This window comes from Cellulomonas endophytica (assembly GCF_004123805.1).
GTDB lineage: Bacteria > Actinomycetota > Actinomycetes > Actinomycetales > Cellulomonadaceae > Cellulomonas > Cellulomonas endophytica.
Map to the genome: position 1 here is coordinate 1 of NZ_RWJX01000021.1, position 57,671 is coordinate 57,671.

At 76.7% G+C, this 57,671-nt stretch carries 52 protein-coding genes and 1 riboswitch (1 of these 53 running past the window's edge); of the genes, 10 read left to right on the forward strand and 42 right to left on the reverse strand.

Annotated elements, in window-relative coordinates:
• Positions 1-351, forward strand: a 351-nt coding sequence (locus EJA20_RS08350) for a DUF4439 domain-containing protein (RefSeq protein ID WP_129337698.1), incomplete at its 5' end; no start/stop codon positions are given.
• A gap of 145 nt (positions 352-496) precedes the next feature.
• On the opposite strand, the gene EJA20_RS08355 is transcribed toward EJA20_RS08350, so the two are convergent.
• Positions 497-2,293, reverse strand: a complete 1,797-nt coding sequence (locus tag EJA20_RS08355; RefSeq protein ID WP_129337699.1) for a proline--tRNA ligase — start codon at positions 2,291-2,293, stop codon at positions 497-499.
• 74 nt (positions 2,294-2,367) lie between these two features.
• On the opposite strand from EJA20_RS08355, the gene EJA20_RS08360 reads away from it, so the two are divergent.
• On the forward strand, positions 2,368-3,258 hold the full coding sequence (locus EJA20_RS08360) for an Fpg/Nei family DNA glycosylase (protein WP_129337700.1): 891 nt from the start codon (positions 2,368-2,370) through the stop codon (positions 3,256-3,258).
• Positions 3,259-3,292: 34 nt separating this feature from the next.
• Here EJA20_RS08360 and EJA20_RS08365 read toward each other — a convergent pair whose 3' ends face one another.
• The 3 genes from EJA20_RS08365 to EJA20_RS08375 all read right to left on the reverse strand — a co-directional run bounded on the left by EJA20_RS08365 (position 3,293) and on the right by EJA20_RS08375 (position 6,751).
• Positions 3,293-4,183, reverse strand: a complete 891-nt coding sequence (locus EJA20_RS08365; protein ID WP_129337701.1) for a GNAT family N-acetyltransferase — start codon at positions 4,181-4,183, stop codon at positions 3,293-3,295.
• Between the two features lie 65 nt (positions 4,184-4,248).
• Positions 4,249-5,403, reverse strand: coding sequence for a flavodoxin-dependent (E)-4-hydroxy-3-methylbut-2-enyl-diphosphate synthase (gene ispG / locus EJA20_RS08370; protein ID WP_129337702.1), 1,155 nt, complete (start codon positions 5,401-5,403; stop codon positions 4,249-4,251).
• A 67-nt stretch (positions 5,404-5,470) separates the two neighbouring features.
• Positions 5,471-6,751 carry a M50 family metallopeptidase gene (locus tag EJA20_RS08375; RefSeq protein ID WP_129337703.1) on the reverse strand — a complete coding sequence of 427 codons (1,281 nt, stop codon included), beginning with the start codon at positions 6,749-6,751 and terminating at the stop codon, positions 5,471-5,473.
• 177 nt (positions 6,752-6,928) lie between these two features.
• Here EJA20_RS08375 and gabT point away from each other — a divergent pair, with 177 nt between their 5' ends.
• A complete protein-coding gene (gabT, locus tag EJA20_RS08380; RefSeq protein ID WP_205687420.1) occupies positions 6,929-8,296 on the forward strand; it encodes a 4-aminobutyrate--2-oxoglutarate transaminase in 1,368 nt (455 codons plus the stop codon).
• Positions 8,293-9,729, forward strand: coding sequence for a transaminase (locus EJA20_RS08385; protein WP_129337704.1), 1,437 nt, complete (start codon positions 8,293-8,295; stop codon positions 9,727-9,729). The genes gabT and EJA20_RS08385 overlap by 4 nt, the downstream gene beginning before the upstream one ends.
• A 70-nt stretch (positions 9,730-9,799) precedes the next feature.
• Here the strand turns inward: EJA20_RS08385 and EJA20_RS08390 are convergent, their stop codons facing one another.
• From EJA20_RS08390 to EJA20_RS08415, 6 genes are all read right to left on the reverse strand, one after another.
• A complete protein-coding gene (locus EJA20_RS08390) occupies positions 9,800-11,086 on the reverse strand; it encodes a saccharopine dehydrogenase family protein (RefSeq protein ID WP_129337705.1) in 1,287 nt (428 codons plus the stop codon).
• Between the two features lie 63 nt (positions 11,087-11,149).
• Entirely contained in the window at positions 11,150-11,953 is an 804-nt protein-coding gene (locus EJA20_RS08395) for an ABC transporter permease (RefSeq protein WP_129337741.1), read from the reverse strand.
• Between the two features lie 65 nt (positions 11,954-12,018).
• Positions 12,019-12,954, reverse strand: coding sequence for an ABC transporter permease (locus EJA20_RS08400; RefSeq protein WP_129337706.1), 936 nt, complete (start codon positions 12,952-12,954; stop codon positions 12,019-12,021).
• On the reverse strand, positions 12,951-14,078 hold the full coding sequence (locus tag EJA20_RS08405; RefSeq protein WP_240675223.1) for an ABC transporter ATP-binding protein: 1,128 nt from the start codon (positions 14,076-14,078) through the stop codon (positions 12,951-12,953). Before EJA20_RS08405 ends, EJA20_RS08400 begins: the two co-directional genes overlap by 4 nt.
• 2 nt (positions 14,079-14,080) lie before the next feature.
• Positions 14,081-15,346, reverse strand: coding sequence for an ABC transporter substrate-binding protein (locus tag EJA20_RS08410; protein ID WP_129337707.1), 1,266 nt, complete (start codon positions 15,344-15,346; stop codon positions 14,081-14,083).
• A gap of 203 nt (positions 15,347-15,549) precedes the next feature.
• The gene (locus tag EJA20_RS08415) at positions 15,550-17,028 is read right to left on the reverse strand and encodes a gamma-aminobutyraldehyde dehydrogenase (RefSeq protein WP_129337708.1); all 1,479 of its coding nucleotides are present in this window, start codon (positions 17,026-17,028) and stop codon (positions 15,550-15,552) included.
• Positions 17,029-17,289: 261 nt separating this feature from the next.
• On the opposite strand from EJA20_RS08415, the gene EJA20_RS08420 reads away from it, so the two are divergent.
• Genes EJA20_RS08420 through EJA20_RS08430 form a run of 3 tightly spaced genes read left to right on the forward strand, consistent with a single transcriptional unit; the run spans position 17,290 to position 20,536 of the window.
• On the forward strand, positions 17,290-17,763 hold the full coding sequence (locus EJA20_RS08420; protein ID WP_129337709.1) for an Lrp/AsnC family transcriptional regulator: 474 nt from the start codon (positions 17,290-17,292) through the stop codon (positions 17,761-17,763).
• The gene (locus EJA20_RS08425) at positions 17,760-19,142 is read left to right on the forward strand and encodes an aspartate aminotransferase family protein (RefSeq protein WP_129337710.1); all 1,383 of its coding nucleotides are present in this window, start codon (positions 17,760-17,762) and stop codon (positions 19,140-19,142) included. The genes EJA20_RS08420 and EJA20_RS08425 overlap by 4 nt, the downstream gene beginning before the upstream one ends.
• Complete coding sequence (locus EJA20_RS08430; RefSeq protein WP_240675224.1) at positions 19,127-20,536, forward strand: NAD(P)/FAD-dependent oxidoreductase; 1,410 nt, start codon at positions 19,127-19,129, stop codon at positions 20,534-20,536. The genes EJA20_RS08425 and EJA20_RS08430 overlap by 16 nt, the downstream gene beginning before the upstream one ends.
• Before the next feature lie 80 nt (positions 20,537-20,616).
• Here EJA20_RS08430 and dxr read toward each other — a convergent pair whose 3' ends face one another.
• From dxr to rpsB, 8 genes are all read right to left on the reverse strand, one after another.
• Entirely contained in the window at positions 20,617-21,816 is a 1,200-nt protein-coding gene (dxr, locus tag EJA20_RS08435) for a 1-deoxy-D-xylulose-5-phosphate reductoisomerase (RefSeq protein ID WP_240675239.1), read from the reverse strand.
• 80 nt (positions 21,817-21,896) lie between these two features.
• Positions 21,897-22,451 carry a DivIVA domain-containing protein gene (locus EJA20_RS08440; RefSeq protein WP_129337712.1) on the reverse strand — a complete coding sequence of 185 codons (555 nt, stop codon included), beginning with the start codon at positions 22,449-22,451 and terminating at the stop codon, positions 21,897-21,899.
• The gene (gene rlmN, locus EJA20_RS08445; protein ID WP_129337713.1) at positions 22,448-23,569 is read right to left on the reverse strand and encodes a dual-specificity RNA methyltransferase RlmN; all 1,122 of its coding nucleotides are present in this window, start codon (positions 23,567-23,569) and stop codon (positions 22,448-22,450) included. Before rlmN ends, EJA20_RS08440 begins: the two co-directional genes overlap by 4 nt.
• Before the next feature lie 150 nt (positions 23,570-23,719).
• Positions 23,720-24,565, reverse strand: a complete 846-nt coding sequence (locus EJA20_RS08450) for a phosphatidate cytidylyltransferase (RefSeq protein WP_129337714.1) — start codon at positions 24,563-24,565, stop codon at positions 23,720-23,722.
• Positions 24,565-25,122 carry a ribosome recycling factor gene (frr, locus tag EJA20_RS08455; RefSeq protein WP_129337715.1) on the reverse strand — a complete coding sequence of 186 codons (558 nt, stop codon included), beginning with the start codon at positions 25,120-25,122 and terminating at the stop codon, positions 24,565-24,567. Before frr ends, EJA20_RS08450 begins: the two co-directional genes overlap by 1 nt.
• Positions 25,123-25,268: 146 nt before the next feature.
• Positions 25,269-26,021: a UMP kinase gene (pyrH, locus tag EJA20_RS08460; RefSeq protein WP_420836419.1), complete on the reverse strand. Its 753-nt coding sequence runs from the start codon at positions 26,019-26,021 to the stop codon at positions 25,269-25,271.
• Between the two features lie 142 nt (positions 26,022-26,163).
• Positions 26,164-27,003 (reverse strand): translation elongation factor Ts, encoded by an 840-nt coding sequence (tsf, locus tag EJA20_RS08465; RefSeq protein WP_129337716.1) that lies wholly within the window; start codon positions 27,001-27,003, stop codon positions 26,164-26,166.
• A 172-nt stretch (positions 27,004-27,175) separates the two neighbouring features.
• Complete coding sequence (gene rpsB / locus EJA20_RS08470; protein WP_129337717.1) at positions 27,176-28,132, reverse strand: 30S ribosomal protein S2; 957 nt, start codon at positions 28,130-28,132, stop codon at positions 27,176-27,178.
• A gap of 474 nt (positions 28,133-28,606) precedes the next feature.
• Here rpsB and EJA20_RS08475 point away from each other — a divergent pair, with 474 nt between their 5' ends.
• Complete coding sequence (locus EJA20_RS08475) at positions 28,607-29,218, forward strand: M23 family metallopeptidase (RefSeq protein ID WP_240675225.1); 612 nt, start codon at positions 28,607-28,609, stop codon at positions 29,216-29,218.
• 77 nt (positions 29,219-29,295) lie between these two features.
• Here EJA20_RS08475 and EJA20_RS19730 read toward each other — a convergent pair whose 3' ends face one another.
• From EJA20_RS19730 to EJA20_RS08550, 15 genes are all read right to left on the reverse strand, one after another.
• The gene (locus EJA20_RS19730) at positions 29,296-30,228 is read right to left on the reverse strand and encodes a CatB-related O-acetyltransferase (RefSeq protein WP_164983893.1); all 933 of its coding nucleotides are present in this window, start codon (positions 30,226-30,228) and stop codon (positions 29,296-29,298) included.
• Positions 30,229-30,406: 178 nt separating this feature from the next.
• Entirely contained in the window at positions 30,407-31,351 is a 945-nt protein-coding gene (locus EJA20_RS08485) for a FliA/WhiG family RNA polymerase sigma factor (protein ID WP_205687421.1), read from the reverse strand.
• A 16-nt stretch (positions 31,352-31,367) separates the two neighbouring features.
• Positions 31,368-31,442: riboswitch (cyclic di-GMP riboswitch) on the reverse strand.
• A 282-nt stretch (positions 31,443-31,724) separates the two neighbouring features.
• On the reverse strand, positions 31,725-32,657 hold the full coding sequence (locus EJA20_RS08490; RefSeq protein ID WP_129337718.1) for a tyrosine recombinase XerC: 933 nt from the start codon (positions 32,655-32,657) through the stop codon (positions 31,725-31,727).
• Positions 32,658-32,797: 140 nt separating this feature from the next.
• The gene (dprA, locus tag EJA20_RS08495; RefSeq protein WP_240675226.1) at positions 32,798-34,357 is read right to left on the reverse strand and encodes a DNA-processing protein DprA; all 1,560 of its coding nucleotides are present in this window, start codon (positions 34,355-34,357) and stop codon (positions 32,798-32,800) included.
• Complete coding sequence (locus EJA20_RS08500; RefSeq protein WP_129337719.1) at positions 34,354-35,877, reverse strand: YifB family Mg chelatase-like AAA ATPase; 1,524 nt, start codon at positions 35,875-35,877, stop codon at positions 34,354-34,356. Before EJA20_RS08500 ends, dprA begins: the two co-directional genes overlap by 4 nt.
• Positions 35,878-36,234, reverse strand: a complete 357-nt coding sequence (locus EJA20_RS08505; RefSeq protein ID WP_129337720.1) for a YraN family protein — start codon at positions 36,232-36,234, stop codon at positions 35,878-35,880.
• Between the two features lie 239 nt (positions 36,235-36,473).
• Positions 36,474-36,800 carry a DUF2469 domain-containing protein gene (locus EJA20_RS08510; protein WP_129337721.1) on the reverse strand — a complete coding sequence of 109 codons (327 nt, stop codon included), beginning with the start codon at positions 36,798-36,800 and terminating at the stop codon, positions 36,474-36,476.
• A complete protein-coding gene (locus tag EJA20_RS08515) occupies positions 36,797-37,792 on the reverse strand; it encodes a ribonuclease HII (protein ID WP_129337722.1) in 996 nt (331 codons plus the stop codon). The genes EJA20_RS08510 and EJA20_RS08515 overlap by 4 nt, the downstream gene beginning before the upstream one ends.
• Before the next feature lie 44 nt (positions 37,793-37,836).
• Positions 37,837-38,805: a signal peptidase I gene (lepB, locus tag EJA20_RS08520; RefSeq protein ID WP_420836420.1), complete on the reverse strand. Its 969-nt coding sequence runs from the start codon at positions 38,803-38,805 to the stop codon at positions 37,837-37,839.
• Positions 38,806-38,904: 99 nt separating this feature from the next.
• Positions 38,905-39,279, reverse strand: coding sequence for a 50S ribosomal protein L19 (gene rplS / locus EJA20_RS08525; protein WP_129337723.1), 375 nt, complete (start codon positions 39,277-39,279; stop codon positions 38,905-38,907).
• Positions 39,280-39,454: 175 nt separating this feature from the next.
• Positions 39,455-40,258, reverse strand: a complete 804-nt coding sequence (trmD, locus tag EJA20_RS08530) for a tRNA (guanosine(37)-N1)-methyltransferase TrmD (RefSeq protein WP_129337724.1) — start codon at positions 40,256-40,258, stop codon at positions 39,455-39,457.
• A 2-nt stretch (positions 40,259-40,260) separates the two neighbouring features.
• Complete coding sequence (rimM, locus tag EJA20_RS08535) at positions 40,261-40,842, reverse strand: ribosome maturation factor RimM (protein ID WP_129337725.1); 582 nt, start codon at positions 40,840-40,842, stop codon at positions 40,261-40,263.
• Positions 40,843-41,005: 163 nt separating this feature from the next.
• The gene (locus EJA20_RS08540; RefSeq protein ID WP_129337726.1) at positions 41,006-41,242 is read right to left on the reverse strand and encodes an RNA-binding protein; all 237 of its coding nucleotides are present in this window, start codon (positions 41,240-41,242) and stop codon (positions 41,006-41,008) included.
• Complete coding sequence (rpsP, locus tag EJA20_RS08545; RefSeq protein WP_129337727.1) at positions 41,242-41,670, reverse strand: 30S ribosomal protein S16; 429 nt, start codon at positions 41,668-41,670, stop codon at positions 41,242-41,244. The genes EJA20_RS08540 and rpsP overlap by 1 nt, the downstream gene beginning before the upstream one ends.
• A 205-nt stretch (positions 41,671-41,875) precedes the next feature.
• The gene (locus EJA20_RS08550; RefSeq protein ID WP_129337728.1) at positions 41,876-42,541 is read right to left on the reverse strand and encodes a TetR/AcrR family transcriptional regulator C-terminal domain-containing protein; all 666 of its coding nucleotides are present in this window, start codon (positions 42,539-42,541) and stop codon (positions 41,876-41,878) included.
• Between the two features lie 97 nt (positions 42,542-42,638).
• Here EJA20_RS08550 and EJA20_RS08555 point away from each other — a divergent pair, with 97 nt between their 5' ends.
• On the forward strand, positions 42,639-43,649 hold the full coding sequence (locus EJA20_RS08555) for an NAD(P)-dependent alcohol dehydrogenase (protein WP_205687422.1): 1,011 nt from the start codon (positions 42,639-42,641) through the stop codon (positions 43,647-43,649).
• A 138-nt stretch (positions 43,650-43,787) separates the two neighbouring features.
• The gene (locus EJA20_RS08560; RefSeq protein WP_129337729.1) at positions 43,788-45,149 is read left to right on the forward strand and encodes an MFS transporter; all 1,362 of its coding nucleotides are present in this window, start codon (positions 43,788-43,790) and stop codon (positions 45,147-45,149) included.
• Between the two features lie 46 nt (positions 45,150-45,195).
• Here the strand turns inward: EJA20_RS08560 and EJA20_RS08565 are convergent, their stop codons facing one another.
• From EJA20_RS08565 to ndk, 9 genes are all read right to left on the reverse strand, one after another.
• Positions 45,196-46,317 (reverse strand): amidohydrolase family protein, encoded by a 1,122-nt coding sequence (locus EJA20_RS08565; RefSeq protein WP_129337730.1) that lies wholly within the window; start codon positions 46,315-46,317, stop codon positions 45,196-45,198.
• A gap of 11 nt (positions 46,318-46,328) precedes the next feature.
• On the reverse strand, positions 46,329-47,918 hold the full coding sequence (gene ffh, locus EJA20_RS08570) for a signal recognition particle protein (RefSeq protein WP_129337731.1): 1,590 nt from the start codon (positions 47,916-47,918) through the stop codon (positions 46,329-46,331).
• A gap of 107 nt (positions 47,919-48,025) precedes the next feature.
• On the reverse strand, positions 48,026-49,747 hold the full coding sequence (locus tag EJA20_RS08575) for a [protein-PII] uridylyltransferase (protein WP_420836418.1): 1,722 nt from the start codon (positions 49,745-49,747) through the stop codon (positions 48,026-48,028).
• Between the two features lie 145 nt (positions 49,748-49,892).
• A complete protein-coding gene (locus tag EJA20_RS08580) occupies positions 49,893-50,234 on the reverse strand; it encodes a P-II family nitrogen regulator (RefSeq protein ID WP_129337732.1) in 342 nt (113 codons plus the stop codon).
• Complete coding sequence (locus EJA20_RS08585) at positions 50,234-51,538, reverse strand: ammonium transporter (protein WP_129337733.1); 1,305 nt, start codon at positions 51,536-51,538, stop codon at positions 50,234-50,236. The genes EJA20_RS08580 and EJA20_RS08585 overlap by 1 nt, the downstream gene beginning before the upstream one ends.
• Before the next feature lie 211 nt (positions 51,539-51,749).
• Positions 51,750-52,973, reverse strand: coding sequence for a signal recognition particle-docking protein FtsY (ftsY, locus tag EJA20_RS08590; protein ID WP_420836421.1), 1,224 nt, complete (start codon positions 52,971-52,973; stop codon positions 51,750-51,752).
• Between the two features lie 99 nt (positions 52,974-53,072).
• Entirely contained in the window at positions 53,073-53,429 is a 357-nt protein-coding gene (locus EJA20_RS08595; protein WP_129337735.1) for a hypothetical protein, read from the reverse strand.
• 172 nt (positions 53,430-53,601) lie between these two features.
• Positions 53,602-57,231: a chromosome segregation protein SMC gene (gene smc / locus EJA20_RS08600; RefSeq protein WP_129337736.1), complete on the reverse strand. Its 3,630-nt coding sequence runs from the start codon at positions 57,229-57,231 to the stop codon at positions 53,602-53,604.
• Positions 57,232-57,340: 109 nt separating this feature from the next.
• Positions 57,341-57,671 carry the 3' portion of a nucleoside-diphosphate kinase gene (gene ndk, locus EJA20_RS08605; RefSeq protein ID WP_129337737.1) on the reverse strand. It continues 104 nt past the right edge of the window, so 331 of the gene's 435 nt are visible here — the last part of the coding sequence; the start codon falls outside the window, past its right edge — the gene reads right to left on this strand; the stop codon is at positions 57,341-57,343.

Consider the following 57,671-nt stretch of genomic DNA (forward strand, 5'->3'; position numbering starts at 1 on the left):
CGCCACCGCGAGGCCGCCGAGGACCTCGCGCAGGCGGCGGGCCTGGCGGGCACGGACCGGGACCCGCGGCCGGCCTCCTACGCGCTCCCGGGCGGCCTCGCCGACCCCGCGGTGGCGGTCGCGACGGCGCGGGACCTCGAGACGGCGGTCGCCGGCGCCCACGCGGCCGCGCTCGGCCGCGCCCCGGACGCCACCGCGCGGCCGGGTCTGCTCGAGGGCTTCCGCACCGCCGCGGACGCCGCCGCCGGCTGGGGCGCGACACCCGTGGCGTTCCCGGGGCGCCCCGACCTCGACGCCGTGGTCGCCGCCGCGGCGGCCGCCCGCGCCGACGCCCCCGCGGGCACGCCGTAGCCCTGACCGGGTCCGCACGTCCCGCCACCGGGGAGCACCAGGACCAGGACCAGGACCGGGACCGGCACCGCGATCGGGCACCGGCACCGGGTCCCGTCGGGTCGCCGCCACGAAGACGACGACGGCCGGCACCCAGGCCGGTCCCTCAGCCCGCGAGCAGCTCCCGCACCACGCCGGCGACGTGCTCGACGACCGCGTCCACGGCCACCTGCTCCGCCGGCGCCCCGCCCGTCCGCCGGCGCACCTCGACGACGCCTTCGGCCAGACCCCGCCCCACGACGACCACCAGCGGCACGCCGAAGAGCTCCGCGTCGGCGAACTTCACGCCGGGCGAGACCTTCGGCCGGTCGTCGAGCAGCACCTCGACGCCCTGCGCGTCGAGTGCACCCGCGATCCTCTCGGCCTCGGTGAGGACGGCCGCGTCCTTGCCCGTCGCGACGACGTGCACGTGCGCGGGTGCGACGTGGGCCGGCCAGGCCAGCCCCTTCTCGTCGTGGTTGGTCTCGGCCAGGGCCGCGACGGCGCGGGTGACGCCGATGCCGTAGGAGCCCATCGTCACCGTGACGGCCTTGCCGTTCTGGTCGAGGACGGACAGGCCCAGCGCCTCGGCGTACTTGCGGCCGAGCTGGAAGATGTGGCCGATCTCGATGCCGCGCGCCAGCTCGAGGGGGCCGGAGCCGTCGGGGGCGGGGTCGCCCGCGCGCACCTCCGCCGCCTCGACGGTGCCGTCGGCGGCGAAGTCCCTCCCCGCGACGAGGTCGAGCACGTGCTTCCCGGGGGCGTCGGCCCCCGTGACCCAGCGCGTGCCGGGCGCGACCCGGGGGTCGAGCAGGTAGCGGACGGCCGTGCGCTCGGCGCCCTCCGCCACGGGCGGGTTCGGCCCCAGCGCGCCCGGCCCGATGTAGCCCTTGACGAGCTCGGGGTGGGCGGCGAAGTCGGCCTCGCCGGCGGCCTCGACCTCCGCGGGGGCGACCGCCGCCTCGAGGCGCTTGAGGTCGACCTCGCGGTCGCCGGGCAGCCCCACGACGAGCACCTCCCGCCCACCCGTGGGGTGCACGAGGGCGAGCACGACGTTCTTGAGGGTGTCGGCCGCCGTCCAGGCGCGGTCGGGGCGCGGGAACCGCTCGTTGACGAGGGCGACGAGGCTGTCGATCGTCGGCGTGCCGGGCGTGTCCTCCACGTGCGCCGCGGGCGCGTCCGACCAGTCGAGCGGCTCGGGCGCCGGCGTCGTGACGGCCTCGACGTTCGCCGCGTAGCCGCCGGCGGAGCGGACGAACGTGTCCTCCCCGATGGGCAGCGGGCACAGGAACTCCTCCGACCGCGAGCCGCCCATGGCGCCCGAGGTGGCGGCCACGACGACGTGCTCGAGCCCGAGGCGGTCGAAGATCCGCGTGTACGCCCGGCGCTGGGCCTCGTAGGACGCGGCGAGGCCGGCGTCGTCGACGTCGAAGGAGTAGGCGTCCTTCATGACGAACTCGCGCCCGCGCAGCAGGCCGGCCCGGGGGCGCGCCTCGTCGCGGTACTTCGTCTGGATCTGGAAGAGCGTGAGCGGCAGGTCCTTGTACGAGGAGTACAGGTCCTTCACCAGGAGGGTGAACATCTCCTCGTGCGTCGGCGCGAGCAGGTAGTCCCCGCCCTTGCGGTCCCGGAGGCGGAAGAGGTTCGGCCCGTACTCCGTCCACCGGCCCGTCGCCTCGTAGGGCTCCCGCGGCAGCAGCGCCGGGAAGTGCACCTCCTGCGCGCCGGCGGCGGCCATCTCCTCGCGCACGACGGCCTCGACCTTCGCCAGCACGCGCAGGCCGAGCGGGAGCCACGTGTAGATCCCGGGGGCGGCGCGGCGGATGTAGCCCGCGCGCACGAGCAGCCGGTGGCTGGCGACCTCGGCGTCGGCGGGGTCCTCCCGCAGGGTGCGGACGAACAGCGTGGACAGGCGCAGGAGCATGGCGCCGAGCCTAACGGCGGCGTGCCGCGCGCCCGGCGGCGGCACCCGGGCGACGGGTGCGCCACGATGGGGCCATGCCGGAGCTGCCCGAGGTCGAGGCGCTCGCGCAGTTCCTGCGCGGGCGCGCCGTCGGCCGGACCGTCGCAGGCGTCGGGGTGGGCGCGCTCAACGCGCTGAAGACCTTCGCGCCGCCGCCCGACGCGCTCGTCGGCCGGACCGTCGTCGACGTCGTCCGGCACGGCAAGTGGCTCGACCTCGTCGCCGCGGCCGACGGCGAGAGGGACCTGCACCTCGTCTGGCACCTCGCGCGCGCGGGCTGGCTGCGCTGGTCCGAGAAGCTGCCCGGCACCCCCGTCCGCCCGGGCCGCTCCCCCATCGCCTTCCGGCTGGGGCTCGACGACGGCGCCGGGTTCGACCTCACCGAGGCGGGCACGCGCAAGCGGCTCGCGGTGCACCTCGTGGCGGACCCGCGAGAGATCACGCCCATCGCGACGCTGGGCGTCGAGCCCCTCTCGCCCGAGTTCACCCCCGAGCGGCTGGCGGCCCTCATGGCGCAGCGCAACCAGCAGGTGAAGGGCCTCCTGCGCGACCAGTCGACGATCGCGGGGATCGGCAACGCCTACTCCGACGAGATCCTCCACGCCGCCCGGACGAGCCCCTTCGCCCCGACGAAGGGCTTCGACGCGGAGCGCACGGCGCGGCTGCACGCGGCGACGACGTCGGTCCTCGCGGAGGCCGTGGCGGCCGCGGCGGGCCGGCCCGCCGCCGAGCTCAAGGACGCCAAGCGCCGCGGCATGCGCGTGCACGGGCGCACGGGCGAGCCCTGCCCCGGCTGGGACGGCGTGCCCTGCGGCGACACCGTGCACGAGGTGTCGTTCGCCGACCGCAGCCTGCAGTACTGCCCCACCTGCCAGACGAACGGCCAGCCCCTGGCCGACCGGCGGCTCTCGCGCCTGCTGCGCTGACCCGGCGCCCCGGGCGGGCCCGGCGGCGGGACCGTCAGAACAGGACGGTCGCGTAGGTGCCGACCTGCCGGAAGCCCACGCGCTCGTAGGCCGCCAGCGCACGGGTGTTGTAGCCGTTGACGTAGAGGGAGACGGTGGGCGCGAGGCGCTCGCGCGCGAGCCGCACCACCGCCGCCATGCCGGGCTCGGACAGCCCGCGGCCGCGGTCGACCGGGTCGACCCACACGCCCTGCACCTGGGCCACGCCCCCACCGACGGCGCCGACCTCGGCCTTGAAGACGACCCGCGGGGCGCCCGTGCGCGCGTCGGGTGCGGTGCGGACGAACGACCGGCCCCGCTCGATCAGCGAGCGCACCCGCGTCTCGTAGGGCCCGTTCGGGCCGGACGCCGGGGAGTACCCGACCTCCTCGGTGAACATCCGCACGCAGGCCGGCAGCACGACGTCGTACTCGGCGGGCGTCGAGAGGCGCACCGCGGGGTCGGCGGCCACGGCGGGCTCGCCGTCGGCCACCATGGACGGCTGGTCCTCGCGCACCTCCCGCGCACGCCAGTCGCCCTGCAGACGGCTCCAGATCCCCAGCACGTCCCGGGCGGGCCCCACGACGGAGGAGTACCAGCGCCCGTTGCGGCGGGCGAGGTCGGCGAAGGCGTCGAGCGCCTCCGGGTCCGCCTCGCCGGGCACCACCGGCACGAGGTTGGCCCCGACCCAGCAGACCGCGACGAGCCGGTCGTCGCGCATCCAGCCCCACAGCCGCCCGCCCGCCGACCGCAGCCCGCGGGTGGCGGCGTGCTCGAGCCGCGTCGTGGCGAGCACGGAGCCGACCGGGTCCTGGGCGCAGACCGCGAGCGCGGCGCCCACGTGCTCGTCGCCGAGCTCGCGGGCACCGGTGCCGCGCTCCAGCAGGGGCGCGGGCCAGGGCCTCATGGCGGCATCATGCCGCAGCCCCGACCCCTCGGCCCGCCGGCGCGACCGCCCGGCGGCGTGCCGTCTCAGCGGACGCTGACCACCGGCGAGGCGCCCTCGGCGGGCTCCATCGTCTCGGCGATGCGCATCGCCTCCTCGATGAGGGTCTCGACGATCATCGACTCGGGGACGGTCTTGACGACCTCGCCCTTGACGAAGATCTGACCCTTGCCGTTGCCCGACGCGACGCCGAGGTCGGCCTCGCGGGCCTCGCCCGGGCCGTTGACGACGCAGCCCATGACGGCCACGCGCAGCGGCACCTCCATGCCCTCGAGCCCGGCGGTCACCCGCTCGGCGAGGGAGTAGACGTCCACCTGGGCGCGTCCGCAGGAGGGGCAGGACACGATCTCGAGCTTGCGGGGCCGCAGGTTCAGCGACTGGAGGATCTGGATGCCGACCTTGACCTCCTCCACCGGCGGCGCGGAGAGGGAGACGCGGATGGTGTCGCCGATCCCCTTGCTCAGCAGCGCGCCGAAGGCGGTGGCGGACTTGATGGTGCCCTGGAAGGCGGGGCCGGCCTCCGTGACACCCAGGTGCAGGGGCCAGTCGCCCCGCTCGGACAGCATCTCGTAGGCGCGCACCATGACGACGGGGTCGTTGTGCTTGACCGAGATCTTGAAGTCGTGGAAGTCGTGCTCCTCGAAGAGGGACGCCTCCCACACGGCGGACTCCACGAGGGCCTCGGGCGTGGCCTTGCCGTACTTGGCCAGGAGGCGCGGGTCGAGGGAGCCGGCGTTGACGCCGATGCGCAGCGACACGCCCGCGTCCCGGGCGGCGCGCGCGATCTCGCCGACCTGGTCGTCGAACTTGCGGATGTTGCCCGGGTTCACGCGCACCGCGGCGCAGCCGGCGTCGATCGCGGCGAAGACGTACTTCGGCTGGAAGTGGATGTCCGCGATGACGGGGATCTGGCTCTTGTGGGCGATGGCCGGCAGGGCGTCCGCGTCGTCCTGGCTCGGCACCGCGACCCGGACGATGTCGCAGCCCGAGGCGGTCAGCTCCGCGATCTGCTGCAGGGTGGCGTTGATGTCCGTGGTCGGCGTCGTCGTCATCGACTGGACGCTGACGGGAGCGTCCCCCCCGACCTCGACCTTGCCCACCTTGATCTTGCGGGTGGGGCGACGAGGGGCCAGCACGGGTACGGGGGCCTCCGGCATGCCGAGGCTGATCGGGGTGCTCACGCCGCCATCATCCCACCGGCCGCGGGCGCGCCGGGCGCGTGCACCAGACCTCCACAGGTGGCCCCTCTCAGCCGAGCCGGACGGGGTTCACCACGTCGGCGTAGAGGACGACGAGCCCCATGCCGCCCATGAGGAGGAACACCCCGTAGGCCACGGGCACCAGGCGCGCCGTGTCGAAGGGCCGCAGGCGCTCCCGCCCGCGCACCCGGGCGAGCCGACGGGACGCGCCCTCCCACAGCGCGGCGACGACGTGCCCGCCGTCGAGCGGCGGCAGGGGCAGCAGGTTGAAGACGAACAGGGCGATGTTCAGGCCCGCGAGCAGCTCCAGCAGGGACGCGACCTCGAGGGCGGCGCCGGCGTCCGCCGCGGCGATCTCCCCGCCGAAGCGGGTGATGCCGACCGGCCCGACGATGCTCGTGAGGTCCCGCTCCTGCCCCGTGAACGTCCGCTCGGCGAGGTCGACGAACCGCGCGGGCAGCGTCGCGACCACCTCCGCCGTCCCCCAGGTCCGCTCCGCCAGCAGGCCCGGCACCGCCAGGGGCGAGACGCGCTCCGTCACGGTCGCGGCCGAGACGCCGAGGTAGCCGACGGTCGCGGTGCTCGTCGTGCCGTCCTCGGCGAGCACGGGGCGCTCGGCCACGGCGGGCGTGACGTCGAGGGTCACCCGCGCCCCGTCGCGCTCGACGACGAGGGGCACGTCGGCGCGCCCGCCGGCCTCGCGGATGAGCGCCGACAGGGCGTCCCAGGAGTCGACGGGCGTCCCGTCGAAGGCCACGACGCGGTCGCCCGCGCGCAGGCCGGCCTCGGCGGCGGGGCCGGGCGGGTCCTCGGCGGTGCAGGCGGTGGCGTCGGCGGGCAGGACGCAGTCCGCCACGGACGCCACCGTCGTCGACGCGGCCGGCACGCCGATGCCCACGTACACGACCGTGAGCAGCACGGCCGCGATGAGCAGGTTCATCACCGGCCCGCCGAGCATGACGACGAGCTTCTTCGGCGTCGACAGGCGGTAGAAGGCCCGGTGGTCCTCCCCGGGGTGGATCTCCTCGGCCGAGGCCGCGCGCGCGTCGGCGGCCAGCCGCGACCACGCGGAGCGCACCGGCGGGTCGCCGACGGCCTGCGCGGTCGGGTACATCCCGACGAGGCGCACGTACCCGCCCGCGGGGATCGCCTTGACGCCGTACTCGGTCTCGCCGCGGGTGCGGCTCCACAGCGTGGGTCCGAACCCGACCATGTACTGGCTCACCCGGACGCCGAAGCGCTTCGCGGGCACCATGTGCCCGACCTCGTGCAGCGCGATGGACGCGAGCAGCACGACGACCACCACCACGACCCCGACGAGGTAGTCCATCGCCCGCGCCCTCCGTCCGCGCCGCCCGGTGCCGACGCACGTCGCCGGCCGCCCCCGGGGCGGCGGCGGACCATTCTCCCCCGCCGTGCCTGGACGCGACCTGGGAGCAGCGCCCCCGCGACGGTTTCCGTCGCGCGAGGCCTCCCGCGCGGGCGCTCTCGTCGGTACCGTGCCCGGGTGACCACCGTGACCGGCACCCGTGCACCCCTCGCCCCGCACCGCCTGCTGCGGACGGAGGTGCCCGGCCCGGCCTCCCGGGCGCTGGCGGAGCGCCGCGCCCGCGTGGTGCCGCCGGGCGTGGGGTCGGCGATGCCGGTGTACGCCGCGCGCGCCCAGGGCGCGCTCGTGGAGGACGTGGACGGCAACGTCTTCGTCGACCTCGGCTCCGGGATCGCCGTGACGTCCGTGGGCGTGAGCCACCCCGAGGTCGTCGCCGCCGTCGCCGCGCAGGCGGCGGACCTCACGCACACGTGCTTCATGGTCACGCCCTACGAGCCCTACGTGGCCGTGTGCGAGGCGCTGGCGCGGCTCACCCCCGGCGACCACGCCAAGCGGTCCGTCCTGGTGAGCACGGGGGCCGAGGCCGTGGAGAACGCCGTGAAGATCGCCCGCCGCGCGACGGGCCGCGACGCCGTGCTCGTCCTCGACCACGCCTACCACGGCCGCACGAACCTCACGATGGCCATGACCGCGCGCGCGATGCCCTACAAGACCGGCTTCGGCCCCTTCGCCGGCGAGGTCTACCGGGTCCCGGCGTCCTACCCGCTGCGCGACCCCGCCGGCATGACGGGCGAGAGGGCCGCGGCGCGCCTCGTCGACGTGGCGCAGCGGCAGGTCGGGGCGGACCGGGTCGCGGCGCTCGTCGCCGAGCCCGTGCTCGGCGAGGGCGGGTTCGTCGTGCCGGCGCCGGGCTTCTGGCCCGCGCTGGCGCGGTGGTGCCGGGACAACGGCATCGTCCTCGTGGCCGACGAGGTGCAGACGGGCTTCGCCCGCACGGGCGCGATGTTCGCCGCGGAGCACGAGGGCGTCGTCCCCGACCTCGTCACCACGGCGAAGGGGATCGCCGGGGGCCTGCCGCTGGCCGCCGTCACGGGCCGTGCCGAGCTCATGGACGCCGTCCACCCCGGGGGTCTGGGCGGCACCTTCGGCGGCAACCCGGTCGCGTGCGCGGCCGCCCTCGCCGCGATCGAGGTCTACGAGCGCGACGACCTGGCGGCGGCCGCGCGCCGCATCGAGCGCCGGGTGCGGGCACGCCTGGAGCCGCTCGTCGGCCGGGTGCCGGCGGTGGCCGAGGTGCGCGGCCGGGGCGCGATGCTCGCCCTGGAGCTCGTGCGCCCCGGCGGGCTGGAGCCCGACCGCGCCGAGGCGGCCCGGGTGGCGGCCGCGTGCGCCGCGGCGGGCGTCCTCGTGCTCACCTGCGGCACCTGGGGCAACGTCGTGCGCCTCCTGCCGCCGCTCGTCATCGAGGACGCGCTGCTCGACGACGCCCTCGACGTCCTCGTCGCGGTCCTCACGGGCGCGGACGTCCCCGGGGCCGCCGCGTGAGCGCGGGCACGTCCCTCCCCGCCGGCCCGGGCGCGCACCCGGGTCCTCCGCGCCGCGGGCCGGTCGCCGCCGTCGACCGCGACCGGCTCGCGGCGCTCACCCGGGAGGGGACGGAGGCGTACGTCGCCGCGCACCCGCGCTGCGCGGACGCGCACCGGGCCGCCCGGGAGCACCTCACCTACGGCGTGCCCATGAGCTGGATGGCGAAGTGGCCCGGGCCGTTCCCGCTGCACGTCGCCGAGGCCTCCGGCGCCCGGTTCCGCTGCCTCGACGGCACCGAGCACGTCGACCTCTGCCTGGGCGACACCGGCGCCATGTGCGGGCACGCGCCCGCGCGGACGGTCGCGGCCGTCGTCGCGCAGGCCGGCCGCGGCATGACGGCCATGCTGCCCACGCCGGACGCCGCGGTCGTCGCCGCGGAGCTGACGGCCCGGTTCGGCGCCGGACCGTCCCGCGTGGCCCGCTGGCAGCTCACCCTCAGCGCGACGGACGCCAACCGGCACGTGCTGCGCTACGCCCGGCACCTGACGGGGCGCGGGCGCGTCGTGGTCATGGACGGCTGCTACCACGGCTCCGTCGACGAGGCCTTCGCGACCCTCGACGCGTCCGGCGCCGTCGTCGCGCGCGCCGGGAACATCGGGGCGCCCGTGCCCCTGGACCGCACGACGCTCGTCGTGCCGTTCAACGACGCCGACGCGCTCGGTGCGGCGCTGGCCACGGGGGACGTCGCGGCCGTGCTCATGGAGCCCGCCCTGACGAACATCGGCATCGTCCTGCCCGAGCCCGGCTACCTCGACGCGGTCCGTCGGCTGACGCGGGCGGCGGGGGCGTGGTTCGTCGTCGACGAGACGCACACGCTGTGCGCCGGGCCCGGCGGGTGCACGGCGGCCTGGGGGCTCGACCCGGACGTCGTCGTCGTCGGCAAGACCATCGGCGGCGGCGTGCCCGTGGCCGCCTTCGGCACCACGCCGGAGATCGCGGTCGAGATCGAGCGGCGTGTCGAGCTCGAGCAGATCGACGTGGGCGGCGTCGGCGGGACCCTCGCGGGCAACGCGCTGTCCACCGCCGCGGCGCGGGCGACGCTGCAGGAGGTGCTCACGCCCGACGCGTTCACCGGCATGGTGGCGCAGGCGACCCGCTGGACGGACGGCGTGCAGGGCGTGCTCGACGCGGTGGGCCTGCCGTGGCACGTGACGCAGCTCGGTGCCCGGGCGGAGTACGCCTTCGCGCCGCAGGCCCCCCGCGACGGGGCGGCCGCCGGCGCCGCCGACGACTTCCCCCTCCAGCAGTACCTGCACCTGCAGGCCCTCGTCCGCGGGGTGCTGCTCACGCCCTTCCACAACATGGCGCTCATGTGCCCGGCGACCTCCGACGCGGACGTCGACCGGCACACGGAGGCCTTCGCCGAGGCGGCCGCCGCCCTCACGGCCTGACCCCGGGGCGGCCACCACCCGGAGGCGGACGCGCGTCCGCCTCGCCGCGCCCCGGCGACGGACGACGGCCTCAGGCCTGCGGCGTGCGCTCCTGGAGCCCCCACGGCGACCCGTACCCCTGCGGCGTCGGCGCCGCCAGCAGCTCGAGGAACGGCACGGCGTCGAAGGCCTCCGGGCCGAGCACGCCCGTCCCCGACCAGACGCCCGTCGCGAGCAGCTCCAGGGCCACGACGGGGTTCACGGCCGTCTGCCACACGACGCACTGGGCGCCGTACTCGGCCATGGACCAGGCGTTGTCGACGACGTGGTGCAGGTAGACCTCGCGCGGGCGGCCGTCCACCCCCGTGCCGGTGACGAGCGTGCCGGCGCAGGTGGCCCCCTCCATCCGCGGCCCGAGGCCCGCGGGGTCGGGCAGGACCGCGGCGACGACGTCCCGGGGCGACACCTCGGCCCCGCGCACGCGCACGGGCGCCGTGGAGTCCAGCCGGAGCCGGTGCAGGGTCCGCAGCACGGAGATGAACTCCTCGCCGAGCCCGTACTTGAAGGTCACGCGCCGGGCGTCCACCCAGCGCGGCACGAGCAGGACCTCCTCGTGCTCCACGTGCACGCACTCGACGGGCCCGACGGGCTCGGGGAAGTCGAAGACCTCGGGCTCGTGGAACGGCGGCACGGTGTACCAGCCGGCGTCGCGGTCGCCCGCCGCCTCGGCGCGGTCCGCCGACCAGATGACCGGGGGGTTGAGGCACTCCTCGATCGTCGTCCAGATGGAGAACGAGGGGGCGAACACGGGCTCGCCGTCCTCGCCCCGGACGACGAGGTTGGCGCCGTCGCGGATGCCGACCTCGTCGATCGCGGAGAAGAGGTGGTCGGCCGCGTAGCGCGCGAAGACGTCGGACAGCCCCGGCTCCACGCCCATGCCGACCAGCGCCAGCCGGCCCGCCTCCCGCCACGCCGGCGCGGCGGCCAGCTGCTCGTCGCCGAGCTTCACGCCGGGCAGCTCGTGCGGGCGCTCGGGGTGCGGGCGCGACAGGGACATGGCCATGTCGAGGTAGTCCGCGCCGCCGGCCCGCGCCCCCTCGAAGACGGGCAGCACGAACCGGGGGTCGACCGCGTTGAGGACGTGCGTGGCCCGGTGCTCCCGGACGGCCGCGGCGACGGCCTCCGCGCTCGAGGCGTCGACCGCCGCGGCGACGAAGCGGTCGGTGCCGACGTCGGCCGCGCGGGCGGCCGCGATGGTGCGCTCCGCCCGCGCCGCGTCGACGTCCGCGACGACCATCGCCTCGAAGAACGTCCGACGGGCCGCGATGCGCGCGACGGCGTCCCCGACGCCGCCGCTGCCGATGACGAGCACCCGCACGGTGCACTCCCTCTCGTGGTGGTGGGTCCCGGGGGCCGACGCGTGCCGGCCGTCCCGGGGGCGTCAGGCCCGGCGTGCCCGCGCCCGCGCGGCCCCCGCCACCTGGACGGCGACGACGAGCACGAGGGCGAGGGCGAACATCGCCGAGCCGATGACGTTGGCCTCCGGCGGGATGCCGCGGGTGGCCGAGACGTAGACGAACTTGGGGAAGGTGTCGTAGGTCCCCGACGTGAAGTTCGTGACGATGAAGTCGTCGAAGCTGAGGCTGAACGAGAGCAGCGCCGCGGCGGCGATGCCGGGCAGCAGCAGCGGGAACGTGACCCGCCAGAACGCGCTCCAGGGACCCGCGTAGAGGTCGGCCGCGGCCTCCTCCAGCGCCGGGTCCAGCGAGGCCACCCGCGCCTTCACCGTCACCACGACGAAGCTCACGCAGAACATCACGTGCGCCGCCACGACGGTCCAGAACCCCAGCGGCACGCGCAGCGACAGGAACTGCGCCAGCAGGGCCGCGCCGAGGACGACCTCGGGCGTCGACATCGGCAGGAAGATGAGCAGGTTCACCAGCGCGCGCCCGCGGAAGCGGAACCGCACGAGGGCGACCGCGAGCAGGGTCCCGAGGGCGGTGGCGAGGACCGTGGCCGTCGCGCCGACGAGGAGCGAGTTCCCGAACGCCCGGCACACCTGCGGCGCCCCGCAGGGGTCCGCCCAGTTGTCGAGGGTGAACCCGCGCCACACGAGGTTCGTCTTGCCGGCGTCGTTGAAGCTGAACGCGACGGTGTAGGCGATGGGCACGAGCAGGTAGAGGAAGGCCAGCCCGGCGAGCACGGGGACGAGCGCGTCGCCCAGCCGCCACGTCCGGCGCCGCACCGGGGCGCCGGGACGGGACGCGCCCGCGGCGAGGCCGGACCGGGGGGTGGTCGTCGTCGTCGCGGTCACAGGAGGTCCTCCGTGCCGGCCCGGCGGACGTAGGCGCCGACGAGCACGAGGATGACGAGCATGAGGACGACGGACAGCGAGGCCGCCGTGGGGTAGTCGAGCACCCGGAAGAACCGGGCGTCGATGACCTGCCCGACCATGGAGGTGTTCGTCGAGTTGCCCAGCAGGCTCGAGTTCACGTAGTCGCCGGAGGCGGGGATGAAGACGAGCAGCGTCCCGGCCACCACCCCGGGCAGCGACAGGGGCAGCGTCACCGTCCGGAAGGTCGTCGCCGGCGAGGCGTACAGGTCCGCCCCGGCCTCGACGAGCCGCGGGTCCAGCCGCTCGAGGCTGGCGTAGATCGGCAGCACCATGAACGGCAGGAAGTTGTAGGTCAGTCCCGACACCACCGCCACGGGCGTCGCGGTGAGCCGCCCGCCCTCGGGGAGCAGGTGGAGCAGCTGCAGGGCCTGCACGACGAACGCGTCGTCGGCGAGGATCTGCCGCCACGCGATCGTGCGCAGGATGAAGGAGGTGAAGAACGGCGCGACGACGAGGACGAGCAGCAGCCCCTGCAGCAGGGGACGGCCCCGCGCCCGCACCGCGATGACGTACGCCATCGGGTACCCGATGAGCAGCGCGGCGAGGGTGGCCAGCAGCGCGAACCCGAAGGACCGCGTCAGCTGCGGCCAGAACGCCGCGAGCGCGTCGGCGTAGTTGGCCACGCGCAGCGCGGGGGCGTACTGCCCGAGCTCCCCGCCCGGCACGGGCGCGTAGAGCGAGGTCGCCAGCAGCGCGACCACCGGCACCACGAAGAGCAGCAGGAGGTAGACCAGGCCCGGCAGGAGCAGCCACAGCCATGCCCGCGACGTCGGCCGCCGCGGCGCGGGGACGACGGCCGCGCCGCCCGCCGCGCCCGCCGGTCCGGCGCCGAGCCCCGCGAGCAGGCTCACGACGCCTCGTCGAGGTCGGTCGTGCCCTCCGCCGCGTCCCGGCCGTCGAGGGCGAACGTGTGCGCCGCCGCCCACGCCAGGCGCACGGGGGCGCCGAGCGGCACCGTCGCGCCGCCGAGGAGGTTCTGGGCGAAGACGCCGAACGTCCCGATGCCGGGCAGCTCCACCTGGTACTGGGTGCTCACGCCGGCGAAGGACACGTCGGTCACCCGCCCCGGCCCCAGGACGTTCTCCCCCGGCCCGGGCTCCTGCCCGGCCACGAGGATCCGCACCTTCTCGGGGCGCACCCCGACGAGCACCGTGCCGCGCGCGGCGACCGCCCGCGCCGCGGGCACGAGAACGCGGTGGCCCGCGACGTCGACGCCGAGCGTCCCGCCGCCCTCCTCCACCACGACCCCCGGCGCGAGGTTGGACTGCCCGAGGAAGTTCGCGACGAACACCGTCCGCGGGTGCTCGTAGAGCTCCGCCGGCGGGCCCATCTGCTCGATCCGCCCGCGGTTCATGACGGCGACGGTGTCGGCCATGGTCATGGCCTCCTCCTGGTCGTGCGTGACGTGCACGAACGTCAGCCCGACCTCCGTCTGGATGTGCCTGAGCTCGATCTGCATCTGCCGCCGCAGCTTGAGGTCGAGGGCGCCGAGCGGCTCGTCGAGCAGGAGCACCGCCGGGCGGTTCACGACCGCGCGGGCGAGCGCGACGCGCTGCTGCTGCCCGCCGGACAGCTGCGCCGGGCGCTGGTCCCCCGCGTGCCCGAGCTCGACGAGCTCCAGCGCCTCGCGCACCCGGCGCTCGACCTCCGGCGTCCGCGTGCGGCGCAGCCCGAACCCGACGTTCTCCGCCACCGACAGGTGGGGGAAGAGCGCGTAGCTCTGGAACACCGTGTTGACCGGACGCCGGTGCGGGCGGGTGCCCGTCACGTCGCTGCCGCCGATGGCGATGGTCCCCGCCGTGGGGTGCTCCAGACCGGCGACCATGCGCAGCGTCGTGGTCTTGCCGCAGCCCGAGGGGCCGAGGAGCGCGAAGAACGACCCCGACGGCACCACGAGGTCGAGCGCGTCGACCGCCGTGAACGGCCCGAAGCGCTTCGTCACCCCCGTGAGCTCGAGGGCACCCGCACCCGCCACCCCTAGGCGCCGATCACCTCGAGGAAGGCGCCGTTCCAGCGCTCCTCCTCCTCGGGCGTCAGCGTCCGGAAGACCTTCACCTGGGACAGCGTGGCCTCGTCGGGGAAGATCAGCGGGTTGTCGACGAGGTCGGGGTCGACCTCCTCCATGGCCTCGCGCGCGCCCTCGACGGGGGTGATGTAGTTGACGTACGCGGCGACCTGCGCGGCGACCGCCGGGTCGTAGTAGTGGTCCATGAGGCGCTCGGCGTTCTCGCGCCGCGTGGAGGTCGACGGCACGAGCAGGTTGTCGCTCCACAAGGTGCCGCCGCCCTCGGGGATCGCGAACCCGAAGCGGTCGTCGTTCTCGAAGTTCAGCGCCGTCACGTCGCCGGACCACCCGATGACCGCCAGGGCGTCCCCCGAGACGAGGTCCTGCGCGTAGGAGTTGCCCCGCACCTGGCGGATCTGCCCGTTGGCGATCTGCTCGCGCAGCACGTCGAGCGCGGCCTCGAACTCCGTGTCGCCCCAGTCCGGGGAGGACACGTCCACGCCCTGCTCGAGCAGGATGAGCCCGATCGTGTCGCGCATCTCCGACAGCACCTCGACGCGGCCCTTGAGCTCGGGCCGCCAGAGGTCGGAGACGGTGGCCAGCCCGCCGGGGACGGCGTCCTTGTCCCAGGCGATGCCGCCGAAGCCGGACTGCCACGTGAGCGAGTGGGTGCGGCCGGGGTCGAAGTCGACGTCCGCGAGGCCGGGCAGGATGTTCGCCGCGTTCGGGACGTTCTCCTTCACGAGCTCCTGGGTCCAGCCCTGGCGGATCCAGCGCGCCGCCATCCAGTCCGTGAGGGTGACGAGGTCGTAGCCGATGTCCTGGCCGTTCGCGAGCTGCCCGCTGACCTTGCCCGTGAAGGTGTCGTTGTCGTCGACGTCCTCGCTGTAGGCCACGTCGATCCCCGAGTCCGCCATGAAGGCGTCGAGGGTCGGGTAGGTGCCGCCGTCCTCGGACTGGTCGAGGTACAGGGTCCAGTTCGCCCACCGCAGGGTGGCGTCGGAGGCGCCGGCGCCGGCCGCGGGGGTCGTGGCGGGCGAGCCCGTCGGGCCGCCGGTCCCGCAGGCGGCCAGGAGCGCCCCCGTGCCGGCCGTCCCCAGCGCACCCAGGAGGAAGGAGCGGCGGGAGACGTCGGCGGCGCGCGGTGGGGTGCGCCGCGCGGCGCGGGCACCCCGGGCGGCGGCGACGAGCGCGGCGACGACGGGGTCCTCACCGGGGGGCAGGGCGCGGCGGGGCATGGCACTCCTCTCGTCGACGACCGCCGGCGGGGCCGGCGGGTGGTGCGGGTGCTGCGGGCGGCCGGTCGCGGCCGCCGGGCGGTGCCGCGCCAGTATGGCGGCGCCACCGCGGCATTTCGTCGCCCGGAAGGGTCGAGGCGACGAAAAACCGTGCTACGTCTGCGTGTCCGCGACGTTTCGCGGTCCGGCCGTGATCGCGGACCTCACGCGTCGAACGCCGACATGACGTGCTTGACCCGCGTGTAGTCCTCGAAGCCGTACATGGACAGGTCCTTGCCGTAGCCCGACTGCTTGAACCCGCCGTGCGGCATCTCGGCGACGAACGGGATGTGCGTGTTGATCCACACGACGCCGAAGTCCAGGTCGCGCGACACCCGCAGGGCCCGCCCGTGGTCCCGCGTCCAGACCGAGCTCGACAGCCCGTAGCGCACGCCGTTCGCCAGGCGCACCGCCTCGGCCTCGTCGGTGAAGCCCTGCACCGTGAGCACGGGGCCGAAGATCTCCTCCTGCACGGCCTCGTCGTCCTGCCGCAGGCCGGACACGACGGTCGGCTCGACGAAGTAGCCGACGTCGCCCTGGCGGTGCCCACCCGTCACCACCTCGGCGTGGTCGGGCAGGCGGTCGAGGAACCCCGTGACCCGCTCGAGCTGCCCCGCGTTGTTCACGGGACCGAAGGCGACGTCCGGGTCGTCGGGGGCGCCGGTGCGCTGGGCGGCGGCCGCCTCGGCGAGGGCGGCCGTGAAGTCGGCGCGGACCCGCTCGTGCACGAGCACGCGCGTGGCGGCGGTGCAGTCCTGGCCGGCGTTGTAGAGGCCGGCGCCGGCGATGCCCTCGGCCGCCGCCGCCACGTCGCAGTCGTCGAAGACGACCACGGGCGCCTTGCCGCCGAGCTCGAGGTGCACGCGCTTGACCGCGTGGGAGGCCGCCTCCGCCACCTGGGACCCGGCGCGCACCGACCCCGTGATGGCGACCATGTCGGGGCGCGGGTGCGAGACGAGCGCCCGCCCGGTGTCGCGGTCGCCGCACACGACGTTGAGGACGCCCGGGGGCAGCACCTGCGCGGCGACCTGCGCGAGCAGCACCGTCGAGGCGGGCGTCGTGTCCGACGGCTTGAGCACCACCGTGTTGCCCGCCGCGAGCGCGGGGGCGATCTTCCAGATCGCCATCATGAGCGGGTAGTTCCAGGGCGTGACCTGGCCGACGACCCCGACGGGCTCGCGCCGCACCCACGAGGTGTGCCCCGCGAGGTACTCCCCCGCCGACCGGCCCTCGAGCACGCGCGCCGCCCCGGCGAAGAACCGCAGCTGGTCCACGCAGGGCGGCACCTCGTCGGTCCGCGCGAGGTGCAGGGGCTTGCCCGTGTCCCGGGACTCGACGGCGACGAACCGCTCCGCGTCGGCCTCGATCGCGTCGGCGAGCCGCAGCAGGGCGAGCTGGCGCTCGGCCGGCGTGGTCCGGCCCCAGGTCGTGGCCGCCTCGGACGCGGCGGCGTACGCCGCGTCGACGTCCTCGGGCCCGCTGAGGGGGGCGTGGGCGTAGACCTCGCCCGTCGACGGGTCGACGACGGGTGTCGTGCGGCCCGACGCGGACGGCCGGGTGCGGCCGCCGACGACGTTGAGCAGGGTCTCCTCCGGCGGACGGGCGCCCGGGCGGGCGTCCTGGGGTGCGGCGGTGGTGCTCACGCGGTCCTCCGGTGCGGGGTGGGGAAGGGGCTGGGGACGGGGCTGGGGACGGCTCGGACGGCTGGGACGGCTCGGTGCGGCGGCGGCGCGCCCGGCGGACCGGGCCCTGCGCGCACGTTAGCGGCCGATCCCGCGCTTGGGGAGGGTGCGGCACCGGATCGGGACACCGTGGGGGTCGCGGACGAGCGATCCCGTCGTCAGCGGCGCGCCGGACGACGGATCCGCTTGCCAGCGGCCGGGGCGGCAGGGGACCATCGGCGCGTGAGCAGCCGCCCCAGCCCGGCCCGACCGGTGCTCGACGACGTCTCCAAGGCGATCATCGAGCAGCTCCAGGAGGACGGGCGGCGCGCCTACGCCACGATCGGCAAGGCCGTGGGGCTGTCCGAGGCGGCGGTGCGCCAGCGCGTGCAGCGCCTCGTCGAGTCGGGGGTCGTGCAGATCGTCGCCGTGACGGACCCGCTCCAGGTCGGCTTCCCGCGCCAGGCGATGATCGGCGTCCGCTCCGACGGCGACACCGAGGAGCTCGCGGCCGCCCTGGCCGCGATCCCCGAGGTGGACTACGTCGTGGTGACCGCCGGCGGCTTCGACGTGCTGGCGGAGGTGGTGTGCGAGGACGACGACCACCTCCTGGAGGTGCTCAACCGCAAGATCCGCCCCCTCCCCGGCGTCCGCTCCACCGAGACGTTCGTCTACCTCAAGCTGCACAAGCAGCTCTACAACTGGGGGACCCGATGACCACGAGCCTCACCCCGGCCGGCACGCCCCGCGACGACGCCGCCCGCGCCCACCTGTGGGGGCACTTCACCACGGCGAGCCAGTGGAAGGACGACGTCCCCACCATCGTCCGCGGCGAGGGCTTCCACGTCTTCGACGACGCCGGCCGCCGCTACCTGGACGGCCTGGCGGGGCTCTTCGTCGTGCAGGTCGGCCACGGCCGCGCCGAGCTCGCCGAGGCCGCGCGCGTCCAGGCGGAGAAGCTGGCCTTCTTCCCCCTGTGGTCCTACGCCCACCCCCAGGCCATCGACCTCGCCGAGCGCGTCGCGCACCTGGCGCCCGAGGGCCTGGACCACGTCTTCTTCACCACGGGCGGCGGCGAGGCGGTGGAGTCCGCGTGGAAGCTGGCCAAGCAGTACTGGCGGCTGCGCGGGCGCCCCGGCAAGCACAAGGTGATCTCCCGCTCCCTGGCCTACCACGGCACCCCCGCCGGCGCGCTGTCCATCACCGGGCTGCCCGGGCTCAAGGCCGCCTACGAGCCGCTCGTGCCGGGTGCGCACAAGGTGCCCAACACGAACCAGTACCGCGCCCCGGAGCACCTGCGCGACGACCCGAAGGCCTTCGGGCGCTGGGCCGCGGACCGCATCGCCGAGGCCATCGAGTTCGAGGGGCCCGAGACGGTGGCCGCCGTGTTCCTCGAGCCCGTCCAGAACGCGGGCGGCTGCTTCCCGCCGCCCCCGGGCTACTTCGAGCGGGTGCGGGAGATCTGCGACGAGCACGACGTGCTCCTCGTCTCCGACGAGGTCATCTGCGCCTTCGGCCGCATCGGCTCCATGTTCGCCTGCGACGACTTCGGCTACGTGCCCGACATCATCACGTGCGCGAAGGGCCTGACGTCCGGGTACTCCCCGCTCGGCGCGATGATCGCCTCGGAGGAGGTGTACGAGCCCTTCGCCAACGGCGACGCGACGTTCCTGCACGGCTACACCTTCGGCGGCCACCCCGTGTCCTCGGCCGTGGCGATGGCGAACCTCGACATCTTCGAGCGCGAGGGCCTCAACGACCGCGTGAAGGAGAACGCCCCCGTCTTCCGCACGACCCTGGAGAAGCTGCTCGACCTGCCCATCGTCGGGGACGTGCGCGGGGCCGGGTACTTCTACGGGATCGAGCTCGTCAAGGACAAGACGACCCGGGAGACGTTCGACGCCGCGGAGTCCGACCACCTCCTGCGCGGCTTCCTGTCCGAGGCGCTGTTCGAGGCGGGCCTGTACTGCCGGGCCGACGACCGCGGCGACCCCGTCGTGCAGCTCGCCCCGCCGCTCACCACGGGACCGGAGCAGTTCGACGAGATGGAGCGGATCCTGCGCGAGGTGCTCACCGAGGCGTGGGCGCGCCTGTGACCCGCGGCGCGCCGGACCCCGGGCTGCGCGCGCTGTCGCTGTGGTGGGACCAGGTCGCCGACGAGGACCCGGCCGCGCTGGTCCCGCGCGACCCCCTGGACGGCGACACCACGGCGGACGTGGTGGTCGTCGGCGCCGGCCTCACGGGGCTGTGGGCGTCGTACTACCTGCTCGAGGCCGACCCGGCGCTGGAGGTGCTGCTCGTCGAGCAGGCCGTCGCCGGCTTCGGCGCGAGCGGGCGCAACGGCGGCTGGTGCTCGGCGCTCTTCCCGACGTCGGCGGCGGGCCTGGCCCGTCGGCACGGCCCGGAGGCCGCCCGGCAGCTGCGCGCGGCCATGCGCGACACCGTCGTCGAGGTGGGCGGGGTCGCGGCGGCCGAGGAGATCGGCTGCGACTTCGCCTACGGCGGCACGGTGACGCTCGCCCGGGGTGCGGCGCAGCTCGCCCGCGTGCGCGCGGCGGCCGAGGAGGACGCGCGCTGGGGCGACGAGACGCACGTGCTCGACCCGGACGGCGTGGCCGAGCACGTCCGGGCCGCCGGGGTCGTCGGCGGGTCCTGGACGCCGGACTGCGCCCGCCTCCAGCCCGCGCGGCTCGTGCACGGGCTGGCGCGGACGCTCGAGGAGCGCGGCGTGCGCATCGCGGAGGGCACCCGGGCGCTGCGCCTGTCCCCCGGCGCCGTCGTCACCGACCACGGGACGGTCCGCGCGCGCCACGTGCTGCGGGCCACGGAGGCGTGGACGCCGGGCCTGCCGGGGGCGCGCCGCGCCGTGGTGCCCGTCTACTCCCTCATGGTCGCCACCGCCCCGCTGCCGGCGCACGTGTGGGAGGAGATCGGGCTCGCGCGCGGCCAGACCTTCACGGACGCCCGCCACCTCGTCGTCTACGGCCAGCGCACCGCGGACGACCGGCTCGCGTTCGGCGGCCGTGGCGCGCCGTACCACCGGGGCTCGCGCGTCCGGCCCGGGTTCGACCGCGACCCGGGCGTGCACGCGCACCTGCGCGGGACCCTCGTCGACCTCTTCCCCGTGCTCGCGGGGGTCGAGCTCACGCACGCATGGGGCGGCCCGCTGGCGATCCCCCGGGACTGGCACGCCTCCGTGGGGCTCGACCCGGCGACGGGGCTGGGCTGGGCCGGCGGGTACGTCGGGGACGGGCTGGCGACGACGAACCTCGCCGGGCGCACCCTGGCGGACCTCGTCACGGGGACGGACTCCCCGCTCGTCCGCCTGCCGTGGGTCGGCCACCGCTCCCCCGACTGGGAGCCCGAGCCCCTGCGCTGGGCGGGCGTCACGGCGGGGCTGCGGACGGCGGCGCTCGCCGACGTCCTCGAGCGGCGGGTCGGCACGGCCGGGCCGCTGCCGGCGCTCCTGGGCCGGCTGACCGGGCACTGACGCCGCCGGGCCACGCCCCGAGGACGCCGGCCGGGGCCCCGGTGCGCGGGAGCGGCGCCGACCGGGCCGGGTCGGGCCGCTCAGGTGCGGGCGAGCACCTCGTGCGCGCGCGCCCGCGCCCAGTCCTCCGCGGCGAGCACGCGCTCGAGCGTGAGGTCGGCCGCGGCCACGCCGTCGTGCTCGTCGAGGACCCGGGACACGGTGGCCACCACGTCCCCGAACCCGATGCGACCGGCGAGGAACGCGGCGACGCACTCCTCGTTGGCGGCGTTGAGCACGGCTGGGTGCGTGGCCGAGGTCGCCAGGGCCTCCCGGGCGAGCCGGACCGCGGGGAACACGGCCTCGTCGAGGGGCTCGAACGTCCAGGACGTGGCGCGCGTCCAGTCGCAGCCCGGGACGGCGTCGGGGACGCGGTCGGGCCAGCCGAGGCCGAGCGCGATGGGCAGGCGCATGTCGGGCGGCGAGGCCTGCGCGATCGTCGAGCCGTCGACGAACTCCACCATGGAGTGCACGACGGACTGCGGGTGCACGACCACGTCGATCCGCTCGGGCGGCACGTCGAAGAGCAGGTGCGCCTCGATGAGCTCCAGGCCCTTGTTCACCAGCGTCGCCGAGTTCACCGTCACCACGGGGCCCATGGCCCAGGTCGGGTGCGCCAGCGCCTGCTCGGGCGTCACGGCCTTCACGGCGTCGGCCGTCCACCCGCGGAAGGGACCCCCGGACGCGGTGAGCACCAGGCGGCGCACCTCCCGCTCCGTCCCCGAGCGCAGGGCCTGGGCGAGTGCGGAGTGCTCGGAGTCGACGGGCACGATCTGGTCCGCCCGCGTCCGCGCCGCCCGGACGAGCGGCCCGCCGACGACGAGCGACTCCTTGTTCGCCAGGGCGAGCGTGGCGCCCGCACGCAGCGCCGCCAGCGTCGGCCCGAGGCCCACGGAGCCCGTGATGCCGTTGAGGACGACGTCGGCGGGGCGGGCGGCCAGGGTGCTCGCGGCGTCGGGCCCGGCGAGGACCTCGACGTCGGCGGCGCGCCAGCCCTCGGCCGCGGCGACGTCGGCAGGGACGGCGTCGGGGGGGAGGTCGGCCAGAGCGGCACGCATCCCGTCGGCGGCGGCGGGGTCCGCGACGGCGACCACCCCGACGCCCAGCCCGGCGGCCTGCCGCGCGACGGCGGCGACGTCACGCCCCCCGGCCGACAGCCCCACGACGCGGAAGCGGTCGGGGTTGCGGCGCACGACGTCGACGGCCTGGGTGCCGATCGAGCCCGTGCAGCCGAGCAGCACGACGGACCGTGGCGCGGCGCCGACGGAGTCCTCCGGACGGGCCCGGAGCTCCCGGCGGGCGCGTCGGCTCGCGTCGGCGCTCACTCGACGCCCAGGAGGACCTCGACGGCCCGGGCGAGGAACGCGTCGACCGGGGCCTCCGCGTAGGCGCCACGGCCGCGGCGGGCTCGGAAGGTGGCGGTGCGCAGCTCGGCGGCGGTCAGCGGGGCGCCGTCGTCGAAGTAGTCGACGAGGCGGTGGCAGAGGGCGTCGACGTCGGCGGCCTCGTAGCCCGGCGCCCGGCCCTCCGGCGGGGCGAACCGCTCGCCGTCGGGGCGGCCCAGGCGCGGGTACAGCGTGCGGGCCTGGTCCCCCAGCCGCTCCATCCAGGCGCCCTGCCCGTGCTCGGCGACGTACTCGGCGCGCGCCCGGGCGACGAAGGCGGCCTCCAGGCGGTCCAGCGCCGCGTCCACGGCGACGGGCGAGTACCCCCCGCGCACGAGCTCGAAGGCGGCGGACCGGACGTCCCGGCCGGACAACGCGCCGGCCGGCCCCGTCTCGTACACCGTGCGGGCGTGCGCGAAGAACGCGTCGACCTCGTCCGGGTCGTACCCGCGCCGCAGCCCGGTGACGGTCCGGAACATGCCGTCGCTCACACGTCCTCCTCCGCGGCGAGCTGGCCGCACGCTCCGTCGATGTCGCTGCCCCGGGTGTCCCGGACGGTCGTCGGGATCCCGTGCGCGCGCAAGCGTGCCACGAACTCCGCCTCGACCTCGGGCTCGCTCGCCGTCCACTTCGAGCCCGGCGTCGGGTTCAGCGGGATGGGGTTGCAGTGCACCCAGCCGCGGCCGCGGGCGTTGAGCTTCTCGCCCAGGAGGTCGGCGCGCCACGCGTGGTCGTTCATGTCGCGGATGAGCGCGTACTCGATGGACACGCGGCGGCCGGTCGCCTCGAAGTACCGGCGGGCGGCGTCGAGCGCCTCGTCGACGGTCCAGCGAGTGTTGATCGGCACGAGCTCGCTGCGCAGCTCGTCGTCCGGCGCGTGCAGAGACAGGGCGAGCGTCACGGGGATCCCCTCCGCCGCCATCCTGTCGATCGCCGGCACGAGGCCGACGGTGGAGACCGTGACGTTGCGGGCGGACATGCCGAGGCCGTCCGGCACCGGCGCGACGAGCCGCCGCACGGTCTCCATGACGGCCCTGTAGTTGGCCAGGGGCTCGCCCATGCCCATGAAGACGACGTTCGTGAGGCGGCCGGGGCCGCCGGCGACCTCGCCGTCCGCCAGCGAGCGCGCGGCGGCGCGGACCTGCTCCACGATCTCCGCCGTCGAGAGGTTGCGGGTGAGGCCGAGCTGGCCCGTCGCGCAGAACGGGCACGCCATGCCGCAGCCGGCCTGGCTCGAGACGCACAGGGTGTTCCGGTGCGCGTACCGCATGAGGACGGACTCGACCTTCACGCCGTCGAACAGGTGCCACAGCGTCTTGACGGTCGCGCCGGCGTCCGCGCTCAGCGTCCGCACGGGCGTCACGAGCTGCGGGAACAGCGCCTCGGCCAGCCGGTCCCGCGACGCGGCGGGCAGGTCCGTCATCTCGGAGGGGTCCGAGCTCAGGTGCGTGAAGTAGTGCGTGGCGAGCTGCTTCGCCCGGAACGGCTTCTCCCCCAGCGCCGCGACGGCCTCGCGGCGCTCCTCGGGCGTGAGGTCGACGAAGTGGCGCGGCGGCTTGCCGCGGCCCTTCGGCGGGGTCATGACGAGGGGGACGGGCGTGGGGGTCACGGCGGGCTCCGGGGGTGACGGGCGTCGGTCGGACGCCGGGTCGGCGGGTGCGCCGGGTGGGCGCGATCGGGGTGCGAGGACGGGTGCGGCGCGGTGCGGACGGTGCGGACGGGGTGGTCGGGGCTCGCCGCCTTCCGTCCGCGGCCCGCGTCAGGTCACGGGGACGAGCAGGGTGAGGACGGCCCAGGTCGTCGGCGCCGTGAGGAGCAACGAGTCGAGGCGGTCCAGTAGTCCCCCGTGGCCCGGGACGAGACGGCCCATGTCCTTGAGCTCGAGGTCGCGCTTGAGGAGCGACTCCCCGAGGTCCCCGAGCGTGCCGCTCACGACGGCGGCCAGACCGAGCACGACCCCGACGAGCGGGTGCGTCCCCAGCAGCAGCCAGCCCCCCGCGACGCCCACCGCGACCGCGAGGACGACGGACCCGCCGAGGCCCTCCCAGGTCTTCTTGGGGCTGACGGACGGGGCGAGGGGGTGGCGCCCGACGAGCACGCCCGCGGTGTACCCGCCCGTGTCGTTCGCCACCGCGAGCAGGATGAACAGCAGCACGCGCTGCGCGCCGTCGGGGGCGGCGAGCAGCAGCATCGCGAAGCCGCCGAGGAACGGCAGCCACGTGGCCGCGAACGTGGCCGCGGTGACGTCGCGCAGGGCCGCCCGGCCGCCGCCGTCGGCGAGCCGCCAGGCCGCGCACCCGGCCACGGTCGCGACGAGCGCGACGAGCAGGGCCTCGAGCCCCGCGGCGTACGCCGCGCCGAGCATCGCCAGGCACCCGACGAGGAGCGGGACCAGCGGCAGGTGGATGTCGCGGCGGCGCAGGGCCTGGGCCAGCTCCCACAGCGAGGTGCCGACGGCCGCCACGACGACGAGCGCGAAGCCCTCCTTCACCACGAAGAGGGAGACGACGACCACGACGAGCAGGCCGACCCCCACCGCGGCGGCGAGGGGCAGGTCCCGCCCCCGTCGGGACGTCGGCGCGGCGAGCGCGGGCTGGTCGATCATCAGACCTCGAGGAGCTCGGCTTCCTTGCCCTGCAGGAGCGCGTCGATGACGTCGACGTGCTTCTTCGTCAGGGACTCCAGCTCCTTCTCCGCGCGGCCGACCTCGTCCTCGCCCGCCTCGCCGTCCTTCGCCAGGCGGTCGAGCGTGTCCTTCGCGCGGCGGCGGATGCTGCGGACCGAGATCCGCGCGTCCTCGGCCTTCGACTTCGCGAGCTTGACGAACTCGCGGCGCCGCTCCGTGGTGAGCGCCGGCAGCACGACCCGGATGACCGAGCCGTCGTTCGTCGGGTTCACGCCGAGGTCGGAGTCGCGCAGCGCCTTCTCCACCGCCGTCATCGACGACTTGTCGAACGGCGAGACGAGGATCGTGCGCGCCTCGACGACGTTGAACGAGGCGAGCTGCTGCAGGGGGGTCGGGGCGCCGTAGTAGTCGACGAAGACCTTCGCGAACATCGCCGCGTTGGCGCGGCCCGTGCGGATCGCCGCGAAGTCCTCCTTGGCGACCTCGACGGCCTTGTCCATCTTCTCCTCGGCCTCGAAGAGGGTCTCGTCGATCACCGGTGCTCCTGTCGTGCGGCGCGGGGCGGCGGCGGGGGGCCGGTCGTCGGGCGCGGGCGGGTCGTGCGGGGGGTGGTGCGGCGGTGGTGCGGTGCGCGTGCGCGGCCGTGCGGGGGCGCACGGCCGGTGCCGGCGCCGTCGTCGTCCTAGACGGCGGTCACCGACGTGCCGATCTTCTCACCCTGCAGCGCGCGGGTGACGTTGCCGGGCTCCTCGAGCCCGAAGACGCGCATGCGCACGTCGTTGTCGCGGCACATGCTCAGCGCCGTGGCGTCCATGACCGCCAGGCCACGGACGAGGGCCTCCGTGTAGGTGACGTGCTCGAGCCGGACCGCGTCGGGGTCCTTGTGCGGGTCGGCCGTGTAGATGGCGTCGACGCCGTTCTTGCCCATGAGGACCTCCTGGCAGTGCACCTCGAGGGAGCGCTGCACGCACACGGTGTCCGTGGAGAAGAAGGGCATCCCGGCGCCGGCGCCGAAGATGACGACGCGGCCCTTCTCCAGGTGACGGATGGCCCGCAGCGGGATGTAGGGCTCGGCGACCTGCCCCATGGTGATGGCGGTCTGGACGCGGGTGCTGACGCCCGCCTGCTCGAGGAAGTCCTGGAGCGCCAGGCAGTTCATGACGGTGCCGAGCATGCCCATGTAGTCGGCGCGGGCCCGGTCGAGGCCGCGCTGGGACAGGTCGGCGCCCCGGAAGAAGTTGCCGCCGCCGCAGACGATGGCGACCTGCACGCCGGCGCGCACCGCGACCGCGATCTCGCCGGCGATCCGCTGGACGACGTGCGCGGCCAGGCCCACCTCGCCGCCGCCGAAGGTCTCGCCCGAGAGCTTGAGGAGCACGCGCCGCGGCACGTCCTCCTGCGCCCCCGGGGCCGGCACGGTGCCGGGGTCGGTCACGGTCGGCAGGGGTGTCGGGGCGTCCGTCACTTCGGTCCTCCGGAGGGGGTGCTGGCGGCTCGTCGGGCGGCGGGACCCCGGGAGGGGCCCGTGTGCGGCGGTGGCCCCGACCCGGGACGGGTCGGGGCCACCGCCGGCGGCGTCAGGCTCCCACGCGGAAGCGGACGAAGCCGGTGAGCGTGCCGCCGGCCTCCTTCAGCACCTGGCCGACGGACTTCTTCGGGTCACGGGCGAACGCCTGGTCGAGCAGCACGTTCTCCTTGTAGAAGCCGTTGAGGCGACCCTCGACGATCTTCGACAGCGCGGCCTCGGGCTTGCCCTCGTTGCGGGCGGTCTCCTCGGCGATCTTGCGCTCGGAGGCGACGAGGTCGGCGGGCACCTCCTCGCGCGTGAGGTACGTGGGCGAGAACGCGGCCACGTGCGTCGCGACGTCGCGGGCCACGGAGGCGCCGGCGGCGTCGGTGGCCACGAGGACGCCGACCTGGGGCGGCAGGTCCTTGTTCACCTTGTGCAGGTAGACCTCGACGTGCTCGCCCGACAGGCGGGCCAGGCGCCGGACGACGACCTTCTCGCCGAGCGTGGCGGCCGTCTCGTCGACGGTGGACTGCACCGTCGCGCCGTCGACCTCCGTGCCCAGGAGCGCCTCGGCGTCCGCGGCGCCCGTGGACACCGCGGCGGCGAGCACCTTGTCGGCGAGCGCGATGAACTGCGCGTTCTTCGCGACGAAGTCCGTCTCGGAGTTGACCTCGACGAGGACGCCCGCCTTGCCGGCGCCGTCGTCGGCGACGTGCGCGGCGACGAGGCCGTCGGAGGCCGAGCGGCCCTCGCGCTTGCCCACGCCCTTGAGGCCCTTGACGCGGATGATCTCGAGCGCCTTGGCGGAGTCGCCCTCGGCCTCCTCGAGCGCCTTCTTGACGTCGAGCATGCCGGCGCCGGTCTTCTCGCGCAGGGCCTTGATGTCGGCCAGCGAGTAGTTCGCCATCAGTCTGTTCCCGTCCTTCTCGTCGGTCGGGCCCGTCGGGGCCCGGGGTGGCACCGCGGTGCCGGGGGTGCGGCGGACGCCCGGGGACGTCCCGCCGCCGAGCGTGGCACCGGCCGGTCCGCCGCGCCCGCGCTGCGGGTGCGACGGGACCGGCCGGCGCCGTCGGTCAGGCTCAGGCCTGGGTGGGCTCCGCCGGGGCCGCGTCCACGGCCGGGGCCGCGTCCTGGCCGGGGGTGGCCGGCTCGGCGTCGACGACCGCGTCGGAGGCGTCGCCCGCCGCCGCCGTGTCGACCGCCACCTGGGCGTCCTGCGGCGCGGCCGCAGGCGTCTCGGCGGCCGGCGTGTCCGCGGCCTCCGTGCCGGCGAGCAGCTCGCGCTCCCACTCGGCGAGCGGCTCCGCGTCGGGGGCGGCCTCGCCGGAGGCGGCACGGCCACCGCCGGAGCGGCGCACGAGGCCGTCGGCCGCCGCGTCGGCGATCACGCGGGTGAGCAGCTGGACGGCGCGGATGGCGTCGTCGTTGCCCGGGATCGGGTAGTCGACCATGTCGGGGTCGCAGTTCGTGTCGAGGATCGCCACGACGGGGATGCCGAGCTTGCGCGCCTCGTCGACCGCGAGGTGCTCCTTGTTCGTGTCGACGATCCACACGGCGGAGGGCACCTTGACCATGTCGCGGATGCCGCCGAGCGTCTTCGTCAACTTGTCCTTCTCGCGACGCAGGACGAGCAGCTCCTTCTTCGTCAGCGAGGAGCCCGCGACGTCGTCGAAGTCGATCTGCTCGAGCTCCTTGAGGCGCTGGAGGCGCTTGTGCACGGTGGAGAAGTTCGTGAGCATGCCGCCGAGCCAGCGCTGGTTGACGTAGGGCATGCCCACGCGGCCGGCCTGCTCGGCGACGGGCTCCTGCGCCTGCTTCTTCGTCCCGACGAACAGGATCGAGCCGCCGTGCGCGACCGTCTGGGAGACGAAGTCGTAGGCGCGGTCGATGTACGTCAGCGACTGCTGCAGGTCGATGATGTAGATGCCGTTGCGCTCGGTGAAGATGAACCGCTTCATCTTCGGGTTCCAGCGGCGGGTCTGGTGCCCGAAGTGCACCCCGCTCTCGAGCAGCTGGCGCGTGGTCACGACGGCCATGGCACGTCCTCTCGTCGCGCACCCCGGGGGGCACGCGCTCGTGCAGGTCCGCCGGGCATCGCGCTCGCGGTGAGGACCTGCGGTCTCGGTTGTCGGTCCCGGCCGGTCGGACGGGGCCCCTGACGCCCCGAGGGCGCGACGCCGGGCGGACCCGGACCGTGTCGCGCCCACCCCGGACACGGGACCGCGGGGCGGCCGGACCAGGAGGAGGGCGTGCGAAGTCGACCGGTACGGACCGGTCGCAGGCCGATCGTACCGGACGTCGGCCTTGCGCCGGGACACGCGTGAGCCGCCCCCCGCCCAGCGCGTGACTCCGCCGCCCCCCGACCCCGGGTCCGACCGGGTCACGGCGCCGCCGTCCGGCCCCACGCTGCGGTCGTGACCACGACCGACCGCGTCCCGGCACCCGCTGCGGTGCCCCGCCCAGCGCCCGATCCGGCGCGCGATCCAGCGCCCAATCCGGTGCCCGATCCGGTGCCCGATCCGGTGCCCATCCCGGCACCACCCGCCCGTGCCACCACGAGCAGGCCGCCGCGGGCGGGACGGCTGGCCGTCGCGGGGCTGCTCGTCGCGCTCGTGCTGGCGCCCTGGGTGGTCGACGGCGTGCGCACGCCCGCCGGGGCGGCCTCCCCCGTCGCCGGGGCGGTCGGTGCCGGCGCCGCGGGCGGCGCCGCCGGCTGGCGGTCGCCGGTGGCCGGCGGGACCTCGCCGTCCGTCCTGCGCCCGTTCGACCGGCCGGCGACCCCCTACGCGGCCGGCCACCGCGGCGTCGACCTCCCGGCCGGCGTCGGCGACCCCGTCCTGGCCCCCGCGGCCGGCGTGGTGGTGTTCGCGGGGCCGGTCGCGGGTCGGGGCGTGGTGACCGTCCGCCACGCCGACGGCCTGCGCTCGAGCCTGGAGCCCGTCGCGGGCGCACCGGCGGTCGGGACGACGGTCGCCGCGGGCACGGCGGTCGGCACGCTCGCCGCGCCCGCGGGGCACTGCCCGGGCCCGTGCCTGCACTGGGGCGTGCGCGCCGGCGAGGTCTACCTCGACCCGATGGCCCTGCTGGGGCCGCTGCCACGGGTCGTGCTCCTCCCGTGGTGACCCCCCGGGTGACGCGGCGCCCGGCCGGACGTCGCGCGGGGCGACCCCGCCGGTCCGCGTCGGGGCGCCGCCGGCGGTCAGCCCAGCCGGAACCGCACCGCGCCGGCCGGGAGGGCGGCCCCGACGGTGCCGGTCCAGACGGCATAGGCGTTCGTGGTCGGGTCGAACCACCGCTCGAGCACGGGATGCTCGCCCGGTGCGACGGGCCCGCCCGGCTCCACGTGGACCGTCGTCACGGCGTCCAGCGCGTCGGGGAGGGTGTACGACTTCTCCACGTCGAACCACAGCACGCCCTGGCCGGTGCGGTCCTCCAGGTTCGTCAGCCCGCCCGCCAGGGCGTCGCGGACGGTCGCGGCGAAGGCAGCCCGGCGGGTCGCGACCTCCGCCAGCGCGGCGGTCACGTCGGCGAAGTCCACGCCGGCGAGGTCCTCCGGGTCGAGCAGCCACCACCCGCTCTCGAGCAGCGCCACGACGGTCGGCTCGTCGAAGCGGTAGCGCAGGACGCGGGCCGGGACCCCGCCGACCACGGCGTAGGGCGGGACGTCCTTCGTGACGACCGCGCCCGCGCCGAGCACCGCACCCGTGCCGACCGTCACGCCGGGCAGCACCGTCACCTTGTGCCCGATCCAGACGTCGTGGCCGATGCGCACGCGCGCGGTCGGCAGCACCTCGGTGATCTCGATCGGGTCGATGTCGTAGCCCGGCTGGTCCGGGAAGTGGCCGCGGAAGTACTGGAACGGGTGCGTGGACAGCAGGTGGGTCGGGTGCGGCTTGGCACCGATCTCGACGTTCCGGGCGATCGAGCAGAAGCTGCCGATGTCCGCGTCCGCGACCACGGAGCCGTTCCCGAGGTACGTGTACTTGCCGACCGTGCACCCGTCCTCGAGCCGCGCGGTCCCGTACAGACGGACCGGGGGCGTCAGGGCGACGTCCCGCCCCACGTGTGCCGCGCGGTCGGTGCTCCCCCGGCGCGTCGCGTTGGTCAGGGCCGGCAGCGTGGACGCACTCACCCCGGTCGCATCGGCACGCGCGGCCGCTGCCCTGAGCCGCTGCGGCACCCCGCGGACGGGACGGGACCGCCGGAGGGCGCGACCGGCCGACGGACGGAGCCGCCGGGGTGCACGAGCGAGGCCCGCCACCGGGGGGTGGCGGGCCTCGGGTCGTGCCGGGCGGTCGGGGACGCCGGGGTCAGCCCTGCTCGGCGGCGACGAGCTTCGTGCGCAGCTTGGCGACGGCGGCGGTGTGCATCTGGGAGACGCGGGACTCCGTCACGCCGAGGACGCGGCCGATCTCGGCGAGCGTCTTGTTCTCGAAGTAGTAGAGGACGACGACCATGCGCTCGCGGTCGTTGAGCTGCTCGACGGCGCGGGACAGCAGGAAGGAGGTCTCCTGCGCCTCGACCGAGCCGGCCGGGTCCTCGGCGCGGGCGTCGGCGAGGGTGTCGCCGAGGGAGGAGGAGCCGTCCTCGCCGCCCAGCAGCTCGTCGAGCGCGGCCACGTTCGTCGTCGCGAGCTGGCTGTAGGTCGAGCGGAGCTCGCCGACCTCGACGCCGAGCTCGCCGGCGACCTCGGGCATCGTCGGGGCGCGGTGCAGGCGGCCCTCGAGCTCGCCGTAGGCGCGGTCGACCGCACGGGCCTTGGAGCGGACGGAGCGCGGGACCCAGTCGAGGGAGCGCAGCTCGTCGATGATGGCGCCACGGACGCGGGCGGCGGCGTAGGACTCGAACTTCACGGAGCGGCCGAGCTCGTACTTCTCGATCGCGTCGATGAGGCCGAACATGCCGTAGGAGACCAGGTCGCCCTGCTCCACGCTGCTCGGCAGGCGCATGCCGAGGCGGCCGGCGACGGAGCTGACGAGGGGGGCGTAGTGGAGGATGAGCTGCTCGCGGCTGCGGGTGCAGCCCGTCGCCTTGAAGGCCGTCCACAGGGCGTCGACCTCGGAGACCGCGCCGGGGGCGGGCAGCTCGGCGGGGGTGCGCTGCGCGGGGACGAGGGCGGCCGGGACGGCGGCGTCGACGACCTCGGTGCGCTGCGTCGGGATCACGCCGGCCGGGGCGGTGCCGGCGGCGGACATCCGGCGGGCGAGGGCCGCGACCGGGGTGGACGCGAGAACGAGGGAGCCGTGCTGCGCCATGAGAGCGTCCTGTCTGTTCGGTAGCCCGGCTGACCTCAAGGGTCCCGTGGCTTTGCGTCCCCTCCTCGCGGAGGGTTTGCCTGTTCGCTGACGTGGAGAACGTTAGGGCACATCCGGGCCTGCGGACAAGGGGATTCGGGCGGGATTGGTCGGACGCGGGCAGATCCGGACTGCTCCACCCGTGTGACCTGCCGCTCTATCGCGACCGTGCGGTCCGCTTTCACCCGCTGCCCGCCTCAAGGAGGCGGTCGGACGCCGCCGCGGGGTGCCGGAGGACGGAGCGGTCGACCCGACGGGGACGTCCGGCGGACGGGCGGGCCGGCGGACGGGTGAGGTCACGGCGCGCGGCTGGGCGAGGCGGAGGTGCGAGGCCTCAGGCGCGCGGGTGGGCGAGGGCGTACGCGCTGCGGAGCCGCTCGGCCGAGACGTGGGTGTAGCGCTGCGTCGTCGCCAGGGAGGAGTGCCCGAGGACCTCCTGCACGGACCGCAGGTCGGACCCGCCCTCGAGGAGGTGGGTGGCCGCCGCGTGCCGCAGCCCGTGGGGTGCGACGTCGGCGACCTGGACGAGCCCTGCCGCGTCGTGGACGACGGTGCGAACCTGCCGCTGGTCCATCCGGCCACCGCGCCGGCCGAGCAGCAGCGCCGACCCCGAGCCGGCGTGCACGAGCTGCGGGCGCCCGACGTCCACCCACCGCGCCAGCGCCTCCGCGGCCGGCCGGCCGAACGGCACCACCCGCTCCTTGCCGCCCTTGCCCATGACGCGGAGCAGCCGCTGCCCGAGGTCGGCGTCCCCCACGTCGGCCGCGCACAGCTCGCCGACGCGGGTGCCGGTGCCGTAGAGCAGCTCGAGCACGGCCCAGTCCCGCAGGAGCACCGGCTCGTCCTCCGCCGCGCGGTCCCGCGCCGCGTCGAGCAGGCGTGCCACGTCCGGCGCGGGCAGCACCGTGGGCAGGGCCGCCCGGGCGCGCGCCCCGGCGAGGCGCGCCGCCGGGTCGGTGGCCGTCCGGCCCGTCCGGGTCGCCCAGGCGAAGAACGTGCGTGCGGCCGCGGTCCGCCGCGCGAGGGTGCCGCGGCTGCGCTGCGCACCCGCCATCGCGGCGAGCCAGGACCGCAGCGTGGCGAGGTCCACCTCGTCGAGAGTGGCGCGTCCGTGCCGGGCGGCGTAGGAGAGCAGGTGCTCCAGGTCCCCGCGGTACGCGCGCACGGTGTGGCGGGCCAGCCCGCGCTCGGCGTCGAGGTGCTGCACGAAGTCGGCGACGAGCGCGGCCCGGGCGGGGGCCCCGGGGACGATCGCGATGGACGGCACGGGGTCACGGTGCTCGGTGCCCCGACCGCCGGGCGGGAGGCGCGCCGCACGGCCCGCGGCGCGCCGCCCGTCCGGGTCTCAGCCCCGCCGCAGGCCGGGTCCTCGCCGGGGCGTTCCCCTCCGGCGGGTCCCCGCCGGGGTCACGGCCGTCGGAGGCGCCAGCCCGACGACGTGCGCTCGGCCGTCCCGTCGAGCTCGAGGAGCGCCAGGACGCCCTGGGCCTCCCCCGCGGTGACGCCGGCCGCGGCGGCGACCGCCGCGGGGGACCTGCCCACGCGGGTCGGCAGGGCGTCCCGCACCCGGGCGCGGACCGGGTCCTCCGGGGCACCGGGCGCGTCCGCCTCCGGCCCCCGTCCCGCTGCCCGCACCCGCTGCGCCTCGTCCGCGAGTCCCGGCGACCGGTCGCCCGGGGGCGGGGCTGAGCCGGGGTCCGGAGCCGCTGCACCGGCGCCGTGCGGGCCGAGGCCCGGACCGGGCTCCGGGTGGTCCCCGACGCCCGCCGCACCGGGCACGGCGACGGTCGCCGGACCGATGGGCCCGACGAGCTCCCGGAGGTCGTCGGCGCAGGTCACGAGGGTGGCGATCCCCTCCCGCACCAGGCGGTGGCACCCGGCGGAGGCCACCGAGGTCACCGGGCCCGGCACGACCCCGAGGGGTCGCAGCAGCCCTGCGGCGTGCCGCGCCGTGCTCAGCGCCCCCGACCGCCACGCCGCCTCCACCACCACGGTGCCCTGGGTCAGGGCCGCGATGAGCCGGTTGCGCAGCAGGAACCGGCTGCGCAGGGGCAGCGTGCCCGGGGGCGCCTCGCTCAGCAGCGCGCCGCCGGCGGCGAGGACCTCCGCGAAGAGCCGGCCGTGCGCCGCCGGGTACGACCGGTCCACGCCGCCGGCCAGGACCACCACCGTCGGTCCGCCGGCCGCGAGCGCCCCGCGGTGCGCGGCCGCGTCGATGCCGAAGGCACCGCCGGAGACGACGGCGAGCCCGCTCTCCGCGGCCCCGGACGCCAGCGTGCGGGCGACGTGCTCGCCGTAGGCCGTGGCCGCCCGCGCACCGACGAGGGCCACCGTCCGCCCGGCGGGCAGCCTGCCCCGCACCCAGAGGCAGAAGGGGGTCGCCGCCTCCAGGTCCTCGACGGGGAGCGGCCACACCGGGTCCCCGGGGACGAGCAGCTGCCCGCCCGCGGCGGTGTGCGCCTCCAGCGCCGTGGCCGCACCGGCCACGACGCCGGGCGCGCGGACCGCCCACCGCTCGAGGGCCCGCACGACGACGCGCCGGCGACGGGTCACGTCCTCCGGCGCGTCGCCGGGCAGCGGTGCGTCCAGGCCGCGGAGCTCCCCCAGCGGGCCGAGGACCCGGTCCGCGGCTGCGCCGGCGGCCACGCGCCCGGCCGCGGCGCACACCTCCTCGAGCGCCGTCGCCGGCCCGAGGGCACCGACGAGCAGGGCCGCCACCGGGTCGGCCGGCTCCGCCAGCCCCGACCACGCCGCGAGGGCCAGCCGCTCGGCGTCGGACCCGGCGACGCCACCCACGACCGCGGTCGCCGGCGCACCACCCCCGGCCGCCGCCCGGTCCGCCCACGCCCCGGCCGTCGTCCTCGCCACCCCGACCGCCACCCCGACCGTGACCCCGTCCGCCACCCCGTCCGTCAGCGCGTCCCACGAGCCGCTCCCGGGGGACGACGGCACCGCACCCGCGCTCACAGGCCGGTCCCTCGCGTCCGCAGCCACACGGCACGGCCCACGTCGCCGGCGTCCGGGGTCGTCCGTCCCGCGAGGTCCGCCAGGGTCCACGCCACGCGCACGACGCGGTCGACCCCGCGCCGGCTCAGCGTGCCGCGGTCCACGGCACGCTCGAGCTCGCGCAGCGGGGCCGCCGACGACCCCCACCGCTCGCGCAGCCAGGCGCCGGGGACCTCGCCGTTCGCCCGCCAGGGCGTGCCCCCGAGGCGCTCGCGCGCCGCGTCCCGCGCGGCCCGCACCCGGGCCGCCACAACGGCGGTCCCGTCCCCCGCCACGGCCCGGGACGGCACGGGCCCGACCTCCACCTGCAGGTCGACGCGGTCGAGAAGCGGGCCGCTCAGCTTGGTGAAGTAGCGACGGCGCTGCTCGGACCGGCACGTGCAGCCGGCGCCGGTGCCGGTCCCCCGGCCGCACGGGCACGGGTTCGCCGCCAGGACGAGCTGGAAGCGCGCCGGGTAGCGCGCGGCGCCGGCGGCGCGGTGCAGGACGAGCTCCCCGTGCTCGAGCGGCTGGCGCAGCGACTGGAGCACCGCGGGGCTGAATTCCGGCGCCTCGTCGAGGAACAGCACCCCGCGGTGGGCGCGCGACGCCGCGCCGGGCCGGGGCATCCCGGACCCGCCGCCGACGATGCTGGCCGGCGTCGCGGTGTGGTGCGGGTCCTCGTAGGGCGGGCGCCGCAGGAGGCCGCCCGCGGGGTCGAAGGTGCCGGCCACGGAGTGCACGGCCGTGACCTCCACGGCCTCCGCCTCGTCGAGGTCGGGCAGGACGCCCGGGAGCCGCTCGGCGAGCATCGTCTTGCCCACCCCCGGCGGGCCGACGAGCAGCAGGTGGTGCCCGCCCGCGGCCGCCACCTCCACCCCGAGCCGCGCCTCCTCCTGCCCCGCCACGTCGGCGAGGTCCAGGTGACGCCCGGCCGGCAGCGACGCGGCCGCCGGCGCGACGGGGTCCACGTCGGGGACCGGGAGGGCCGCGCCCCACCCGGCCGCCACCTCCGCCAGGCTCGCGGCACCGTGGACGCGGGCGCCGGGCACGAGCGCCGCCTCGGCCGCGTTCGCCGCGGGCACCACCACGTCCGGCAGGCCGGCGGCCACGGCGGCGGCGACGGCGGGCAGCACGCCCCGCACGGGCCGCAGGCGTCCGTCCAGCCCGAGCTCCCCGACGTGCAGGGCCCGTGCCGCCCGGGGGTCGGGCAGCACACCCGCGCCCGCCAGCACGGCGACCGCGACCGCGAGGTCGAAGCCCGCGCCCGACTTCGGCAGCCCGGCGGGCGAGAGGTTCACGGTGATGCGGCGGTTCGGCCAGGCGATGCCCGAGGCCGTCACCGCGGCGCGGACCCGGTCGCGCGCCTCCGACAGCGACGCGTCCGGCAGGCCCACGAGGGCGAAGGCCGGCAGGGACGGCGCCAGGAACGCCTCCACCTCGACGACGTGCGCCGCGAGGCCGACGAGCGCGACGGCGCGGGTGCGCCCCAGCCCGGTCACCTACGCCACCCCGACGAGGTGCTCGACGACGGGCTCCGCGCCCGGGTGCAGCACCACCGCCACGACGTCGACGCGGACCTCGGCCGCGTGCTCCTCGTGCTCCACGAGCCACCGGGCCAGGAGCCGGCGCAGCCGGGCCACCTTCGCGGGCGTCACCGCCTCGGCCGGCGTGCCGAAGCGCTGCGACCGGCGGGTCTTCACCTCGACCGCGACGAGCCGGTCGCCGTCGCGGGCGACCAGGTCCAGCTCCCCCGCGGCGCACCGCCAGTTGCGGTCCAGCACCGTCCACCCCGCCGCGCCCAGCCGCGCCGCCACCAGGTCCTCGCCGTAGCGCCCGACCCTGTCCTTCTCCGCCATGGGACCACCTCCACGCCGGAGCGTGCCGGGGGCGGGGGCCGGTGGGGACGCGTGCCGGCCGTTCCCGGGAGGGACCGGGTCGACCCCGGGGCTGGGGACGGCTCGGCCGGGCCAGCGGTGGGATCAGAGCGGTGGCGTGGCATCACCGCGGTGGGACCAGCGCGATCGGGTCACCGCTGGGACCGACGAGGCCCGCCAGCAGGGCGGGCGACGGCGGGCGACGGCCCGCCGACGGCCCGTCAGCGGGACGGGAAGGCCGTGCCCTGGGTGAGGTCGAGCTCGGCCTTCGCCAGCTCCTCGACGTTGACGTCCTTGAACGTCACCACCCGGACCGACTTGACGAACCGCGCGGAACGGTAGACGTCCCACACCCAGGCGTCGGCGAGCGTCAGCTCGAAGTACACCTCGCCGGCCGCCGAGCGGACCTGCAGGTCCACGTGGTTGGCGAGGTAGAACCGGCGCTCGGTCTCCACGACGTACGAGAAGAGCCCCACGACGTCGCGGTACTCGCGGTAGAGCGCGAGCTCCATGTCCGTCTCGTAGTTCTCCAGGTCCTCGGCGCTCACGCGCCCATCATCCCCCATGCCGCGGGCCCGTCCGCCGCACCGGGCACGGCCCCGCCGGCCACGGCGGGACGGGGCGCCGCGGGGCCGGCCGTGGCAGGACCGGCCGCGCCAGGACCGGCCGCGCCAGGACCGGCCCCGGCGACGTCGGGCACGACGTCGGCCACGACCACACCCGGCAGCCGCCAGGACCGCCGGTGCCACGGTGACGGGCCGAGCCGCCCGAGGGCCGCGACGTGCTCCGGGGCGGCGTACCCCTTGTTCTCGGTCCAGCGGTACTCCGGGTGCTGGGGCGCGAGCTCGACCATGAGCGCGTCCCGCTCGCACTTCGCGAGCACGCTCGCGGCCGCCACGGAGGCGCACGAGCGGTCCGCCTTCACGCGGGTGCGCACGACCGGCACGGGCAGCGTGTCCGGCCAGAGCGCGAAGGGGTCGGCACCGGCCAGGGGCACGGGCAGGTCGGCGACGAGCGCCGCGAGGTCGTCCTCGTCGTCGGCCCCCGCGCCGTCCTCGGGACCCGGCTCGCCCTCGAGCCCCTCGTCGTCCTCGAACCCCACGTCCCCCTCGGACCCCGCGTCGCCCCCGCCGACGCGGCCGTCCGCGTCGACGGGGCCGTCGTCCACGGCGGGGACGGCGGCCCGCGGCGTCAGCCAGTCGTGCGACCCGTCGAGCAGCACGACGTCCACGGGACCGGCGACGGCGACCGCCGACCCCAGCGCACGCACCCCCGCCAGCCGCAGCGCGGCGATGATGCCCAGCGCGTCGATCTCCGCCGCGCTGGCGTGCCCCACGGCCCGCGCCACGCCCCAGCGCCGCAGCGCCGGCAGCAGGGCGGTGCGGGCGGCGGGCGTGAGCAGCTTCGAGTCCGCCACGCCACGCGGCGCCGTGCGCGTCGCGAGGTCGACGACGACGACGCCGACGCTGACCGGCCCGGCGAGCGAGCCGCGGCCGACCTCGTCCATGCCGGCGACCCGCACCGCTCCCGAACGCAGCATCGCCCGCTCGTGGCGCAGGTGGGGGCCGGGGCGCCCCGCGGGCCTCACGGCTCCGGGACCTCGGCGAACGTGCCGGAGGGGTTGCGCAGCACGGTGGCGCGGTCGAGCGGCCAGACGGTGACGAACGCGACGCCGACCACGTCCTCGACCGGGACGAAGCCGCCGCCGGCGCTGCCGAGGTTGTAGCGGGAGTCCGACGACTGCTGCCGGTTGTCCCCCATGACCCACAGCGACCCGTCGGGCACCACCTGGTCGAAGGCGATCTCGCTCGGCTGCGCGCCCGGCGCGAGGTACGGCTCGTCGAGAGGGACGCCGTTGACCGTCACCGGCGCCCCGGCGCCGGCGCTGGCCACCCGGTCCCCCGGCAGGCCGATGAGCCGCTTGACGAGGTGCTCGTCGGAGTCGGCCGGCAGCAGGCCGACCCAGGTCATGACCTCGCGCAGGAACCCCGGGTCGGCGTCCGGGTCGGGACCGCCCAGCCAGCCGCCCGGGTCGGAGAACACCACGATGTCGCCGCGGTGCAGGTCGAACGGGCCCGGCGTGAGCTTCGAGACGAGGATGCGGTCGTTCTCGACGAGGGTGTCGCTCATGGAGGGGCTCGGGATGTAGAAGGCCTGCACGAGCAGCGTCTTCACCAGCCAGGAGAGCACGAGCGCGCTCACGAGGATGATGGCGGTCTCCCGCAGCCAGGACAGCAGCCCGCGCCCCGCGCCGCGGTCGTCCGTGGCGGTCGCCTCGGCGTCCGGGTCCCCGCCGCCGTCGCGCTCGTCGGCGCCCGTGCCCGGCGGGAAGGACGGCGGCATCGCCGTGGCGTCGGCGTCCCCGTCCCGGGCGGCGCTCCCCGCGCCCGACGGGGCCGCGGCCTCGCGCGCCCCCGCGTCCTCGTCATGGGCCTGCCGCGGCCCCGGCAACGGGCCCGGCCGCGGCTCCCGGTCGGGCCGGCCGGCGGCGACCGTCGGGACGGGCCCCGAGCCGGCGCCCGGCTCCTCCGGCCCCCCGGCCGCGCGCTGCATCACGTCACCACTCTCCCACGGCTCGTCGGGTGCGGGCGCCGCACGCAGCACGGGCGGCCACCCGAGGGTGGCCGCCCGTGGCGGTGCGACGTGGGCCGGTCAGGCCTTCGCGGCCGCCTTCGCCGGGACCTGCTCGCGCTTCTCCTTGATCTTGGCCTTCTTGCCGCGGAGCGAGCGCAGGTAGTACAGCTTCGCGCGGCGGACGTCGCCGCGGGTGACCACCTCGACGGAGTCGAGCGAGGGGACGTGCAGCGGGAAGGTGCGCTCCACGCCGACGCCGAAGCTGATCTTGCGGACGGTGAAGGTCTCGCGGACGCCGTCGCCGTGGCGGCGGATGACGACGCCCTGGAACGCCTGGACGCGGGAGCGGTTGCCCTCGACGACCTTGACGTTCACCTTGAGCGTGTCACCGGGGCGGAAGTCCGGGATGTCCGTCCGCAGGGACGGCGCGTCGACCTGGTCGAGCGTCTGCATGGTGGTTCCGTCTCTCGTCCGTGCCGCAGGTCAGGACGTCGTCCGGGGCGCAGCGGCGCCCGTGTGGTCGTGGTCGGTGGCGGGCCGCGGCCGGCGTCGTGGACACCGGTCCCGGCGGGTCGTCGGTCGTCTCCCCTGCGGCAGAGACGCGACCTGCACGCGCACCAGCGGGCAACTATGCCACAGCGTCGGGGCCCCGGGACACCCGGCCGTCGACGACAGACCAGCCGAGCCGGGCGAGCACCGCGAGGTCCGCGCGGTCCAGCGTCGCGGGGTCGAGCGCGGCGACGAGGTCCGGCCGGCGCTCGGCCGTCCGCTCCAGCGCCCGGTCCCGGCGCCACCGCTCGACGCGCCCGTGGTGCCCCGACAGCAGCACCTCGGGGACCTCGAGGCCCTCCCACGTCGGCGGCTTCGTGTAGACGGGGTACTCCAGCAGCCCCGCCGCCCCGTGCGACTCCTCGACGAGGGACGCCGGGTTGCCGACGACGCCCGGCAGCAGCCGCACGACGGCCTCGACGACGACGAGCGCCGCCGCCTCCCCGCCGTTGAGCACGTAGTCCCCGATGCTCACCTCGCTGACGCGGTGGCGGGCGCCGACGTGCTCGGCCACCCGGGCGTCGATGCCCTCGTAGCGGCCGCACGCCAGGACGAGGTGGCCGTCACCCGCCAGCTCCTCCGCCATCCGCTGCGTGAAGGTCCGGCCCGACGGGGTCGGCACCAGCAGGTGCGCGTCGACGGGCTCCCCCGGCGCCGGGCGCATCACCTCGTCGAGCGCCGCGCCCCACACGTCCGGGCGCATGACCATGCCCGCGCCCCCGCCGAAGGGGGTGTCGTCCACCGTGCGGTGGCGGTCGTCGGTCCAGTCGCGCAGGTCGTGCACGCGCAGGTCCAGCAGGCCCGTGCGCCGCGCCTTGCCGACGAGCGAGAGGTCCAGCGCCTGCAGGTACGCGGGGAAGATGGAGACGACGTCGATGCGCACGCTCAGGCCGTGCCCTCGTCGCCCTCGTCGCCGGTGGTCCCCGTGCGCCCCACGGTCTCCTCCGACACGACGAGGTTCGCCGCGTCGGAGGCCAGCAGGCCGCCGGGCGGGTCGAGCACGACGCGCCCGCCCGGCACGTCGACGACGGGCACGATCGCGCGGACGAACGGCACGAGGGTGCGGGCGCCGTCGGGCTCGCGCAGCACGAGCGCGTCGTGCGCGGGCAGGTGCTCCAGGCCGACGACCTCGCCCAGGACGCGGCCGTCGACGTGCTCCGCCCGCAGCCCCGCCAGCTCGTACGGGTACCAGGCGTCCTCCTCGTCGGAGGCCTCCGTCTCCACGACGAGCTCCGTGCCGGCGAGCGCCTCCGCCGCCGTGCGGTCGGACGCCTCGGCGAACGTGACGTACCAGCGGCCGTGCTGCACGCGGGTGCGGCTCACCGTGAGGGGTCCGCGGGAGGCGGGCTCGGCGACGAGCACCGTGCCGACCGCCAGCCGCTCCTCGGGCAGGTCCGTCCGCAGGTCGAGCGCCACCTCGCCGCGCAGGCCGTGCGCGCGTCCCACGCGTGCCACCGTCAGCCGCATCCGTGCCTCCAGGTCCGGGACGCGCCGTGCGCGCCCTGCCAGTGTGCCCGCCCGTCGTCGACGGGTCGGTCGTCCGCCGGCCCCGGGCGCGGCGGAGGCCCGGCCCCCTGGGGGACCGGGCCTCCGTCCTGCCCGTCGCGCGCCGTGCGTCCCGCAGCGCGGGTCAGCGTCGGTCGACGTCCACGACGTCGACCCGGACCGGACCGTTCGCGAGCGCGCCCACGACCGTGCGCAGCGCCTTCGCGGTCCGTCCGCTGCGGCCGATGACGCGGCCGAGGTCCTCGGGGTGCACGTGCACCTCGAGGAGCTCGCCGCGGCGGCCGTCGGAGTGCTCCACGCGGACGTCGTCCGGGTGGTCGACGATGCCCCGCACGAGGTGCTCGAGCGCGTCGCCGAGCATCAGGCCTGCTCGTCCTCGGCCGGCGCGTCGGCCGGGGTCTCGACCGCGGCGGCGGCCTTCTGCTCCGAGGCCCGCGCCTTGGCCTTCTCGGCGTCGGCGGCGACGGCGTCGACGGCCGCCTTCGCGTCGGCCTTGCCGGCCTTCGTGCGCAGCGTGCCCTCCTGGCCCGGCAGGCCCTTGAACTTCTGCCAGTCGCCGGTGATCTTCAGCAGCACGCGGACCTGCTCGGTCGGCTGCGCGCCGACACCGAGCCAGTACTGCGCGCGGTCGGAGGTGATCTCGATGAACGAGGGCTCCTCCGTGGGGTGGTACTTGCCGATCTCCTCGATGACGCGACCGTCGCGCTTCGTGCGGGAGTCGGCGACGACGATGCGGTAGTACGGCGCGCGGATCTTGCCCAGGCGCTTGAGGCGGATCTTCGTGGCCACGGTGTGGTGTTCTCCTGAGGTCTGCTGGTGTGGTCCCGCGGCGCGCGCCCAGTGGGGTGCGGGCGGACGACGGGGGGCCGGGGACACGACGGGCGCAGGTAGAGGGGCTGCGGGCCGACGAGTACAGCCGGCCATTCTGCCAGACGTCGGGCCCCTGCCCCAACCGCGTCCGGCACGGCACCCGCGGGGGCCGTGCCGGAGGCCTCTACGGCCGTGCCGCGTCCGCCGCCCGCCGCTGCTCGAGCGCGTCCAGGAGCAGGTCCAGGCCCCAGCCGAACTCCGCCCGGTGGTCGTAGCCGGGCGCCAGCACGTGCTCGGCGAGCAGCTCGCCCAGGTGCGGCCACCGGCCGGCGGGGAACGCCGCGAGCATCCCCGGCGCCATCGCTGCGGCCTCCGCCCCGGTCTCGAACGGCAGCGAGGCGTCCTGGAGGGCCGAGCCGTAGACGTAGGCGTCGAGGGCGGCGAAGGCGTGCGCCGCGAGCGCCACGTCGAAGCCGCCGGCGCGGAGCACCCCCAGGACCGCGTCGTGCCCGTCGAGGGTCGCCGCGCCCGGCGTGGCGCGCGACTCCAGCAGCGGCGCGGCCCACCGGTGGCGGTCGAGGGCGGCGCGCAGGCGGACGCAGCGGTGGCGCAGGGCCTCCCGCCAGCCGTCGCCCTCCGGCGGCCCGACCTCGGCGAAGACGGCGTCGACCATGGCGTCGAGGAGCGCGTCCTTGCCCGGCACGTGGTGGTAGAGGGACATCGCCTCCACGCCGAGCTCGCGGCCGAGCGCGCGCATGGTGAGCGTCTCGACGCCGCCCGCGTCGGCCAGGCGGACCGCCGCATCGACCACGCGCTCGCGCGTCAGCGCCCCGCCCCGCGTCCGCGCCATCCCCGACCTCCTGCCGCCCTTGACCGCCTTACGCCGTAAGCCTAGTGTCCCTTACGACGTAAGGCAGCAGCGGCACGGCGACGAGGACGAGGACGACATGGCGACGACGCAGGCCGGGCCCGTCCCGGCGACGATGGTGGCGCTCGTGCAGGACCGGTGGGGCGACGACCCGCGCGCCGTGCTCCGTGCGGCGGAGGTGCCGGTCCCCCGTCCCGGTCCGGGCGAGGTGCTCGTCCGGGTGCGGGCGGCGGGGCTCGACCAGGGGACGTGGCACCTGCTGGCCGGCCTGCCGCTGCCCGTGCGGCTGGGCGCGGGGCTGCGGCGGCCGCGCGCGGCGAACCCGGCCCGGGCGCTCGCCGGCGAGGTGGCCGCCCTCGGGACGGGCGTCACCGGGCTCGCGGTCGGGGCGAGGGTGCACGGCTCCGGCACCGCGACGCTCGCGCCCTTCGCCGTCGCCCGCGCCGACCGGCTCGCGCCGCTGCCGGCCGGCCTCGACGCGGTCCCGGGCGCCGCGCTGCCGATCAGCGGCGCCTCGGCGCTGCAGGCCGTCCGCGACGTCGCCGCGGTGAGGCCCGGGGAGCGGGTGCTCGTCGTCGGGGCCGCGGGCGGGGTCGGGCACCTCGCGATGCAGGTCGCCGTCGCGCTCGGGGCGGAGGTCACGGGCGTGTGCCGGCCGGAGGCCGCCGACCTCGTGCGGTCCCTCGGGGCGGGCCGGGTCGTCGACCGCTCGCGGGACGACCTGCGCGACGGCGGCCCCGCCTACGACGTCGTCGTCGACACGGGCGGGCACCGCCCGCTGCGGTCCCTGCGCGCCGCCCTGACGCCGCGGGGGCGGCTCGTCGTCGTCGGCAGCGAGACCGGCGGCCGGCTGCTCGGCGGGCTCGACCGCACGCTGCGGGCCGCCCTCCTCTCGCCGTTCGTCGGCCAGCGGCTGGGCACCTTCGTCGGGAGCGAGCGGGGCACGCTCCTGGCCGGGCTGGACGAGCTCGTCACCGCCGGGCAGGTGCGACCGGTCGTCGCCGACGTCCTGCCGCTGGCGGCGGCGGCCGACGGCCTGGCACGCCTGCGCGCCGGGGGCGTGCACGGCAAGCTCGTCGTCACGCCCTAAGCCGCACGCGGCGGGGCGGGCGGGGACCGCGCCGCCCGGGCGGGCCGCCACCGCCGGCGCGCGATAGCCTCGCCGCCGCCCCGGGGCCGGCCGGACGGACGGGCCGGACCAGCCGGGCGGGGCGTCGGAGGGGACGGCGTGACGCAGGACGGGGACCGCACGGTGCGGGACGTCGCGGTGCCGCGGCGCACGCACCTCGTCGACGTCACGCCGCTGCGCGCGAGCCCGGCGTTCGCCCGGATGTGGGCGGGGACGGCGGTGTCGACGGTCGGCACGCAGATGACCGTGGTCGCCGTGGGCCTGCACGTCTACGAGCTCACGCGCTCGACGCTGGCCGTGTCCGGCGTCGGCCTGGCGGCGCTCGTCCCGACGGTGCTCGCCGGCCTGTACGGCGGCGTGCTCGCCGACGCCCTCGACCGCCGCCGCGTCCTCCTCGTCGCCGCGGTCGTGGCCTGGTGCTCCACGGCCGCCATCGCCGCGCTGGCGTGGGCCGGCAGCGAGGGCGTGGTCGCGCTGTACGCCCTCATGGCGCTCACCGCGACGGCGGGCACGGTCCTCGGCGCCACCCGCATGGCCGTGGTGCCCCGGCTGCTGCCCGCGGAGCTCCTGCCCGCCGCCGCCGCGCTCGGCGGGATCACCGGCGGGCTCGCCGTGACGGCCGGCCCGGCGCTGGCGGGCGTCCTCGTCGCCTCCGTCGGGTTCCCCCTCACCTACACCGTCGACGTGCTGCTCTTCCTCGGCGCGTTCCTCGGGATCGTGCAGCTGCCGTCGGTGCGGCCCGAGGGCGAGCGCGTGCGCGCCGGGCTGGGCTCCGTGCTCGACGGGCTGCGGTTCCTGCGGACCGCGCCGAACGTGCGCGCGTCGTTCGTCGCCGACATCGCGGCGATGGCGCTGGCGCAGCCCCGGGTGCTCCTCCCCGCGGCCGGGGCGGCCGTCCTCGGCGGCGGCGCCGTCACCGTCGGCGTCCTCACCGCTGCGGGCGCCGTCGGGGCCGTGCTGTCCGGGCTGCTGTCCGGCCGCCTGACGGGCACCCGCCGCCAGGGCGTCGCCATCGCCCGCGCGATCCAGGTCTACGGGCTCGCGGTCGCCGGCTTCGGGGTGGTGCTCGCCGTCGCCACGGCGACCGCCGCACCGGGCGGCGGGGGCGGCGGGGGCGGCACGGTCCTCACCGCGGCCGGCCTGCGTCCCGTCCCCGTGGCCGCAGCCGCGCTGCTGCTGGCCGTCGCGGGCGCCGCCGACAACGTCTCGTCCATCTTCCGCCAGGCCGTGCTCCAGCAGGCCGTCCCCGACCGGCTGCGCGGCCGGCTCCAGGGCATCTTCGTCGTCGTCGTGACCGGCGGGCCGCGCGTCGGCGACCTCTGGAGCGGCGTGCTCGCCACCGTGCTGGCGCTGTGGCTCCCGCCGCTGCTGGGCGGGCTGCTCGTCGTCGCCGCGCTCGCGCTCCTGCTGGCCCGCCAGCCGGGCTTCCGCGCCTACGACGCGCGCCGCCCGACCCCCTGAGCGGACCGGCCGAGCCCCGGGACCCGGGCCGTGGGCGCGCGCGCCGTCAGCGCACGCGCCGCCCGCGCAGCACGACGGCCGTGGGTGCGCCGAGCACGCCCACGTCGACCCGCGGGTCCGCGGGCAGCACGACGAGGTCCGCCGGGTCGCCCTCGTCGAGGGACGGCGCCCCCAGCCAGGCCCGGGTGCGCCAGCTCGCCGCCGCGACGACCTCCGCCGGCGGCAGCCCCGCCCGGACCATCTCCGCCATCTCCTGGACGACGAGACCGTGGCCGAGGGTGCCGCCCGCGTCCGTCCCGACGAGCACCCGCACCCCGGCGTCGTGCAGGTCGCGCACGTGCTGGTACCGCCGCGCGTGCATCGCCCGCATGCGCGCCGCGAAGCGCGGGTAGCGCGCCTCCCCCTGGGCGGCGATGCGCTCGAACTGCGCGACCTGGAGCAGCGTCGCCGTCACGGGGACGCCCGTCGCCGCCATCCGCGCGATGTGCCCGGCGTCCGCGCCGGTGGCGTGCTCGAGCCCGTCGACGCCGGCGTCGAGCAGGTCGTCGAGCGACTCCGTGGCGAAGGTGTGCGCCGTCACCCGCGCGCCCTCGGCGTGCGCGGCGGCCACGGCCTCGACGAGGACCTCCCGCGGCCACAGGGGGCGCAGGTCGCCCTCGGGCCCGAGGTCGCGGTCGATCCAGTCCGCGACGAGCTTGACCCAGCCGTCCCCGCGCCGGGCCTCCTCCGCCACCGCCGCCGGCAGGTCGGCCACGCTGTCGAGCTCGCGGGCGTAGTGGCGCAGGTAGCGCCGCGGCCGCGCGAGGTGGTGGCCCGCGCGGACCAGCCGCGGCAGGTCGTCCTCCGCGTGCACCCAGGAGGTGTCGGCCGGGGAGCCCGCGTCGCGGACGAGGAGGACGCCGCTGTCGCGGTCGGCCTCCGCCTGCGCGCGGGCGGTGGCGCGGTCGACCGCCCCGTCCGCCGCGAGCCCGATGTGGCAGTGGACGTCGACGAGGCCGGGCAGCACCCACCCCTCGAGCACCGCGTCGACGGGGGCCGCCGGGCGGGCGTACGTGATCCGCCCGCCGACGACCCAGGCCTGGCCGGCCTCGTCCTCGTCGCCCCGCACGACCGTCCCGCGCAGGTGCAGGACGGGCGCGTCGAGCGCCGCGGGGCCGGGCCCGGCCACCCGCACCGCCCTCAGCGCCCGCCGAGGAAGCGGTCGAAGCCGGCGGGCAGCTGGAGGTCCGCCGCGTCCGCCTCCGGCGCCGGCGCCGGCGCCAGCCCGAACGCCGAGCCGGCCGGGGCCGCGGGACGCTGACCGCCGAGCCGCTCCTGCTCCGCCCGCTTGGCGGGGTTGCCGCTCTTGGCCTTCGCCTTCTTCGCCGGGGCGGCCGTCCGGCCCCGGGCCTTCTTGCCGGAGCCCGGCAGGCTGCCCATGCCGCCCATCCCGGGCATGCCGCCGCCGCGCGCCATGGTGCGCATCATCGTCTGGGCCTGGGCGAACCGGTCGAGCAGGCCGTTGACGTCGGCCGGCGTCACGCCGGAGCCCTTCGCGATCCGGGCGCGGCGCGAGCCGTTGATGATCTTGGGGTTGTCCCGCTCCCCCGGCGTCATCGACCGAATGATCGCCTCGATGCGGTCGACCTCGCGCTCGTCGAAGTTGTCCAGGGCCTCGCGCATCTGCCCCATGCCCGGCAGCATCCCGAACATCTTCTTGATGGACCCCATGTTGCGCAGCTGCTGCATCTGCACGAGGAAGTCCGCCAGCGTGAAGTCCTGGCCGCTGACGAGCTTGCCCGCCATCTTCTCGGCCTGCTCGGCGTCGAACGCCTTCTCGGCCTGCTCGATGAGGGTGAGCACGTCGCCCATGTCGAGGATGCGCGAGGCCATGCGGTCGGGGTGGAAGACCTCGAAGTCCGTGAGCTTCTCGCCCGTGGACGCGTAGAGGATCGGCCGCCCCGTCACGCTCGCGACGGACAGCGCCGCACCGCCGCGCGCGTCGCCGTCGAGCTTGGACAGCACGACGCCGGTGAAGCCCACGCCGTCGGCGAACGCCTGCGCGGTGGTGACGGCGTCCTGGCCGATCATCGCGTCGATGACGAAGAGCGTCTCGTCGGGCTGGACGGCCTCGCGGATCGCCGCGGCCTGCGCCATGAGCTCGGCGTCGATGCCGAGGCGGCCGGCGGTGTCGACGATGAGCACGTCGTGGTGGCGGCGGTGCGCCTCGGCCAGACCCTCGCGGGCCACGCCGACGGGGTCGGCGCCCGAGGGCAGCGTCTCCTCGTGGCCCTGGTTGCCCGGGTGGGGCGCGAAGACCGGCACGCCCGCGCGCTCCCCGACGACCTGGAGCTGCGTGACGGCGTTGGGCCGCTGCAGGTCCGCGGCGACCAGGAGCGGCGTGTGCCCCTGCCCCTTGAGGTGCAGCGCCAGCTTGCCGGCGAGCGTCGTCTTGCCGGCGCCCTGGAGGCCGGCGAGCAGGATGACCGTCGGCGGCGTCTTGGCGAACCGCAGGGTGCGGGTCTCCTTGCCGAGGATGCCGACGAGCTCGTCGTTGACGATCTTGACGACCTGCTGCGCCGGGTTGAGGGCGCCGCTCACCTCGACCGACAGCGCGCGCTCGCGCACCGCGCCGGTGAACGCGCGCACGACCGGGACGGCGACGTCCGCGTCGAGCAGGGCACGCCGGATCTCGCGGACCGTCGCGTCGATGTCGGCCTCGGTGAGCCGGCCCTTCGTGCGCAGGTTCCGGAAGGTCGAGGTCAGCCGGTCCGACAGCGAGGCGAACACCGCGGGCTCCTCCTGGGGTGGGGCGTCGGCACCGGGTCCGGTGCGTCGGGGACGGTCGGGGGGCGCCGGGCGGGCCGGCCGTCGCACCGACGGCGCACGCCCGGGCCCTACGCCCCCCTCAGGGTACCCGTCAGCCGCTGCCGGGCCCGGTCCGTCAGGTCGTCGACGAGCCGCCCGCGCCACGCGCTCCACGCCTGCGGCCCCGCCGCCGACGCGTCGGCCTCCGTGAGGGCCCGCAGCACCTCGAGCAGCGCCGGCCGGTGGTCGACCGCAGCGAGCAGCCGCTCCACCGTCGCCGGGTCGTCGGGGTCCTGGGTCGTCGCGAGCTCGGAGAGCGTCAGGTGCTCCCGCACGAGCCGGGTCACGTCGGCCACGACGGGCTCGTCGAACCCCATCCGCCGGACGATCGGCCCGACGAGGCGCGCGCCGGTGACGCTGTGGTCCCCGGCCCCGGCCCGCTTGCCGATGTCGTGCAGGACCGCCGCCACGAGGAGGGTGTCCCCGAGCTCGAGCACCTTGCGGTCGCGCGCGGCGCGGGCGGCGGTCTCGACGAGGTGCCGGTCGACGGTGTGGCGGTGCACGGGCGAGCGCTGGGGCCGGTTGCGCACGCCGGCCCACTCCGGGATCCAGGTCGTGACGACCCCGGCGAGGTCGAGCGCCTCCCAGACGGGCACCTGCGCGGGGCCGGAGCCGAGGAGCTGCAGCAGGTGCGTGCGCGCGGCCCGGGGCCAGGGCTCCGGCAGCGGCGGGGTCACCTCCAGGCTCGCCACGGTCACCGGGGACAGGGCCAGCCCCGTCCGGGCGGCGGTCGCGGCGGCGCGCAGGGACAGCACGGGGTCCTCGGCCGGGCGCGCGTCGACCGCGAGGACGATCTCGCCGTCGTGCTCGACGAGGCCCTCCGCGATCGTCCGCAGCCGCGGCGCGGTCCCCCGCCGGCGCGCCAGCAGCGCGGCCCGCGCCGGGCGGGCGAGGGCCTGCCGGGCGTTGCGGACGGTCGTGTCGAGGGCGTAGGAGATGATCCGCCCCGCCTCGGCGATGGAGGCGAGCAGGTCGTCGCGGTCGTCGAAGCCCGCGCGGGCGGCGACCTCGTCCTGGTCGGCCAGCCCCAGGCGGGTCGTGCGGCGGCGCGTGACGACCTGGAGGGTGTCGCGGACGTCGAGGAGGTGCGCGGAGGCGGCGTCGACGGCCCCGTGGGGACGGTCGGTCAGCCAGGTGGCCGCCAGCGCCGAGAGCACCACGGCGTCGCGGATGCCGCCCCGGGCCTCCTTGAGGTCGGGCTCGATGAGGTACGCGAGCTCGCCCGAGCGCTCCGCGCGCTGCCGGGCGGAGGCGAGCAGCTCGGGCAGGCGGCGGCGGGCGGCGTCGCGCCAGTCCTCGCGCAGGGCCGCCAGGGCCCGCTGCACGACCACCGCGTCGCCGGCCACGGGGCGCAGGTCGAGCAGCCCGACGGCGGCCGGCAGGTCCTTCGAGGCCACCTGGCGGCACTGCGCCACGGACCGCACCGAGTGGTCGAGGTCCAGCCCCGCGTCCCACACGGGGTACCAGAGGCGCTGCGCGAGCTCCGCGAGGCTGTCGGCGGAGTGCCCACGGCCCTCGTGGACGAGGAGCAGGTCGAGGTCGCTGGAGGGGCCGGCGTCGCCGCGGCCCGTGCTGCCCACGGCGCCCAGAGCGACGCCCGCCGTGTCCAGGTCGGCCGTCGCCTCCGCCCAGTGCTCCGCGAGGCGCCGCACGACGAGGTCGACGACGGCGGTGCGCCGGGCGACGCCGTCCGAGCCCGGCCCCGTCATCGCCGTGGCGAGCTCCAGCCGTTCCGTGCGGAGGTCCCGCACCCCGGTGCGGGGGTGCGGGACCTCGGGGCCGGCCGACGGGCCGGCCGCGCCCGACGGCCCGGACGGCCCCCCGGCGGGGCCGCCCCCCGGCACGCCCGGGGCGGGCGGCCGGGGGGCGTCCGGCGGGTGGGTCGTCACGGGCGCGTCAGAGGGCGTCGGCGCCGTGCTCGCCGGTGCGGACGCGCGCGACGTCCTCCACCGGGACCACCCAGACCTTGCCGTCGCCGATCTTGCCGGTCTGCGCGGCCTTCACGACCACGTCGAGCACGCCGGGGGCGTCCTCGTCGGCCACCAGGACGTCGATCTTCACCTTGGGCACGAGGTCCACGGTGTACTCCGCACCGCGGTAGACCTCCGTGTGCCCCCGCTGGCGGCCGTAGCCGCTGGCCTCGCTCACCGTGAGGCCGCGGACGCCCGCCGCCTCGAGGGCCGACTTCACGTCGTCCAGCCGGTGCGGCTGGATGACCGCCTGCACGAGCTTCGTCATCACTTCACCTCCGTCACGACACGGGACCCGCCGAGGGTCTCGTAGGCCGACTCACCGTGCACCGACTGGTCGATCCCGCCGACCTCGATCTCCTCCGGGGCGCGCACGCCGATCGTCGCCCGCAGGACGAGCGCGATGACGTAGGTGGCCACGAACGAGAACACGACCGCGATGAGCGCCACGACGACCTGCGTCACCAGCTGGGTGGCACCGCCGCCGTAGAAGAGGCCGTTGAGGGCGCCGTCGGGGTACCAGGTGGCGTTGGCGTCCGTGGCGAAGAGCCCGATGAGGACCGTGCCGACGAGACCGCCGACGAGGTGCACCCCGACGACGTCGAGCGAGTCGTCGTAGCCGAACCGGTACTTCAGGCCGACCGCCAGGGCGCAGAGCACGCCGGCGACGAGGCCGATGACGATCGCGCCCCACGTGTCGACGGCCGCGGCCGCCGGCGTGATGGCCACGAGGCCCGCGACGATGCCGGAGGCGGCGCCGAGCGAGGTGGCGTGGCCGTCGCGGACCTTCTCCGTCACGAGCCAGGCGAGCATCGCCACGGCCGTGGCGACGACGGTGTTGACCCAGGCGCGGCCGGCCGTGGCGTCCGCCGCGAACTCCGAGCCCGCGTTGAAGCCGAACCAGCCGAACCACAGCAGGGCGGCGCCCAGCATGACGAAGGGCAGGTTGTGCGGGCGCATCGGCTCGCGGCCGAAGCCCTTGCGCCTGCCGAGGACCAGGGCGAGCGCGAGGCCCGCGGCGCCGGCGTTGATGTGCACGACCGTGCCGCCGGCGAAGTCGATGGGGACCGACAGCGCCTCGGCGATGGCGCCCGCACCCGACAGGTGCCCGCCGCCCCAGACCATGTGGGCCATGGGGATGTAGACCAGCGTCGCCCAGACGCCCGCGAAGACCATCCACGAGCCGAACTTCATGCGGTCGGCGACGGCGCCGGAGATGAGCGCGACCGTGATGATCGCGAACGTCGCCTGGTAGCCGGCGGCGACGAGGAACGGCACGCCCGTCGCGGCCATGAGGGAGCTCTCGTCGGAGGCGCCCTGCAGGCCGAAGAACTCGAACGGGTTGCCGAAGAGCCCGAGGTAGTTGCCGGATCCGAAGGTGGCCGAGTACCCGTACAGGACCCAGATGAGGCTGACGAGGCCGAGGGCCCCGAAGCTCATCATCATCATGTTGAGCACGCTCTTGCCGCGCACCATGCCGCCGTAGAAGAACGCCAGCGCGGGCGTCATCAGCAGCACGAGCGAGGCCGCCAGGATCATGAACGCGGTGTTGCCGCTGTCCAGTTCGAACATGGGTCGCCCTTCTCGCAGGCCAGGGGGAGGGATGTCCTGTCGGCGACAAACATCGGGGAGCGGCGTTTCCCCCGGGGACGCGCGGCGTTACAGGGGTGTGACAACGGGCCCCCCCGCGTAAACACTGGGTTTCCGCGGCCTCTCGGCGCCCCCGTGCCGCCCGGCGTTCACCCGCACAGGTGAGCGGCCGGCCGGGCGCCGGGGCGTGGCCTCAGCCCTCGAGGAGCCCGTCGACGAAGGCCTCGGGGTCGAAGGGCGCGAGGTCGTCGGGGCCCTCCCCCAGGCCGACGAGCTTCACCGGCACCCCGAGCTGGCGCTGGACGGCCACGACGATGCCGCCCTTGGCCGTGCCGTCGAGCTTCGTCAGGACGATGCCCGTGACGCCCGCGACCTCCCCGAACACCTTCGCCTGCTGCAGGCCGTTCTGGCCCGTCGTCGCGTCGAGGACGAGGAGCACCTCGGACAGCGGCGCCTCGCGGGTGAGCACCCGCGTGATCTTGCCGAGCTCGTCCATGAGGCCGGCCTTGTTCTGCAGGCGGCCGGCGGTGTCGACGAGCACGACGTCCGCACCGGTCGTGCGGCCCGTGCGCACGGCGTCGAAGGCGACCGCCGCGGGGTCGGCGCCGTCCCGGTCGGAGCGCACCGTCGGGACGCCGACGCGCGAGCCCCAGGTCTGGAGCTGGTCCGCGGCGGCGGCGCGGAAGGTGTCGGCCGCGCCGAGCACCACCGTGCGGCCCTCCGCGACGAGGACCCGGGCGAGCTTGCCCACGGTCGTCGTCTTGCCGGTGCCGTTCACCCCGACGACGAGCACGACCGCCGGCACGGGCGAGCCGTCCTCCGCCGTGGTCGGTGCCGTGGCCAGCGAGCGGTCCAGGGACGGGTCGACGAGGGCCAGCAGCTCCTCGCGCAGGACCGTGCGGGCGGCGCCGGGGTCCCGGACGCCCTGCACCCGCAGGCGCGTGCGCAGCGCGTCGAGCAGCTCGCCCGTGGGGCCCGCGCCGACGTCGGCGAGCAGGAGGGTCTCCTCCAGCTCGTCCCAGTCGTCCTCCGTGAGGTGGTCGCGGGACAGGACCGTCAGCAGGCGCGAGCCCAGCGGCGAGCCCGAGCGGGCGAGGCGCTCGCGCAGCCGGGTCCAGCGCCCCGCGACGGGGGCGGGCACCTCCAGCGGCGGGGCGGCGAGCACGTCCTCGTCGAGGGCGGGGTCGTCGGGCGCGAGCGGCGGCGCCCCCGGGGCGTCGGCCGTCGGCGGGACGGGCGGCAGCACCGTGGCGCCGGAGGGCCGGTCGGGCGCGAGGGTGGTCGTGCCGCCGGAGGGGCGGTCCTCGGGGCGGGGCGGGGCGCCGCGGCCACGCCGGCGGAGCAGGACGGCCGCCGCCGTCACGACGGCCGCGGCGGGCAGTCCGACGGCGAGCAGCTCGGGAAGGAGGTCCTCGATCACGCGCCCAGTGTGGCGGGTCCGCGTCCGCGTCCGGTAACCGGTGCGTCGTCACGCGGGGCCGTCGGCGGCCGGGCGGCGGCCGCCGGGCGGGTGCGGTCAGCCGCGGCGGACGTGCGCGACGAGGTCGGTCGTGCGCTCCTGCACGCGCTCCGTGGCCTTCTGCAGGCCGGCGGCGAGCTCGTCGACGCGCAGGTAGGCCTCGCCGCGTTCCGTCGTGGCGCGCAGGAGGTCGGCGAGGGACACGTCGACGGGCTCGGCCTCGGCCTCGGCGGTCACCGGCGCGGGCGCCGCGGCGGCGGGGGTGCCGCGACGGCGGCGGCGCACCTCCGCGAGGGCGGCGCGCAGGGCGGGCAGGGGGCGCTGCCCCTCGTCGTCGACGAGGAGGGCGGCCACGCCCACGAGGACCGCGGCGGCGACGAGCAGGACGAGGAGGAGGGTGAGAGCGATGGCCACACCCCATGATCGGCACGTCCGCGCCCGGCGATGACCCGGGCGTGCCGTCGGTGCCGATCCGTCACCGAACCTCCACACCCGCACCCGTCCGCGCACGTCCGCCGCCCGGGGAGCCGCACCGCGAGCCGCGCGCGGGCGGCCGGGGGCGTCGTCGGCGCGGCCGGCCCCCTCCTCAGGCGCCGGCCGCCGCCGGTTCCCGCAGGCGCTGGGAGATGACGGTGGTGACGCCGTCCCCGCGCATCGTCACGCCGTAGAGGGCGTCGGCGATCTCCATCGTCCGCTTCTGGTGCGTGACGACGATGAGCTGGGAGTCCTCCTGGAGCTCGCGGAAGATCTCCAGCAGCCGCCCGAGGTTCGTGTCGTCGAGGGCCGCCTCCACCTCGTCCATGACGTAGAACGGGCTCGGCCGGGCCTTGAAGATCGCCACGAGGAGGGCCACGGCGGTGAGGGACCGCTCCCCGCCCGAGAGCAGCGACAGCCGCTTGACCTTCTTGCCCGCCGGCCGGGCCTCCACCTCGATGCCGGTGGTGAGCATGTCGTCCGGGTCGGTGAGCACGAGCCGCCCCTCGCCGCCCGGGAACAGCCGGGGGAACACGCGGTCGAACTGCGCCGCCGTGTCGGCGAACGCCTCGGCGAACACGCGCTCCACGCGCTCGTCGATCTCCTTCACGATGTCGAGCAGGTCCGAGCGCGAGCGCTTGAGGTCTGCGAGCTGCTCCGTGAGGAACCGGTGCCGCTCCTCCAGCGCGGTGTACTCCTCGAGGGCGAGCGGGTTGACCTTGCCGAGCTGCGCGAGCGCGCGCTCCGCCGAGCGCAGCCGCTTCTCCTGCTCCGCCCGCACGTACGGCACGGCCGTCGGGGCGCCCTCCGCGGGCGTCTCCCCCGGGGGCAGCACCACGGGGACGTCCCGGTCGGGGCCGAACTCCTCGAGCAGCACGTCGGGGTCGAGGCCGAGGTCCTCCACCGCCCGGGCGCGCAGCGCCTCCACGCGCAGCGTCTGCTGGGTGCGGGCGACCTCGTCGCGGTGGGCGGCGTCCGTGAGCTCGGCGAGCTCCCGCGCCAGCGCGTCCACCTCGGCCCGGCACGCGACGAGCGCCGCGTCGCGCTCCGTGCGGGCGGCCTCGGCGGCATCGCGCTCCGACGCCGCGGTGGCGAGGGAGCGCTCGAGCACGCCCAGCACCCGCTCGGCGCCGTCGTGGACCGCCGCCGCGACCCGCGCCTGGGTGCGGCGCGCCCGCTCCCGCTCGGCGGCGCGCGCCCGGGCGGTGCGCTCGCTCTCGGCTGCCCGCTCCAGGCCCGCGGCGCGGCCGGCGAGGGCACGGGCGCGCTCCTCGCTCGTGCGCAGCGCCAGCCGCGCCTCCGTCTCGCGCGTCCGCGCCCCGGTGGCGACGGCGGACAGCTCGTCCCGCCGCCGGCTGTCCTCGACGATCCGCGCCTCGCTCTCCTCGGGTGCCACGTCGGCGGCGGCGAGGCGCTCGGCGAGCGCGGCGAGCTCGGCCCGGCCCTCGTCGAGCCCCGTCGTGGCCGCGGCGAGGGAGGCGCGGACGCGCTCGGCCTCGGCGCGGGCGGAGCGCGCCGACGCGCCGAGGTGCCCCAGCCGCTCCGCGACGGCCGCGAGCGCCGCGTCCGACTCGTGCAGCCGCTCCAGCGTGGCCTCGTGCTCGGCACGGGCCCCCTCGAGGCGTTCGGTCGCGCCGGACAGCCCGAAGCGCAGCCGCTCCGCGGTGGCCGCCGCGGCCGCCGCGCCCTCCCGGGCCGCGTCGTGCGCGGACTGCAGGTGCAGGGCGCTCGGTGCGGTCGCGGAGCCGCCTACGGCCCGGTGGCGCCCGAGCAGGTCCCCGGCCCGCGTCGCGACGACGAGCCCGGGCCGCTCGGCCACGAGGGCGCGGGCGCGCGCCAGGTCCTCCACGACCGCCACCCCCGCCAGCACGTCCGCCACCGCCTCGTGCACGGCCGGCGGCGCCTGCACGAGGTCGACGGCGCGGTCGGCGTCGGCCGGCAGGTCCTCGGTGAGCTGCTGCAGCGCCCTGCGCGCCGCGCCCCCGGCGGCGTCGTCCGGCCCCGCCCCGCCGCCGCCGGGGCCCTCGCCGGTCCCCACGAGCAGGGTCGCCCGTCCCGCGTCCTGCAGGCGCAGCCACCGCAGCGCGTCGACGGCGGCGTCGACGGACTCCACCGCGACGGCGTCCGCGACGGGTCCGAGGGCGGCGACGACGGCCTCCTCGTCGCGCTCGGCGACCCCCAGCAGGGCGGCCACGGTGCCGAGGGTGCCGCGCAGGTCGTCCGCGGCCAGCAGGGCGCCCGCGCCGTCCTTGCGCGTGAGGCTGAGCTCGAGCGTCTCCGCCCGCGCGGTCAGCGCCGTGCGCTCGCGCTCGGCGTCCGCCAGCCGGGCCCGCAGGTCCTCGACGGCCTCGCGGGCCTCGTCGTGCGCGGCGGTCGCCCGTTCGTGCGCGGCGTCGAGGTCCTCCTCGCCCTCCTCGACGTCGACCGCCTCGGCCTCGAGCGCGGCGAAGGCCGTCGTCGCCTCGGCGTGGCGGCGCTCGGCCGCGACGAGGGACTCCTGCAGCCGCCCGAGCTCGGCCTCCGTCGCCTCGACGCGGCTGCGCCGGGCCGCCACCTGCCCGGCCAGGCGGGCGACGCCCTCCCGCCGGTCCGCCGCCGCGCGCAGCGCCGAGGCGAGCGCGCGCTCGGCCCCGGCCGCGGCGTCCTCCGCCTCCTGCCGCGCGGCGACGGCCCTCTCCAGGGCCGCCCGGGACGCCGCGACCTCGGCGAGCAGCTCGGCCTCCGCGCGACGGGCCCGCTCCGCCTGCGCGTCGAGCTCGTCGGGGTCCTGGCCCCCGGTCCGCGCGGGCTCGGCCGAGCCGAGCAGGCGCACCCGGTCCGCGGCGAGGGAGGCCGTGCCGCGCACGCGCTCGCGCAGGGCCGACAGGCGGTACCACGTGTCGTTCGCCGCGCCGAGGGCCGGCGCGGCCTCCGCCGCCGCCCGCTCGAGGCCTGCCAGCCGCTCGCGCGCCGCCGCCAGGCCGGCCTCGACCTGGGTGCGCCGGGCCACGAGCGCCGACTCGTCCGCCAGCTCCGCCTCGAGCGTGGCCTGGAGCTGGGCGAGGTCGTCCGCGAGCAGGCGCGCCCGCGCGTCGCGCAGGTCGGACTGCACGGTGGCGGCCCGGCGCGCCACCTCCGCCTGGCGCCCCAGCGGGCCGAGCCGTCGCCGCAGCTCGCCGGTGAGGTCGCCCAGGCGCGTGAGGTTGCCCTGCATCGCGTCGAGCTTGCGCAGGGCCTTCTCCTTGCGCTTGCGGTGCTTGAGGACGCCCGCGGCCTCCTCGACGAAGCCGCGGCGCTCCTCGGGGGTGGCCCGCAGGACCGCGTCGAGCCGGCCCTGCCCGACGATCACGTGCATCTCCCGGCCGAGGCCCGAGTCCGACAGCAGCTCCTGGATGTCCAGGAGGCGGCAGGCCTGCCCGTTGATGGCGTAGTCGGACCCGCCGTTGCGGAACAGCGTCCGCGAGATCGTCACCTCGGTGTAGTCGATCGGCAGCGCGCCGTCCGTGTTGTCGATCGTCAGCGCGACCTCCGCCCGGCCCAGCGGGGGCCGGCCGGTCGTCCCGGCGAAGATGACGTCCTCCATCGTGCCGCCGCGCAGCGACTTGGCGCCCTGCTCCCCCATGACCCAGGCCAGCGCGTCGACGACGTTGGACTTGCCCGAGCCGTTGGGGCCGACGACGCACGTGATGCCCGGCTCGAGGTCGAGGGTCGTCGCCGAGGCGAACGACTTGAACCCCCGCAGGGTGAGCGTCTTCAGGTGCACGGCCCGACCCTACGGCCGCCCCCGGACGCGACGGCGCCCCCGCCCCGAGGACGCGCGCCGGGGCGGGCGTCCTGCAGGGCTGGGGGCGTCCCGTGCGGGTGCCGGACGGTCAGAGCGCGGGGAACCAGAGCCCGATCTCCCGCGCGGCCGACTCCGGCGAGTCGGAGCCGTGGACGACGTTCTCGATGAGCGCGCGGCCCGTGTCGTGGGCCAGGTCCCCGCGGATGGTGCCCGGGGCGGCCGTCGTCGGGTCGGTCGCGCCCGCGAGGGAGCGGAAGCCCTCGATGACGCGGTGGCCCTCGACGACCGCGGCGAGCACGGGGCCGCTGCTCATGAACTCCACGAGCGCGGGGAGGAACGGCTTGCCCGCGTGCTCGGCGTAGTGCTCCTCGAGCAGCTCCGGGGACGCGGTGCGCAGCTCGGCGGCCACGAGGGTGTAG

Bases quoted from the DNA above. Each gene is read 5' to 3' on its own strand.
- EJA20_RS08355 (WP_129337699.1), bottom strand. From the start codon at position 2,293: ATGCTCCTGCGCCTGTCCACGCTGTTCGTCCGCACCCTGCGGGAGGAC.
- EJA20_RS08360 (WP_129337700.1), top strand. From the start codon at position 2,368: ATGCCGGAGCTGCCCGAGGTCGAGGCGCTCGCGCAGTTCCTGCGCGGG.
- EJA20_RS08365 (WP_129337701.1), bottom strand. From the start codon at position 4,183: ATGAGGCCCTGGCCCGCGCCCCTGCTGGAGCGCGGCACCGGTGCCCGC.
- EJA20_RS08375 (WP_129337703.1), bottom strand. From the start codon at position 6,751: ATGGACTACCTCGTCGGGGTCGTGGTGGTGGTCGTCGTGCTGCTCGCG.
- EJA20_RS08410 (WP_129337707.1), bottom strand. From the start codon at position 15,346: ATGCCCCGCCGCGCCCTGCCCCCCGGTGAGGACCCCGTCGTCGCCGCG.
- EJA20_RS08425 (WP_129337710.1), top strand. From the start codon at position 17,760: ATGACCACGAGCCTCACCCCGGCCGGCACGCCCCGCGACGACGCCGCC.
- EJA20_RS08450 (WP_129337714.1), bottom strand. From the start codon at position 24,565: ATGATCGACCAGCCCGCGCTCGCCGCGCCGACGTCCCGACGGGGGCGG.
- tsf (WP_129337716.1), bottom strand. From the start codon at position 27,003: ATGGCGAACTACTCGCTGGCCGACATCAAGGCCCTGCGCGAGAAGACC.
- rpsB (WP_129337717.1), bottom strand. From the start codon at position 28,132: ATGGCCGTCGTGACCACGCGCCAGCTGCTCGAGAGCGGGGTGCACTTC.
- EJA20_RS08485 (WP_205687421.1), bottom strand. From the start codon at position 31,351: ATGGCGCAGCACGGCTCCCTCGTTCTCGCGTCCACCCCGGTCGCGGCC.
- EJA20_RS08505 (WP_129337720.1), bottom strand. From the start codon at position 36,234: ATGGCGGAGAAGGACAGGGTCGGGCGCTACGGCGAGGACCTGGTGGCG.
- EJA20_RS08515 (WP_129337722.1), bottom strand. From the start codon at position 37,792: ATGCTGCGTTCGGGAGCGGTGCGGGTCGCCGGCATGGACGAGGTCGGC.
- lepB (WP_420836420.1), bottom strand. From the start codon at position 38,805: ATGCAGCGCGCGGCCGGGGGGCCGGAGGAGCCGGGCGCCGGCTCGGGG.
- rplS (WP_129337723.1), bottom strand. From the start codon at position 39,279: ATGCAGACGCTCGACCAGGTCGACGCGCCGTCCCTGCGGACGGACATC.
- rimM (WP_129337725.1), bottom strand. From the start codon at position 40,842: ATGCGGCTGACGGTGGCACGCGTGGGACGCGCGCACGGCCTGCGCGGC.
- EJA20_RS08540 (WP_129337726.1), bottom strand. From the start codon at position 41,242: ATGCTCGGCGACGCGCTCGAGCACCTCGTGCGGGGCATCGTCGACCAC.
- EJA20_RS08550 (WP_129337728.1), bottom strand. From the start codon at position 42,541: ATGGCGCGGACGCGGGGCGGGGCGCTGACGCGCGAGCGCGTGGTCGAT.
- EJA20_RS08555 (WP_205687422.1), top strand. From the start codon at position 42,639: ATGGCGACGACGCAGGCCGGGCCCGTCCCGGCGACGATGGTGGCGCTC.
- EJA20_RS08580 (WP_129337732.1), bottom strand. From the start codon at position 50,234: ATGACGAAGCTCGTGCAGGCGGTCATCCAGCCGCACCGGCTGGACGAC.
- EJA20_RS08585 (WP_129337733.1), bottom strand. From the start codon at position 51,538: ATGTTCGAACTGGACAGCGGCAACACCGCGTTCATGATCCTGGCGGCC.